The organism is Pseudoxanthomonas sp. PXM04 (assembly GCF_014851695.1).
Classification (GTDB): Bacteria; Pseudomonadota; Gammaproteobacteria; order Xanthomonadales; family Xanthomonadaceae; genus Pseudoxanthomonas_A; species Pseudoxanthomonas_A beigongshangi.
On the sequence record NZ_JACVAG010000004.1, the window covers coordinates 223,543 to 281,213 of the forward strand.

The 57,671-nt window shown below is 67.6% G+C and carries 49 protein-coding genes and 2 tRNA genes (2 of these 51 only partly in view); 17 read left to right on the plus strand and 34 right to left on the minus strand.

Translation table 11 applies throughout. The features are described 5' to 3' along the window. The 8 genes from IB228_RS11830 to IB228_RS11865 form a co-directional block, all read right to left on the minus strand. A protein-coding gene (locus tag IB228_RS11830) for a carbohydrate kinase (RefSeq protein WP_183636537.1) crosses the window boundary here: on the minus strand, window positions 1–781 show its 5' portion. The gene continues 221 nt to the left of window position 1, outside the view; only the first 781 of its 1,002 coding nucleotides appear in the window; its start codon is at window positions 779–781; its stop codon lies beyond the left edge, outside the window. 7 nt (window positions 782–788) lie between these two features. Continuing rightward, entirely contained in the window at window positions 789–2,096 is a 1,308-nt protein-coding gene (gene fucP / locus IB228_RS11835; protein ID WP_192198661.1) for an L-fucose:H+ symporter permease, read from the minus strand. A 48-nt stretch (window positions 2,097–2,144) separates the two neighbouring features. Then, on the minus strand, window positions 2,145–3,221 hold the full coding sequence (locus IB228_RS11840; RefSeq protein WP_141452748.1) for a LacI family DNA-binding transcriptional regulator: 1,077 nt from the start codon (window positions 3,219–3,221) through the stop codon (window positions 2,145–2,147). A 116-nt stretch (window positions 3,222–3,337) separates the two neighbouring features. Then, window positions 3,338–5,713: a GH92 family glycosyl hydrolase gene (locus IB228_RS11845; protein ID WP_255431435.1), complete on the minus strand. Its 2,376-nt coding sequence runs from the start codon at window positions 5,711–5,713 to the stop codon at window positions 3,338–3,340. Between the two features lie 289 nt (window positions 5,714–6,002). Further along, window positions 6,003–8,963, minus strand: coding sequence for a TonB-dependent receptor (locus tag IB228_RS11850; RefSeq protein ID WP_192198663.1), 2,961 nt, complete (start codon window positions 8,961–8,963; stop codon window positions 6,003–6,005). A gap of 338 nt (window positions 8,964–9,301) precedes the next feature. Further along, window positions 9,302–10,045 (minus strand): copper homeostasis protein CutC, encoded by a 744-nt coding sequence (locus IB228_RS11855; protein WP_192198664.1) that lies wholly within the window; start codon window positions 10,043–10,045, stop codon window positions 9,302–9,304. Continuing rightward, the gene (locus IB228_RS11860; protein ID WP_192198665.1) at window positions 10,042–11,046 is read right to left on the minus strand and encodes a N(4)-(beta-N-acetylglucosaminyl)-L-asparaginase; all 1,005 of its coding nucleotides are present in this window, start codon (window positions 11,044–11,046) and stop codon (window positions 10,042–10,044) included. The genes IB228_RS11855 and IB228_RS11860 overlap by 4 nt, the downstream gene beginning before the upstream one ends. Before the next feature lie 42 nt (window positions 11,047–11,088). After that, on the minus strand, window positions 11,089–12,078 hold the full coding sequence (locus IB228_RS11865; protein WP_192198666.1) for a glucokinase: 990 nt from the start codon (window positions 12,076–12,078) through the stop codon (window positions 11,089–11,091). A 295-nt stretch (window positions 12,079–12,373) separates the two neighbouring features. Here IB228_RS11865 and IB228_RS11870 point away from each other — a divergent pair, with 295 nt between their 5' ends. The 5 genes from IB228_RS11870 to IB228_RS20070 all read left to right on the plus strand — a co-directional run bounded on the left by IB228_RS11870 (window position 12,374) and on the right by IB228_RS20070 (window position 16,758). Continuing rightward, entirely contained in the window at window positions 12,374–12,793 is a 420-nt protein-coding gene (locus tag IB228_RS11870) for a CopL family metal-binding regulatory protein (RefSeq protein ID WP_192198667.1), read from the plus strand. A 111-nt stretch (window positions 12,794–12,904) separates the two neighbouring features. Beyond that, window positions 12,905–14,713 carry a copper resistance system multicopper oxidase gene (locus IB228_RS11875; protein ID WP_192198668.1) on the plus strand — a complete coding sequence of 603 codons (1,809 nt, stop codon included), beginning with the start codon at window positions 12,905–12,907 and terminating at the stop codon, window positions 14,711–14,713. Next, complete coding sequence (locus IB228_RS11880; protein WP_192198669.1) at window positions 14,710–15,738, plus strand: copper resistance protein B; 1,029 nt, start codon at window positions 14,710–14,712, stop codon at window positions 15,736–15,738. Before IB228_RS11875 ends, IB228_RS11880 begins: the two co-directional genes overlap by 4 nt. A gap of 59 nt (window positions 15,739–15,797) precedes the next feature. Beyond that, window positions 15,798–16,109: an EF-hand domain-containing protein gene (locus IB228_RS11885; RefSeq protein WP_192198786.1), complete on the plus strand. Its 312-nt coding sequence runs from the start codon at window positions 15,798–15,800 to the stop codon at window positions 16,107–16,109. 55 nt (window positions 16,110–16,164) lie between these two features. Next, window positions 16,165–16,758, plus strand: a complete 594-nt coding sequence (locus IB228_RS20070; protein ID WP_192198670.1) for a DUF411 domain-containing protein — start codon at window positions 16,165–16,167, stop codon at window positions 16,756–16,758. A 55-nt stretch (window positions 16,759–16,813) separates the two neighbouring features. On the opposite strand, the gene IB228_RS11895 is transcribed toward IB228_RS20070, so the two are convergent. From IB228_RS11895 to IB228_RS11910, 4 genes are all read right to left on the minus strand, one after another. Further along, window positions 16,814–18,643 carry a 2Fe-2S iron-sulfur cluster-binding protein gene (locus IB228_RS11895; protein ID WP_192198671.1) on the minus strand — a complete coding sequence of 610 codons (1,830 nt, stop codon included), beginning with the start codon at window positions 18,641–18,643 and terminating at the stop codon, window positions 16,814–16,816. Further along, entirely contained in the window at window positions 18,640–19,332 is a 693-nt protein-coding gene (locus IB228_RS11900) for a PepSY domain-containing protein (protein WP_192198672.1), read from the minus strand. The genes IB228_RS11895 and IB228_RS11900 overlap by 4 nt, the downstream gene beginning before the upstream one ends. Before the next feature lie 73 nt (window positions 19,333–19,405). Then, window positions 19,406–22,150 carry a TonB-dependent receptor gene (locus IB228_RS11905; protein ID WP_192198673.1) on the minus strand — a complete coding sequence of 915 codons (2,745 nt, stop codon included), beginning with the start codon at window positions 22,148–22,150 and terminating at the stop codon, window positions 19,406–19,408. Window positions 22,151–22,248: 98 nt separating this feature from the next. Continuing rightward, complete coding sequence (locus tag IB228_RS11910) at window positions 22,249–22,671, minus strand: CopL family metal-binding regulatory protein (RefSeq protein ID WP_192198674.1); 423 nt, start codon at window positions 22,669–22,671, stop codon at window positions 22,249–22,251. A gap of 128 nt (window positions 22,672–22,799) precedes the next feature. On the opposite strand from IB228_RS11910, the gene hutC reads away from it, so the two are divergent. From hutC to IB228_RS11950, 8 genes are all read left to right on the plus strand, one after another. After that, window positions 22,800–23,531 (plus strand): histidine utilization repressor, encoded by a 732-nt coding sequence (gene hutC / locus IB228_RS11915; protein WP_192198675.1) that lies wholly within the window; start codon window positions 22,800–22,802, stop codon window positions 23,529–23,531. Window positions 23,532–23,533: 2 nt separating this feature from the next. Next, window positions 23,534–25,228 (plus strand): urocanate hydratase, encoded by a 1,695-nt coding sequence (gene hutU / locus IB228_RS11920; RefSeq protein ID WP_183636586.1) that lies wholly within the window; start codon window positions 23,534–23,536, stop codon window positions 25,226–25,228. 6 nt (window positions 25,229–25,234) lie between these two features. Then, complete coding sequence (gene hutH, locus IB228_RS11925) at window positions 25,235–26,761, plus strand: histidine ammonia-lyase (protein ID WP_192198676.1); 1,527 nt, start codon at window positions 25,235–25,237, stop codon at window positions 26,759–26,761. Further along, on the plus strand, window positions 26,758–27,687 hold the full coding sequence (gene hutG, locus IB228_RS11930; RefSeq protein WP_318289160.1) for a formimidoylglutamase: 930 nt from the start codon (window positions 26,758–26,760) through the stop codon (window positions 27,685–27,687). The genes hutH and hutG overlap by 4 nt, the downstream gene beginning before the upstream one ends. Window positions 27,688–27,767: 80 nt before the next feature. Then, a complete protein-coding gene (locus IB228_RS11935) occupies window positions 27,768–28,163 on the plus strand; it encodes a heavy metal-responsive transcriptional regulator (protein ID WP_183636593.1) in 396 nt (131 codons plus the stop codon). Further along, entirely contained in the window at window positions 28,160–30,874 is a 2,715-nt protein-coding gene (locus IB228_RS11940; protein WP_225562411.1) for a heavy metal translocating P-type ATPase, read from the plus strand. Before IB228_RS11935 ends, IB228_RS11940 begins: the two co-directional genes overlap by 4 nt. Window positions 30,875–30,946: 72 nt before the next feature. Further along, window positions 30,947–32,326, plus strand: coding sequence for a cation:proton antiporter (locus IB228_RS11945; RefSeq protein ID WP_192198677.1), 1,380 nt, complete (start codon window positions 30,947–30,949; stop codon window positions 32,324–32,326). A 1,044-nt stretch (window positions 32,327–33,370) separates the two neighbouring features. After that, window positions 33,371–33,628 (plus strand): hypothetical protein, encoded by a 258-nt coding sequence (locus IB228_RS11950; RefSeq protein ID WP_192198678.1) that lies wholly within the window; start codon window positions 33,371–33,373, stop codon window positions 33,626–33,628. 769 nt (window positions 33,629–34,397) lie between these two features. Here IB228_RS11950 and IB228_RS11955 read toward each other — a convergent pair. From IB228_RS11955 to IB228_RS12045, 19 genes are read right to left on the minus strand one after another with little or no spacing between them, the layout of a single operon-like run. Continuing rightward, on the minus strand, window positions 34,398–34,838 hold the full coding sequence (locus tag IB228_RS11955) for an excinuclease ATPase subunit (protein WP_183636602.1): 441 nt from the start codon (window positions 34,836–34,838) through the stop codon (window positions 34,398–34,400). Window positions 34,839–34,869: 31 nt separating this feature from the next. After that, window positions 34,870–36,114 carry a beta-ketoacyl-ACP synthase gene (locus IB228_RS11960; RefSeq protein WP_183636605.1) on the minus strand — a complete coding sequence of 415 codons (1,245 nt, stop codon included), beginning with the start codon at window positions 36,112–36,114 and terminating at the stop codon, window positions 34,870–34,872. Further along, on the minus strand, window positions 36,111–36,845 hold the full coding sequence (locus IB228_RS11965) for a 3-ketoacyl-ACP reductase FabG2 (RefSeq protein ID WP_141452724.1): 735 nt from the start codon (window positions 36,843–36,845) through the stop codon (window positions 36,111–36,113). Before IB228_RS11965 ends, IB228_RS11960 begins: the two co-directional genes overlap by 4 nt. Continuing rightward, window positions 36,842–37,339 (minus strand): hotdog family protein, encoded by a 498-nt coding sequence (locus tag IB228_RS11970; RefSeq protein WP_183636610.1) that lies wholly within the window; start codon window positions 37,337–37,339, stop codon window positions 36,842–36,844. Before IB228_RS11970 ends, IB228_RS11965 begins: the two co-directional genes overlap by 4 nt. Continuing rightward, entirely contained in the window at window positions 37,339–38,529 is a 1,191-nt protein-coding gene (locus tag IB228_RS11975; protein ID WP_192198679.1) for a beta-ketoacyl-[acyl-carrier-protein] synthase family protein, read from the minus strand. Before IB228_RS11975 ends, IB228_RS11970 begins: the two co-directional genes overlap by 1 nt. Then, entirely contained in the window at window positions 38,526–39,071 is a 546-nt protein-coding gene (locus tag IB228_RS11980) for a DUF3261 domain-containing protein (protein ID WP_192198680.1), read from the minus strand. Before IB228_RS11980 ends, IB228_RS11975 begins: the two co-directional genes overlap by 4 nt. Continuing rightward, entirely contained in the window at window positions 39,059–40,291 is a 1,233-nt protein-coding gene (locus IB228_RS11985) for an NAD(P)/FAD-dependent oxidoreductase (protein WP_183636616.1), read from the minus strand. Before IB228_RS11985 ends, IB228_RS11980 begins: the two co-directional genes overlap by 13 nt. A gap of 6 nt (window positions 40,292–40,297) precedes the next feature. Further along, window positions 40,298–42,658, minus strand: a complete 2,361-nt coding sequence (locus tag IB228_RS11990) for an MMPL family transporter (protein ID WP_192198681.1) — start codon at window positions 42,656–42,658, stop codon at window positions 40,298–40,300. After that, on the minus strand, window positions 42,651–43,283 hold the full coding sequence (locus tag IB228_RS11995; protein ID WP_192198682.1) for an outer membrane lipoprotein carrier protein LolA: 633 nt from the start codon (window positions 43,281–43,283) through the stop codon (window positions 42,651–42,653). The genes IB228_RS11990 and IB228_RS11995 overlap by 8 nt, the downstream gene beginning before the upstream one ends. Further along, window positions 43,280–43,702, minus strand: a complete 423-nt coding sequence (locus IB228_RS12000; protein ID WP_192198683.1) for an acyl-CoA thioesterase — start codon at window positions 43,700–43,702, stop codon at window positions 43,280–43,282. The genes IB228_RS11995 and IB228_RS12000 overlap by 4 nt, the downstream gene beginning before the upstream one ends. After that, window positions 43,689–45,248, minus strand: coding sequence for an aromatic amino acid ammonia-lyase (locus IB228_RS12005; protein ID WP_192198684.1), 1,560 nt, complete (start codon window positions 45,246–45,248; stop codon window positions 43,689–43,691). The genes IB228_RS12000 and IB228_RS12005 overlap by 14 nt, the downstream gene beginning before the upstream one ends. Beyond that, a complete protein-coding gene (locus IB228_RS12010; RefSeq protein ID WP_192198685.1) occupies window positions 45,226–46,179 on the minus strand; it encodes an acyltransferase in 954 nt (317 codons plus the stop codon). The genes IB228_RS12005 and IB228_RS12010 overlap by 23 nt, the downstream gene beginning before the upstream one ends. Further along, a complete protein-coding gene (locus IB228_RS12015; RefSeq protein ID WP_192198686.1) occupies window positions 46,176–46,928 on the minus strand; it encodes a glycosyltransferase family 2 protein in 753 nt (250 codons plus the stop codon). Before IB228_RS12015 ends, IB228_RS12010 begins: the two co-directional genes overlap by 4 nt. A 3-nt stretch (window positions 46,929–46,931) precedes the next feature. Continuing rightward, a complete protein-coding gene (locus IB228_RS12020; protein WP_192198687.1) occupies window positions 46,932–48,605 on the minus strand; it encodes an AMP-binding protein in 1,674 nt (557 codons plus the stop codon). After that, a complete protein-coding gene (locus IB228_RS12025; RefSeq protein ID WP_192198688.1) occupies window positions 48,598–49,152 on the minus strand; it encodes a hypothetical protein in 555 nt (184 codons plus the stop codon). The genes IB228_RS12020 and IB228_RS12025 overlap by 8 nt, the downstream gene beginning before the upstream one ends. Before the next feature lie 18 nt (window positions 49,153–49,170). Continuing rightward, a complete protein-coding gene (locus tag IB228_RS12030; protein WP_141452713.1) occupies window positions 49,171–49,425 on the minus strand; it encodes an acyl carrier protein in 255 nt (84 codons plus the stop codon). Between the two features lie 22 nt (window positions 49,426–49,447). After that, a complete protein-coding gene (locus IB228_RS12035) occupies window positions 49,448–49,708 on the minus strand; it encodes a phosphopantetheine-binding protein (protein WP_141452712.1) in 261 nt (86 codons plus the stop codon). Next, a complete protein-coding gene (locus tag IB228_RS12040) occupies window positions 49,695–50,510 on the minus strand; it encodes a lysophospholipid acyltransferase family protein (protein WP_183636643.1) in 816 nt (271 codons plus the stop codon). Before IB228_RS12040 ends, IB228_RS12035 begins: the two co-directional genes overlap by 14 nt. Next, complete coding sequence (locus IB228_RS12045; RefSeq protein WP_343227074.1) at window positions 50,476–51,222, minus strand: beta-ketoacyl synthase chain length factor; 747 nt, start codon at window positions 51,220–51,222, stop codon at window positions 50,476–50,478. Before IB228_RS12045 ends, IB228_RS12040 begins: the two co-directional genes overlap by 35 nt. Window positions 51,223–51,360: 138 nt before the next feature. Between IB228_RS12045 and IB228_RS12050 the strand changes: the two genes are divergently transcribed. Both IB228_RS12050 and IB228_RS12055 read left to right on the plus strand, forming a co-directional pair. Next, window positions 51,361–51,436: transfer RNA gene (locus tag IB228_RS12050), tRNA-Ala, on the plus strand. A 58-nt stretch (window positions 51,437–51,494) separates the two neighbouring features. Continuing rightward, window positions 51,495–51,570 (plus strand) — tRNA-Glu (locus tag IB228_RS12055). A gap of 244 nt (window positions 51,571–51,814) precedes the next feature. Here the strand turns inward: IB228_RS12055 and IB228_RS12060 are convergent. Together IB228_RS12060 and IB228_RS12065 are read right to left on the minus strand one after the other, a co-directional pair. Continuing rightward, window positions 51,815–52,303: a DUF1249 domain-containing protein gene (locus IB228_RS12060; RefSeq protein ID WP_141452711.1), complete on the minus strand. Its 489-nt coding sequence runs from the start codon at window positions 52,301–52,303 to the stop codon at window positions 51,815–51,817. Between the two features lie 130 nt (window positions 52,304–52,433). Next, complete coding sequence (locus tag IB228_RS12065; RefSeq protein WP_183641052.1) at window positions 52,434–53,252, minus strand: pyruvate, water dikinase regulatory protein; 819 nt, start codon at window positions 53,250–53,252, stop codon at window positions 52,434–52,436. Between the two features lie 150 nt (window positions 53,253–53,402). Here IB228_RS12065 and ppsA point away from each other — a divergent pair, with 150 nt between their 5' ends. Both ppsA and IB228_RS12075 read left to right on the plus strand, forming a co-directional pair. Further along, a complete protein-coding gene (gene ppsA / locus IB228_RS12070) occupies window positions 53,403–55,793 on the plus strand; it encodes a phosphoenolpyruvate synthase (protein ID WP_192198689.1) in 2,391 nt (796 codons plus the stop codon). Window positions 55,794–55,803: 10 nt separating this feature from the next. Continuing rightward, complete coding sequence (locus IB228_RS12075) at window positions 55,804–56,751, plus strand: mechanosensitive ion channel domain-containing protein (protein WP_192198690.1); 948 nt, start codon at window positions 55,804–55,806, stop codon at window positions 56,749–56,751. A 673-nt stretch (window positions 56,752–57,424) separates the two neighbouring features. Here IB228_RS12075 and orn read toward each other — a convergent pair. Continuing rightward, window positions 57,425–57,671, minus strand: partial view of an oligoribonuclease gene (orn, locus tag IB228_RS12080; protein ID WP_192198691.1) — the end only. 314 nt of this gene lie beyond the right edge of the window; only the last 247 of its 561 coding nucleotides appear in the window; its start codon lies beyond the right edge, outside the window; its stop codon occupies window positions 57,425–57,427.

Here is a 57,671-nt window from a genome sequence, read left to right on the forward strand (position 1 = left end):
CCGCGGCGGTGGTGTCGCGCGTCTCGACCCGGAAACTGCTCACGCGTCCATCAGCCTGGCGGGTGAACCAGCGGATCGGCGCGGCACCGTCGGTGATGATCAGCAACTGGGCTTGGCCTTCGAACAGGCGCTCGCGCACCCGGGTTTCGCCTTCCGCGCCACCGCCGAACGGACGCGCCAGGTAGTCGAGTTCTTCCTGCGACAGCTTCACCAGGTCCGCATTACCCAGCGCTTCCCACAGCCGCGGCGCCGGATCCACGCCCGCAGGCCACAAGGCCGGGCGCAGGTTCAGATCCAGGCTGACCACCGCGCCGGCCGCGCGCGCGCGCAGCATGCCGTTGAAGGTGGTCTCGGCGATGGTCGGCTCGGTCAGGCTGTTGGAACAGACGTGGAAGCTGCCGGTACCGTTGAAACAGGCGGGCTGGAAATGCTCGGTGCGGAACAGCAGGTCCGCCGCCGGCGGCCGGTAGAAGCTGAAGCTGCGCTCGCCGGTCGCGTCCAGGGCAACGAAGGCCAGCGCGGTCTTGGCCTCGCCGGTGCGCACGATGCAATCGGTCGCCACGCCGGCCGATTCCAGGCTCTCGCGCAGGAAGTCGCCGAACATGTCCTCGCCCAGCATGCCGGCGAAGTGGGTATCCGCGCCGAGCCGGGCCGCGGCCACCGCCACGTTGGCGGGCGCGCCGCCGGCGTACTGCAGGAACGCGCGCGGGGTATCCGGCGTGGCCGGGGGCTGGGCGAGTAGATCGATCAAAACCTCGCCGAAACAAACGATTTTCGACATTTTGGCCTTACGCTCCCTTGGCCGCCGAGGCGTCCGGGCGCGAACCCGAGAGGCCATAGAAGATGATGTAGCCGTAGCAGAGCAGCGGCAGGATGAAGGCGTGATGCAGGCCGATGTTGTCCGCCAGCACGCCCTGCAGGTACGGAATGATCGCGCCGCCGACGATCGCCATGATCAGCAGGCTCGATGCCTTGCCGGTCAGCGGTCCCAGGCGCTCGATGCCCAACGCGAAGATGGTCGGGAACATGATCGAATTGAACAGGCCCGTGGCCACCACGCTGTACACGGCAACCGGACCCTCGGCCAGCATGGTAAGTGCCAGCAGGGCGACATTCACCGCGGCGAAGATCGCCAGCAGCTTTCGCGGCGAGAACTTGACCATGATCGCCGAGCCAACGAAACGGCCGATCATCGCCATCGTCCAGTAGGCGGCGACGTAGTTGGTGGCTTCCTGTTCGGTGAAACCGCCGATGTTCGGCATCGACAGGTAATTGACAAGGAAGCTGCCGATCGCCACTTCAGCGCCGACATAGAAGAAGATGCCAAGCACGCCGAACAGCACATGGCGATGGCGCAACGCTTCGCCCAGCGTGTGCTTGACCGGATCCGCCTGCTCGGTGGATTCGGTCAGCGCCGGCAGGCGGAACAGGAACACGAACACCGCCAGCAGGAACAGCGCGATGCCCAGGCCCAGGTACGGGCCCTGCACCGCCTGCGCCTCCTGGACGCGATAGGCCAGTTGTTCGGCCTCCGGCAGCGCCGCGATCTGATCAGCGCTCTTGACGGTGTTGCTCAGGATCAGCAGGCCGCCGAAGATCGGCGCGATGGCCGTACCCAGCGAATTCAACGCCTGCGCCAGGGTCAACCGGCTGGAGCTGGTCTGCTCCGGTCCCAGCAGCGCGACATAGGGATTGGCCGCCACCTGCAGCACGGTGATGCCGGTGGCCAGCACGAACAGCGCGCCGAGGAAGGCTTCATAGATGCGCAGTTCGGCCGCCGGCCAGAAGCCCAGCGCGCCGATGCCGGCGATCACCAGGCCAGCGACGATTCCCTTCTTGTAGCCCAGGTGCGCGACCAGCCGGCCGGCCGGCAGCGACATCAGGAAGTAGGCGCCGAAGAAAGTGAACTGCACGAGCATCGCACGCGCGTAGTTCAGCTCGAACACCGCCTTCAGGTGCGGGATGAGGATGTCGTTGAGGCAGGTCAGGAAGCCCCACATGAAGAAGATCGTGGTGACCACGGCCAGGGCCACGCGGGTGTTGACCGCCGGAGCGGCGGCGGAGGTCCGGGGCTGGGGTGTCGGAGCAAAGGCCATGCGGGGGCTCGCCTCAGGGTTCGGTGGATACGGAGAAACGGAAGGACATCATGGGCGCGGCGCCCCGCTGCTTTCGCGGATGCGCAGCTCCACCGATGCGGTGGTGCGCTGCGGCGGGGCCTCGGGTTCGCCCAGGCGGCGCAGCAGCAGTTCAGCGGCCTGCCGGCCACGCTCGCGCGGGTTCACCGCCAGCGTGGTCAGCGGCGGCGACGTCACCGCGGCCTCGGAAATATCGTCGAATCCGGTGACCGCGAAATCGCGCCCCGGATGAATGCCGCGCGACGCCAGGCCCAGCATCAGGCCAAGGGCGACGGTGTCGTTGTAGCAGACCGCCGCGGTAGGGGCCGGTTCGCTGGCGAACAGTTCGCCGGTGCGCGAGGCGGCTTCCAGCCGGTTGGGCGCCGACTCGATCATCCGCCCATCCTCGACCGCCAGGCCGGCTTCCTGCATCGCCTGCGCGTAGCCCGCGCGGCGCTGCCGGCAGGACGACGAATCCGCGTGCCCTCCGAAGAAGGCGATGCGGCGATGGCCCAGATTGATCAGGTGCTGCGTCGCCATGTAGGCGCCGCGCTGGTTGTCCAGCGCCAGGAAATCCCAGTCGGCGCCATCCAGTTCGCGGTTGAACAGCAGCACGTTGCCGTGCGCGCCCAGCACCTGCCGCAACTGCGCGCTGTCGCTGCCCTCGGCGGGCGACAGGATCAGTCCGGCCGGCATGTGTTCCATCAGCGTGGACAGCACCGCCTGCTGGCGTTCGGGCGATTCGGCGGTGCTGCCGAGCAGGGTCACGTAGCCACGCGCGCCCAGCGCCTCGTCCACGCCCGCCGCGAATTCGGCGAAGAACGGGTTGGACAGATCGTTGATCACCAGCGCGACGCTGGAGGACGTCTGCCGGCGCAGGTTGGCCGCGCCGCGGTTGTAGACATACCGCTGGCGGCGCAGCTCGGCTTCCACCCGCGCGCGGGTGTCGGCGTGCACCAGCGGACTGCCGCGCAGCACCAGTGAAACGGTCGCGCGCGAAACCCCGATGGCATTGGCGATGTCGGTGACCGTGACCGCCCGCTTGCCGGCCTTCCGACCCGCGCCTGCGCGGGCACCCTTCCCTGTCGCGGTGGCTTTGTCTTTCATCTGTTCGTAACGTCCCGGGAAGCCGCAAGCCTAAACGATCGCGCGGGGGAAAATGCCATGCCGGCCGCCGGACCGGTGGGAGAGAGAGCCGGAGCGGCGGCGGACATGGCGGTAACTCACTGGCCGCCCGCGGACGGAGCGGCGCAGAACGACGCCGGCAGATCGGCCGCGCGGGTGCCCCAGCCGGTGGTCGGCGGCGTGGCGGTCAGCGCGTACTCGATGCGGCCGCCCTGCTTCAGGCGATTCCAGTCCAGCCAGACCGGCGCATGCGCCTGCCCGTCCACGCGCACGCCATCGACATACTGCAGCGTGCGGCCGTTGGCGCCCGGCGCGTCGATGCGCAGGGTGCGGCCCTGGCCCAGGTCCATCTCGACCCGGCTGAAGCGCGGCGCATGCAGCAGGAACTGGCCGGTGCCGGGCACGGCCGGATACAGGCCCATCGCGCTGAACAGGTACCAGGCCGACATCGTGCCGAGGTCATCGTTGCCGGTGACGCCGTTGGGCGCGTTGGTGAACAGCTGCTGGGCCGCGCGCAGCACGGTGGTGGTCTTCCACGGCTGGCCGATCAGCGTGTACATCCACGGCGCGTGCAGGTCCGGCTCGTTGTTGGGGTTGTAGCGGTACTGGTTGTAGTAGCTGTACGGGCCGACCACCCACTCCTTGCGGGCCGCGTGCAGCGGATCCTTCACCAGCGCGTCGTAGGCGAAGAAGGTGTCCAGGCGCTTGCCCGCCTGTTCTGCGCCGTGCATCGCCTCGACCAGTCCGGGCACGTCCTGCTGGACCAGCCACTGGTACTGCCAAGCGGTGCCTTCGTGGAAGCCGTGGTGCGAACGCGGGCTGTAGTGGCCGTCGGCCGGCACGTACCAGCCGCCGTCCTCCATGCGCGCGCGCGGGAAGCCGGTAAAGCCGGTTTCCTCGTCGCGCACGTCGGCGTCCCACACCTTGCGCCAGTTGCGGCCGCGCTCGCGCAACACCGCCACGTCCTCGCCCAGGCCCAGGCCGTCGGCCATCTGCGCCAGCGAGCAGTCGGCCAGCGCGTACTCCAGCGTGGCCGAACCGCCGTGGTGCGGATCCACGTCCATGCCCTTGGACGGCCAGGCGCGGTCGTACTGCACGAAGCCGTTGGCCAGATAGCTGGCGTTGCCGGAACGGCCGGCATGGCGCGAATTGGTCGGCGGCATCTCGAAGGCGTTCTGGCGCAGCGCCGCATAGGCCTGCTTCTCCACGCCCTTGAGCGCGCCGAAACGCCACAGGTCGACCATGAACGGGGTGACCGGGTCACCGGTCATCACGTTGGTCTCGAAGTTGGCATAGCCCCAGCGCGGCAACCAGCCGCCCTGCTCGTGAATCGCCAGCAGCGAACGGCCGATGTCGCGGGTGCGCTCGGGGCGCAGCATCGCCAGCAACTGGTTCTGCGAACGGTAGGTGTCCCACAGCGAGAAGTACTCGTAGTAGGTCCAGCCGTCGGCGCGGTGGATCTGCTCGTCGTAGCCGCGATAGCGGCCGTCGGCGTCGCTACCGGTCAGCGGCTGCAGCAGCGCGTGGTACAGCGCGGTGTAGAACACCGTGCGGTCGTCCTGGTTGCCGCCCTGCACGCGGATGCTGGCCAGTTCCTTGCGCCAGGTGTCCTGGGCCTGCTTGCGCATCTGCTCGAAGCCGAGCAGCTTGCCGCCGCGCATGCCGTCGCTGCGCAGGTTGTTGCGCGCGCCTTCGGCATCGACGTGGGAGATCGCGCTGATCGCGGTGACCGCCTTGCCCTTGCTCGTGTCGAAGCTCAGCCAGGCACCGTTGAGCTTGGCTTCGCCTTCCATGCTGTGGCGCGCGCCCGGCAGGCCGCCAGTCTCGCCCCAGGTACCGAACGCCTTGAACGGGCGATCGAACTCGATGCGGAACCAGGTGGTGTACTGGTGGCCACCGCAGAAGCTGCGGGTGACCAGCTTGCCTTCCACCACGCGATCGCCGACCACGTCGACGGTGCTGCCGATCACCGAATGGCGTTCGTTGGCCTGCGCCACGTTGACCAGCACGTGGCCTTCGCTGGCGCCGGCGGAGAAGGTATAGCGCTCCGCCGCCGCGCGGGTCAGCGCGGTCGCCTCGGCGTCGATGCCGCCGTAATCGAGCAGGCGCACCTTGTAGTAACCGGCCTGCCCCACCTCGCCGTCGTGGCTGTAGCGGGAGGCATAGGTCTTGTGGTTGAAACGCTTGGGATCCTGGGTGTCGAAATCGCCGCCCGGCCCAATCGTGCCGGTGACCGGCAGGATCGAGACCTGGCCGCCCTGCTCCCAGCAACCGGCGCCGGACAGGAACGAATGGCCGAAGCCGCGGATCTTGGGATCGTCGTAACGCCAGCCCGTGTAGTGCTCACCGATGGGGCTGACCTGGATCAGGCCGAATGGCGCCGAAGCGCCCGGGAAGGTATTGCCGTCGTCCTTGCTGCCGATGAAGGTGTTCACCTCGCGCACCGGATCCACCGCCGGAGCGGCGTGGATCATCGGCGTGGCCAGCGCCAGCAGGCCGGCCAGGGCCAGTGCGACGGGACGGGCGCGCGTGGAAACCGGTACTCGGGACGTCGGTGTCATGCGGTCTGATTACCTTGTATGCGTGCGGTCTCGCGACCGCGGGTTGAAGCTTCCTGGAGTCCGGACGGCATCCCTCGGGGAGGATGCCGCCGGATTGTATGACGCGTACTGCGACTAGCTGGAGCGGACGGGAGGGTCCGGCCGTAGCCGGCCCCTCCTGCCCGGACCGTCCCGGAGGACGGAGGAGAACTCCGGTGCCTGCTTAGAACGTGAACACGTATTCCATCGCGACCTCGCGACCCACCGCGCTCAACAGGCGGGTCGGGGCGAAGTCATAGTCGAGCTTGTACGGATCCTTGTGGTTCCAGCTGGCCGCGTTGAACGCGTTGTTCACGTAGAAATTCAGCTTGGCGTGTTCGCTGATGCGATAGCCGACGTTGAAGTTCCAGGTGATGAACGGTCCGACGCGTCCGTAGTAGCGCTTGGTGGACTGACCGGCGTTCGGGTTCGGGTTCGGCTGACCATTCGGCAGCGTGGCCGGCTCGTGGCAGTTCAGCGACGGGTTGTCGCTGGGGACATAGCCATCGGCGAATGGCAGGCAGCCGCCCGGGTTGGTCAGACGATCGGTTCCCCAGTGATAGCGCACGCCCGGCACCGAACCAACGCGATCAGCGTAGATGTTGGCGTTCCAGTCGCCGCGCTGCCAGGCAACGCTGGCACGCAGTTTGCTGCGCAGGTCGCGGTCACGACGCTCCGGGTTCGGATCGTTCTCGTAGCGCTGTTCCTTGGTCGACAACTGGTTGGTGTAGTTGAAACCAAACTGGAAATTGCCCCAGTTGTCGGTGTCCAGACGGTAGCGACCAGTAACGTCCACGCCCTTGACGGTGCGCTGGGCCAGGTTGAACGGACCACGCTCGATCGAGACCAGCCGGCCATCGACGCGCGTCACGCGATCGTAGATACCCTGGCAATACTCGGCACCGGCCGGGTTCGACCATGGCGTGCCATCCATGTTCATGCCGGTTCGGCAACCTGCTTCCGCCGCCAGGATTTCATCGGCGCCGACGTCGACGATCATGTCTTCCAACTTGATCATCCAGTAATCGGCCGAGAACGACAGGTTCTGCAGCGGATCCCAGACGAAGCCAACGGTCCACGACTCGCCCGTTTCAGGCTTCAGGTACGGCGTACCACGACGATTGATGTCGAACGTGTACCAGACATCGGGATTGCCGACACCGCAGTTGTTGGTGAGGTACGCTCCGCTGTCGATGCAGGTGAAGCGATCCGTGGTGGTGACCGCCGCAGAGCTTGGCTGTCCCAGCAGGTAGTGCATGTCCGGGGCATGGAAGCTGGTCGCATAGGAGCCACGTACCAGCAGATTGTCCAACGGACGCCACTCCAGGCCCATGTTCCAGGTGGTTTCCTTCTGGGAACCGATGTCCAGGCCGGCCTCGTTGTTGTAGGCCTTGTAGCTGCCGTAGCGGTCATAGCGCGCCGCCGCGGTGGCGGTCAGCGAAGTCAGCAGCGGCACCTTGAATTCCACGCCCGCCGAATAGCGGGTGCGCTCGCCGCCGCCGCGATCCACGTTCTGTAGATCGAAATCGATACCGGCGCGGGCATCCGGGTTCAACCGATAGCCCTGCTGTGCCGCTTCCACGACAGCCGCGAACCCAATCGGGCCGGCCCAGCCTTCGAACAGATCACCGGAAACATCGAACGAGGCCTGATTGACCCACGATGCGGCGTTGTTCACTGCAACGGTACCAATCTGGTGGTAGACACCCGGTGTGATCGGATTCCACCAGCGTTCTTCATTCAGATCGTAGATGGCTTCGCCATCGGGCGTGGTGCCCAGACGCGGTCCGAGGAAGTAGTCATACGACTTCTGCTCGTCGACCACGTTCTGACGCTCCTCCACGCGGTAGTAGGAACGGCCAATAGACGCATTCCAGTCGAATCGTTCGGCGAAGGAGCCGCGCAGGCCGGCACTCCAGTCCCACGACAACTCGCGGTTGGTATTGCGCAACGTGTCAATGCCGCCGACTTCGTTCGGGGTCAACTGGCGCGAGCCAATCAGGGCACGGCCCGACGGCTGGTCGATGAAGTAGCCATTGGCATCGTCGACCAGATACACGCTTGGCGGTGCGGTGCCCCAGAGCGCCTCGGAATGGAACACGGCCAGGTTTGACCATGCCTGCATGCCGTTGCCGAAATCCCAAGTGGCGTAAAGATTGCCGGACAGGTTCTCGGAACCGCTGGTGAGCAGCCAATTGGCATAGTCGGCACTCATGCCGCACAACTGCCCGGTATTGGTAATCGTATCTGTACCGTAGTTGTAGACCAGGCGATCGGCGGTGTAGTACTCGCCACCGAACTTTTCGCAGGTACCCGTCGGCGGCGCCAGGCGCGTGCCGCTTCCAGCATCAATCAACGCCAGACCAGTGTTCGGGCGGAAGCCGACCTTGCGCTGCTCCATGTTCCAGGAAGAGCGCGGTGCATCCGAATTGTCGTCCATCTCCGGACGATCACGGCCGAACAGCGGATCGCGCTTGTTGTACTGCAGCGCATAGGTGACGCTCCACTGCTGCCCGGTCTTGCCGCCCGCCCAGGAGAGATCCCAGGAATCGCGACCGCCTTCGGTCGAGGAACCACCGCGGAGGCGGACTTCGTCGCCGTCGTAGTTCGTCTTCAGGATGATGTTGACCACGCCGGCGATGGCGTCGGAACCATAGATCGCCGACGCGCCGCCGGTCAGCACTTCCACGCGCTCGACTGCGGCGGCGGGAATGTTGCTGTAGTTGGAGAAATTGGTTTCGCCGTTATACGGCAGCGGGTAATCGGCGACGCGGCGGCCGTTGACCAGCAACAGCGTGCGGTTGGGTCCCATGCCGCGCAGGTTCAGGCCGCTGGCATTGGGAGTATGCGAACCCCACTGGGAGTCCGCCTCGACCGTGCCGGTGGCTTCGGTCAGGGTGGTCAACACGTCATAGACGGTGACGAAGCCTTCCTTTTTGATTTGGTCGGCGGTAATCACATTGACCGGCGCTGGACCTTCCACCTGGGCGCGCTTGATGCGCGAGCCGGTGACGGTGACGGTATCGAGTTCCTTGGTGGACTCGGAAGAAGCGGCCTCCTGGGCGGCCACGGACAACGAAGGCAGCATCGCCAGCAGCAGGGCGCTGGTCAGGACGTTGCGGCGGTAACGGGTGGACTGAGCCATTTTTGCGAAGTACTCGGGGTGGTAGTTAGTGTGGTGTTTGACTTGCGATACGGCGGCGTCCAGAAGGATTTCTCTCGATCTAACCCCGCGCCTGAATCGTTCTAATCACTCAGACGCCTCTCTCTGGATCGATCTAAATTAAGCATGCGTAAATGCGGGATGGCATTCCGCAACGCAGCAAATCAGTCAGACTTGCATTTTGAATCGAGATAAATGTTTCGAATCAATGGCTTGAGAGCGGCGGTTTCACACCCCTGCCATGCATCGATGACAGGCGGATGAACAAAGTGCGCAAACTCACCCGCGAGGCCCGCCCGCGGCGCACCTGGCCCCGCGGCTCAGAGCGCGGCGAGTGCCCGCCTGAACGCGGCGACGATCGCCGGATCGGTTTCCTGACGGTCGTACTCGAGCCCGGCCAGCGCCGGGTTGTGGAACGCCATTGCCGTGGCGCGCCGCGCCTTGGCCGAGGCATGCACCTCGTTCACGCCGGTCGCCTGCACCAGTCCCGCGACGTTGCCCGGCGTCAGCCCGGCACCGGCCAGGATCGCGAGGCGGCCGGCCGCCTGCCGCACATGGCCGGCGATCGCCGCCGCGCCCTGCACCGCGTCGGCCTGCCCGCCTGAGGTCAGCACCCGATCACATCCCAGCGCCACGATCGCTTCCAGCGCCTTGGCCGGATCGCGCACCGCGTCGAAGGCGCGATGGAACGTGACCCGCATCCCCGATGCCGCCGACACCAATTCGCGGCACAGCGGCAGATCGATGTCGCCGCCGGGATCAAGCGCGCCGATCACCACGCCGTCGCAGCCCAGCTGCCGGCAGGCGGCGATGTCGTGCAGCATCACCTCGACCTCTTCGGGGCCATACAGGAAGTCGCCGGCCCGCGGCCGGATCAGCACGAAGATCGGAATCGACAACCGGTCCCGGGTCCTCGCCAGGGTGCCGTAGGACGGCGTGGTGCCGCCTTCGCCCAGGTTCTCGCACAGTTCGATCCGATCCGCGCCGCCGGCCTGCGCCGCGAGTGCGGACAGGTGCGAGTTGGCGGCGATTTCCAGCAGGCAGCCGTCGGGCTTTTCGTTCATGACTGCGTGGTCGTGTAGACCGAGCCGGATTCGCGCAGATCCTCGCGCTTGCCGGCATCGCATACCGCATAGACGAAACCGCGATGCAGGGCGAACGCGCCGACCTCGCCATGCTTGTTGAGCGCCAGAAAGCATACCTGCAGGTTCTTGCTGGCCTCCGGACGCTTGCGCACCACCCGGTCGATGGCCTCGCGGCAGGCGTCCATCGGCGAGCGGCCCTGGCGCATCAGTTCGACCACCAGGAAACTGGCCGCGTTGCGGATCATCTCCTCGCCCACGCCGGAAGCGGTGGCGGCGCCGACCTCGTTGTCGACATAGAGACCGGCGCCGATGATCGGACTGTCGCCGACCCGGCCGTGCATCTTCCAGGCCATGCCGCTGGTGGTGCAGGCGCCGGCCAGCCGGCCCTGCGCATCGATGGCGAGCATGCCGATGGTGTCGTGGTTGTCCTTGTTGCCGGGCTGTCCGCGCCGCTCGGCGTTGATCTCCGGCTTGTACTCGGCGGTCTTCAGCCAGTCGCGCCACGCCTTCTCGGCCTGCGGCGTGAGCAGGCGCTTCTTCTCGAAGCCTTCGGCAATCGCGAACTGCTGGGCGCCCTCGCCCACCAGCATCACGTGCGGGGTCTTCTCCATGACGCGGCGCGCCACCGAGATCGGATGCAGGATGTCCTCCAGCGCGGCGACCGAACCGCAGCGGCCGTCACCGTCCATGATGCTGGCGTCCAGGGTCAGCACGCCGTCGCGATCCGGATTGCCGCAATGGCCGACGGTGGGATTGCACAGCTCGCTCTCGGCCCAGCGCGCCCCGGTTTCCACCGCGTCCAGCGCGGTGCCGCCGCGGGCCAGCACCGGCCAGGCCGCCTGGTTGGCAGGCACGCCGAAATCCCAGGTGGACACCACCCGCGCACCGGGAGCGGAAGCGGCGCCCGCGCGCATGGCGGGCAACGACAGGGCACCGGCGGCCAACAGGCCAGCCTGCAGGAACTGCCTGCGATCAGTCATCGGATCCTCCCTCGGGATGGGCGCGCGCGGCGCCGTGTCGATTCAATCCAGGTGGTGCGAGGCGTACCACGCGGCCGCGCCCATCACGCCAAGTTGGCCGTGATCGACCCGCCACACCGGCACGTGCCGCAGCACGTGGCCGAGCACGCCCTTGTTGAGATAGCGCTCGCGGAATCTGCCGTTGCGCAGGAACTGTTCGATATGGCCGGAGATGCCGCCCGCCAGATAGACCGCCTTGGCGCCGAACGCGATCGCCAGATCGCCGGTCAGGCTGCCCAGCCAGCCGCAGAACACCTCGACGGTTTCCACCGCCAGCGGATCCTCGCCCGCCTGCGCGGCGGCGATCAGTTGTTCGGGCGTCTGCCAGCGCGGGGTCCTGCCGCGAATCTCGCACAGGCACGGATACAGGTTCATCAGGCCGTTGCCCGACAGCACGCGCTCGTTGTCCACATGCGGCCAGCGCCTCATCAGCAGCGCCAGCACTTCCATTTCCAGCGCATTGCCCGGCGCCAGCGCCGCATGGCCGAACTCGCTGGCCAGCACCGGCCGCGTGCCGCCCTCGAAACGCAACGCCGCCCCGAGCCCGGTGCCGGGCCCAAGCACCAATGCCGGCCAATGGAAGGTATGCGGATGCTCGCCGCTCAGCGGCGACAGGCCGTCGGCGTGCAGATAGGGAATCGCGTAGGCGACCGCCTCGAAGTCGTTGATCAGCGACAGCGTCGCCAGACCGGAGGCCTGCCGGGTGCGCTCCAGCGACACTGGCCACGGCAGGTTGGAATTGACCAGGGTGTCGCCATCCAGCAGCCCGGCGATCGCCACCACCGCGGCATCGGCCGTGGCGTGCTCATCGACGGCGAACCTGTGCAGGATCGCGGCCAGGTCGGGGTATTCGGCGCAGGCGTACTTCTGGTAGGCGAGGACGCGCGGCGCATGCCCCGGCGCCACCGCGACCTTGGCCAGCCGGGCGAAGGTTCCGCCGACATCGGCAACGATCAGTTCCCGGCCGGGCGAGGCGTGCGTGGCCTGACTCATTTGCGGCACTTCAGGATTGGCCGGGTACGGTACCGCTGCTGCATTCACGCGTTTGCCCTGGTTTGGATCGATTCAAGCGCCTGGATTCTGTGGCATCGCAGGACGTTTGGAAAGATGCCGAATCCATACCGGGGCGTACTCCGCGGGCGCACAGGGAAGCAACCCGTTCACTTTAACAGGCCGCCCCGCCGCCGGGCGTGGCCCGCCTGGACCCGCGTCCAATGCTTATCCGGTGATGTATGCCGCCGTCCGCCGCTGCACATTCACGGGCCGCCCGGTTAAAGTACGTGCCGTCATGTCGCTTCCCTCGCTGCTGCTGCGGATCCTGCTGAGCGTTACCCTGCTGGTCTCGGGGACGGGCAACGCCGTGGCCGCGCTGCAGATGCACGTGGCCCAGGCCGGCCAGGTGCATGCGGGACACGCCATGGACGACTGCGCCATGACGACCAAGGCCGATCCGGCGGTGTCCGCCCCCTGCCACGACGCGGACGGCGCCCCAACCGCTGCCAAACCGGCGCCGGCCCACGACCATGGCCAGCCCGATTGCTGTTCCACCGGCCACTGCGATGGCTTCTGCGCCCAGCAGGCGCCCGCGACGATGCCGGCGGCGTGGATCGGCAACGGACCGCGCGCCAGCGCCGATCCGGTCGGTCCTGTTCCCGCCGGCCATCCCGCCCCGCCGCTTCCTTCCCCGCAGCGACCTCCCATCGCCTGAATCCGGCCACAGGGCCGTGGATATTCCGCGCCGCCGCGACGTTGCCGTCGCTCCGCGCGTCTTCCCGCAGTTCCGACCCCGGGCTGCCTTCGAATATCGTCAGGAGTTTTCATGTCTTCCGATTCTTTCGGCGCGGGATCCGGTTCCGGATTCCAGCTTTCCCGGCGCCGCTTCGTCACCGGCCTGGCCGTGGGCGGCGTTGCCGCCGGCTTCGGCCTCGCGCGCCTGCCCGCATGGGCGAACACCGCCCATTCGATGTACCAGGCGCCGGTGCTGACCGGCACCGATTTCGACCTCGCCATCGGCACCTCGCCGGTCAACTTCACCGGCCGTACCCGCCCCGCGATCACCGTCAACGGCAGCCTGCCGGCGCCGATCCTGCGCTGGCGCGAAGGCGACACCGTCACCCTGCGGGTCGCCAACCGCCTGGCCGACGCTCACAGTTCGATCCACTGGCACGGCATCCTGCTGCCGGCCAACATGGACGGCGTCCCCGGCCTGAGTTTCGACGGCATCGCGCCGGGCGAAACCTACCAGTATCGCTTCCAGCTCAAGCAGTCCGGCACCTACTGGTACCACAGCCATTCGATGTTCCAGGAACAGGCCGGCCTGTATGGCGCGCTGGTCATCGACCCGGCCGAGCCACCGCCCTATCGCTTCGATCGCGAGCACGTCGTGCTGCTGTCCGACTGGACCGATCTGGATCCTGCCGCGTTGTTCCGGCGGATGAAGAAGATGCCGATGCACGACAACACCTACCAGCGCACGGTCGGTGATTTCGCCCGCGACGTGCGCCGCGACGGCTGGGCGGCGACGCTGTCCGATCGTGGCATGTGGGGACGGATGCGGATGACGCCTTCGGACATCTCCGACATCAACGCGCACACCTACACCTACCTGATGAACGGCAACGCGCCCGCCGGCAACTGGACCGGGCTGTTCCGCTCCGGCGAAAAGGTGCTGCTGCGTTTCATCAACGGCTCGGCGATGACCTACTTCGACGTGCGCATCCCCGGCCTGAAGATGACGGTGGTCGCCGCCGACGGTCTGTACATCCATCCGGTCACCGTCGACGAGTTCCGCATCGCGGTGGCCGAGACCTTCGACGTGCTGGTCGAACCCGGCGGCCAGGACGCCTTCACCATCTTCGCCCAGGACATGGGCCGCACCGGCTACGCGCGCGGCACGCTGGCGGTGCGCCAGGGTCTGGAAGCGCCGGTGCCCGCGCGTGATCCGCGCCCGCTGCTCACCATGTCGGACATGGGCCATGACATGGGCGGCCACAAGGGCATGGAAGGCGGTTGCGGCGCGAACATGTCCGGGCAGAAGGGCATGGAGGGCGGCTGTGGCGCCAGCATGGGCCACGGCGCGCACGGCGGCGGCGGTGGCGGCAAGGCGCCGGTGCATGCGCCGAGCGAAGCCGGCAATCCGCTGATCGACATGCAGACGGCGGCCACTTCGCCCAAGCTGGATGATCCCGGCATCGGCCTGCGCGACAACGGCCGCAAGGTGCTGACCTATGGCGACATGAAGAGCCTGTTCGACGATCCCGACGGCCGCGATCCGGGCCGCGAGGTCGAACTGCATCTCACCGGGCATATGGAGAAGTTCGCCTGGTCGTTCAACGGCATCCCCTTCGCCGGCGCCGAGCCGCTGCGCCTGAACTACGGCGAGCGCATGCGCATCGTGCTGGTCAACGACACGATGATGCAGCACCCGATCCACCTGCACGGCCTGTGGAGCGATCTGGAGGATGACCAGGGCAACTTCCACCTGCGCAAGCACACCATCGACATGCCGCCGGGCACGCGCCGCACCTATCGCGTGCGCGCCGACGCGCTTGGCCGCTGGGCGTTCCACTGCCACCTGCTGTACCACATGGAAGCCGGCATGATGCGGGAAGTGCGGGTGGAGGAATGAACATGCGCCCCCATCTCTCGCTCGGCCTGTTGGCCGCCGCGCTGACCCTGGCGCTCTCCGCCCAGGTCCAGGCACAACAGCACGACCATGCCGCGCATGCGCCCCCCGCGCCCGCACGGCAGAAGCCGCCGGTCCCCGTCGAGGAAACCCCGAAGGCGGATGATTCGAAGACGGATCACTCGCAAATGGATCATTCGAAGATGGACCATTCGCAGAGGGCTCCAACGCAGATGGACCATTCCAAGATGGACCACTCGCAAATGGACCATTCGACGATGGACCACGAAACGGCGGCCAAGGCTCCCACCGATCCGCGCGAACCCATTCCGGCCGTCACCGACGCCGACCGCGCCGCCGCTTTCCCCTCCCTCAAGCCGCATGCGATGGAACATGCGCCGGCGTTCAATTCGTTGGTGATGATCAACCGCCTGGAAGGCTGGGATGCGGATCACGGCACCGGACAGGCCTGGGAAGGCAGCGCCTGGTTCGGCACCGACCTCAACCGGTTGTGGCTGCGCAGCGAGGGCGAACGCGAAGGCTCGCGCACCGAATCCTCCGAACTGGAGGTGCTGTATGGCCGCAGCGTCTCGCCCTGGTGGGATGTGGTGATGGGCGTGAAGCAGGATTTCCGCCCGGCCGATTCACGCACCTGGGCCGCCTTCGGCGTGCAAGGGCTGGCGCCGTACAAGTTCGAGATGTCCGCCACCGCTTACGTGGGTGAGTCCGGACAGGTCATGGCCACGGTGGAAGCCGAGTACGAACTGCTGCTGACCAACCGCCTGATCCTGCAGCCGCTGGTCGAAGCGAGCTTCTCGTCCAAGGACGTGCCCGAGTACGGCGAAGGCACTGGCCTCAACAAGGTCGAAGCCGGCCTGCGCCTGCGCTACGAAATCAACCGGCGTTTCGCGCCCTACGTGGGCGTGGTGCACGAACGGCTGTTCGGCGACACCGCCGACTACCGGCGCGGCGAAGGCGGCGACACCCGCGATACCCGCTTCGTGGCCGGCGTCCGCTTCTGGTTCTGACAAACCGGCGGCGGCGAGCGCGCCGCCGCCTCATCCCGATTCGATTGGAAAATGATCCGATGAAAAAACACGTTTCCGCATCCACCCTGATGGCACTCGCCCTGCTGGCCACCCCCGCATTCGCCCAGGATCATGCCGGCCACGGCAGCCACGCCAACCATGGCGCACAGGCCCCGGCGGCGAAGAAAACCGGCGCCGCCAATTCCGGCAATGCGTCGTTCGAAAGCCTGGACAAGAACCGCGACGGCTTCGTCAGCAAGGCCGAACTGCCGGAGCGGCATCCATTGCTGGCGCACTTCGGCATGAGCGACAAGAACGGCGACGGCAAGCTGGACCGCAAGGAATTCGCCGACGCGATGGCGATGCTGTGACCCCGTCCGGCGGAATCCGGAAGGATTCCGCCGGCTTTCCGGAGAAGAAACCACCATGAGTTCCCTGCTGAAACACCTCACCGCCAGCGCGTTTCTGGCCGGTTCCAGCGTGCTGCTGGTCGCCTGCGGCGCGGCGCCCGGCGCGGCTTCGGCCAGTGACCGCATCGCGCTCGCCGCCGTCCCCTCGCCCGCCCAGGCCGCGGCGGAAACCGCGGCCGCTTCCGCGACCGCCACGACTGCTGCAACCTCCTCTGCCGCCACGCCCGCCCACCTGCCGCTGATCCGCGTGCACAAAAGTCCCAGCTGCGGCTGCTGCGGCGTCTGGGTCGACCACGTCCGCGCCGCCGGTTTCCCGGTCGAGGTGCACGACACCGAGGACATGATGACGGTGAAGGATCGCCTCGGCGTGCCCGAGCCGATGATGTCCTGCCATACCGCCGAGGTGGATGGCTATTTCGTCGAAGGCCATGTTCCGGCCGAGGACATCAAGCGCCTGCTCGCCGAGAAGCCGAAGGCTCGCGGCATCGCCGTGCCCGGCATGCCGCTCGGCTCTCCCGGCATGGAAATGCCGGATGGCCGCACCCAGCCTTACGAAGTGGCGTTGGTCGGCGGCGACGGCACGACCGGGACCTTCTCGCGCCATCCCTGAAAAAAGAAAAGCCCCGGCGGGAGAGACTTCCGCCGGGGCAATGGGGTGTTTCCGTCTAGATCTTGAAGTCGTCGTAGGCGATTCGCGCCTCGTCCACGCCCAGCCGCTTCAGCAGTTGCCGCGTCGCCATCAGCATGGCCGGCGGGCCGCACAGATAGAAATCGCAGGCATGCAGATCCGGATGGTCGCGCAGCAGGGTGTGCTCGGCCACCTCGTGCACCAAGCCACGCAGCAGCCCGTCACCGCACTCGGCCTCGTCCGACAGCACCAGGTGCCAGCTGAAGTTGGCGTGCCGTTGCGCCAGCGCCGCCATTTCCTCGATGTAAGGCGCGTCGCGCAGGCTGCGTGCGCCGTACCAGAAGTGCATGCGCTCGCCTGCCCCGCCGTCGAGGCAGGCATGGATCATCGCCCGCAGCGGGGCCATGCCCGCACCGCCGCCGATGAACACCTTCTCCCGATGGCCCGGTTTGATCGCGAAATCGCCGAACGGTCCGCTGAAGCGCACCTTGTCGCCGGCCTTCAGCGAGTACAGGTAGGTCGAACCCTTGCCGGTCGGCACCCGCTTCTTGCCTTGCGCGCCCGGATTGAAGCGCGCCAACAGGCTCAGCCGTCCCTCGGTGTTCGTCACCGGCAGCGATAGCGAATAGGAACGCCGTACCGCTTCCTTGTTGACCAGATCGGCCGGCAGTTCCAGCGCTCGCCAGTCGTCGCGGTGATGTTCCGGATGCGCCAGATCGTGCGGACGCAGGCGGTAATCCGGCACATGGACCTGCAGGTAGGCGCCGGGCTGGTATTCCTCGCCCAGCGCGGTATCCGTCTTCAGCACGATCTCGCGCAGGAACGGCGTTACTGCCTCCACCCGTTCGACCACCGCCTCGTGCTCGGTCCACAGGCGGCTGCCGCCCGACACCTCGACGTGGGTGTCCTTGTCGACGTGCAGGTTGCAGGCCAGCCGGTAGCCGAGTTTCAGGCGTGATTCGGGCAGGTGCGCGCGGTCGGCCGCGGTCGCCGGCGGCGACGTACCGCGGAAGCGAACCTCGCACAGGCCGCAGCTCTGCCCACCGCCACAGTTCGAAGGCAATTGCAGACCATTGCGCGCCAGCGCCAGATAGACGTTGTCGCCATCGGCGGCGGTCACGGTGCGCAGGCAGGTGCCATCGGGATCGTGCACGGCCAGCTCATGGCCGCCGCGCCAGCGACGCGGCACGAACTCGCTCAGTCGGAAGCTCGCGAACAGCAGCCAGACGCCGGTCAGCGCCATCCACAGCCCGCCGATGCCCGCCGACACCACCAATGGATTGTTGAAGTCCACCCGTCCGCTGTAGTCCATGATGTGCAGCATCCAGAACACATCGAACAGCCGCCAGGTGCGGTTGCGGTGCTGCAACACCTGGCCGGTGTCCGCGGCCAGATAGACCGTCGTCTCCTCGGCGTCGTCGAAATCCACCCGCCACAACCGGCCGGGGTGATCGCGCACTTCCAGCGTGCGTTCCAGCAGGCGCGCCGGCGCCGCCTGCCCGGGTCCGGTGTAGGACGCCCGCGCCAGTTGTCCCGCCAGCGCGGCGTCGATGGCCAGGCGTGTTCCCGTCCGCGCATCGACCAGATGCGTGCGGGCGCCATCGAATACCTGGTAGACGGGACGTTCGAGCAACCAGCCCGAAGCGACCGTGAACGCGTCCCCGCCCACCGCCGCCAGCGCCGTGGACGCCGGCCGCGCGTCGGTCGGCCAGGCCCGCGGTTCCGCCGCATGCGCGCGGAATTCGTGGCCCTGCACCTTGTCGTGCTCCAGCCAGGCCATCATCAATCCACTCGCCATCCACAGCACGAACTGCACGGCGATGATCAGCCCGACCCACTTGTGTAGTTTCCTCAGCCAGGGCGTCATGCGCTGCGCCTCCGGGTGAAGCTGTAGAACAGCAGCCAGGCGCCGCTCAGCGCGAACAGCAAACCACTCGCCGCCGCCACCCGCAACAGGATGTTGTTGACGTCCGTGCGCTTCTCGTAATCCATGATGTGGAACATCCACAGGAAATCGAACCAGCGCCACAGGCTGTGCCGGCGCGCCAGCAATTCGCCGGTGTCGGGCGAGAAATACAGCGTGGTCTGGCCGCGGTCGTCGAACCGCACCGCCCACATCGGCACCGGCCGGGTCTGCACTTCGCGGGGCGCGCGGGTGATCCATTCGGCGCCGGTCACGTCCGCCTCGCCCTGGTAGACCGCCTTGGCCAACGCGACCACGGTCGTGCGTTCCAGCGGAGTGATGCGCTCGCCGGTGCCGGCATCGACCAGGGAGGCGCGATCGCCCTGGCGGATTTCGTAGACCTCGCGGTCCAGCAGGCGCTTGATCTTCAGTGCGGTGATATCGGGATAGCGCGTGGCCAGATCCGCCTGCGCCACGCGCGGCGCGGCGGCGACCAGCGGATCAGTGTGGCTGTGCGCCAGGTGATCGCCATGGATGATGTCGAGCGGCACGACGGTCATGTAGACGCCGCTGATCATCCACAGCAGCGCCTGTACTCCGACGATCAGCCCGATCCATTTATGGGCGCGGCGCGCCCAGAAAGCGGGTTTCATTCGAATGTTCCTGTTGGTTGCGTCGTCGCCGCGATCTGCCCGTCCGCCGGCTGGCCGGCGGACGGGTCACGGTTCACCAGCGGTAGCCGAAACGCGCGTACCAGCGCCGGCCCAGCAGGTCGTAGGTCATCGTGTCGGTGTTGCCGTCCGTGTAGCTCTGGATGAACGGCGCCTGCTTGTCCCACAGGTTGTCGATGCCGAACGAGACATCGAACGACTGCCCCACCGGCGCGAACTTCACCTGCACGTTGTGATAGGTCAGGCTCGGCGCGTGATCGCCGGTGAACCCCTTCGTGGCGGTGATGTCGTCGGTCTTGCCGATGTACTGCACGCTGTAGGAACCGGACCAGGCATCGCGCTTGGCCGTCAGCGAGGTGAACGCCCGCCAGTGCGCGTAGCTGCCGCGTCCGCCGGTGATCTTGCCGGCATACTCGATCAGGTCCGCGCCCGGGAACGGCCGCACGTCATAGCGATCCAGGTAGGACACATCCATGCTGAAGGTCGAGTCGAAACCCATCGCCTCGAACTCGTACAGGCCGCCCAGATCGATGCCGGAGATTCGCTCGTTGGCCGCGTTGACCGGCTGCGAGGACAGGAAGTCCACTTCGCCGGTGACCGGGTTGCGGGTGAAGTTCTCGCTGCCGCAGAACGGATGCGCCAGGCCGGGGGTGTTGTAGCAGATGGACAGCTTGGTCGACCCGTCGATACGCTGGATCGCGTTGTCGATGCGGATGTTGAAGTAGTCCACGGTCAGGGTCAGGCCCGGCAGGAAGCCCGGCGTCCACACCGCGCCCACCGTCAGCGACTTGGCGTCCTCCGGCTCCAGATCCGGATTGCCGCCGGAGGTGGTCAGGATGGTGTTGCCCGGCTGCACGTAGCCGGCCGGCACGCCGTAGGCCTGGCAGTTCTGGCGCACGGTCGGATCGATGGTGGTGCTGGTGCTCCAGCCGCTGCACGGATCGGTCGTGGTCAGATTGCCCTCGGCGACGCCGCCGAACAGCTCGGGGATGTTCGGGATGCGGAAGGCGGTGGCGTAGTTGGCGCGGATCTTGAGCGACGGCATCACCTGCCAGTCCAGGCCGACCTTGTAGTTGATGTCCTCGCCGAACAGGTCGTAGTCCGAATAGCGGACGGCGGCGTTGAGGATCAGCGAATCGGCGATGGCGCTGTCCATCAACAGCGGCACGGCGAACTCGACGAAGGCTTCCTTGGCGGTGTACTCGCCGGCAATCGGATCCTGCTGGTTGGTGTTGGCGATGCCCATCACGGTCAGCGGATCCGGATCGCGCCAGCCGCGTTCCTTGCGGACTTCGATGCCGGAGGCGAAGCCCACCCAGCCCGCCGGCATCTCGAACAGCTGGCCGCTGATGTTGGCGGTGAAGCTCTTCTGTTCATTGCCGCCATGGTCGCGGGTGGTGAACAGGATGTAGTCCAGCACTTCCTGGGTGACATCGCCGTAGCCCAGGTAGTCGGCGCAGGGGATCGCCGCCCCCGGCGCGTTGCTGCAGATCGCGGTGTCGAGGGTCTGGTCCACGCGGTCCAGGTTGGCCACCTTGGTAGAGCCATCCAGGCCGGTGTTGCGGCCCCAGTTCAACGCGGCCGACCAGTCCCAGTTCATGCCCAGTTGGCCTTCCAGCCCGACCACCGCGCGGAAAGTGTTGGTGTCCTGGAAAAACCGGCGGGTACCGGCTTCCTCAAGGCGGCGACGCTGCAACAGCAGGTCCTGCCCGGTCGGGTTGGTCGGATGATCCGCGGCGATGTTGATCGGCCGGTACACGCCCAGGCCGCCGGGCGTCGCGAGCTGGTGCGACTGGCGATTGGTATACATCAGTTCGGTGAACAGGCGCGTGGTATCACTGAGCTGGGTATCGCCGAACAGGCTGAAGCTCAGGCGCTTGATCGGATTGACCGCGTTGAGGGTCGGGTTGCCGTTGTAGTTGTGCTTGGCCGCCGAATACGGCTCGTAGAAGTCGCCGTCGCCGTTCGGATCCTGGTTGAAGTTGACCCGGCTGCCGTCCGCCAGCAAGGCGCGACCGCCGATGGTGGTGGAGCTGCCGGAGCAGACCAGGCCGCCGGTGTCCTCATCCACCGCCAGCCCGCAAGGCGCGCGCGTGGCCATGTTGACGCTGCCGCTTTCGGAATAGCTCAGCCCGGCCATCAGCGAGCCGCGATCGCTGGTGGTGCCCCAGACCAGATCGAAGGATCCGTCTTCGCCGTCGCTCTCGAAGGTCTGGCCGTAGCGCATCGCCAGTTCGGCGCCTTCGAAGTTCTTCTTGGTGATGATGTTGACCACGCCGGCCACGGCATCGGCGCCGTAGATCGCCGACGCGCCATCCTTCAGCACCTCGATGCGCTCGATCAGCGCCACCGGGATCATGTTCAGGTCGACCGAACTGTTGGCACCGGTGCCGCCGTTGACCACGCGACGGCCATTGAGCAGCACCAGGGTGCGGTTGATGCCCAGGCCACGCAGGTTCACCTGGGTGGTGCCGTAACCGTTCTCGGCCCAGTAGGCATTGGTCTGGCTGCCGGCGAAACCGGCGGACGCCGGCAGGCGTTGCAGCAGGGTTTCCACCGAAGTGGCGCCGGAACGTTCGATGGTTTCGGCGTCGACGACGCTCACCGGACCGACGCCCGAAATCTGCAGGCGCTTGATGTGGCTGCCGGTGACCTGGACGGTGTCCAGCGTGGTCGCCTGCTCTTGCGGGGCCGATGCAGTGTCGGCGGTGGCGGTGTCCTGCGCGCGCAGGGTGTGGACGAAGCCTGCGCACAGCAGTGCGCCGACGGCCGCGGCCAGCGGATTGGGTTTGAAAAACATGGGCTCTCTCCCCGTGTCGGGTGTCTTGTCTGTTCGGATGGTGTCCCGCGGGAAATGCCCGGCAGGACGAACGGGCCGCGCTCGCGGCCATGACAAGCTCAGCCGATCGGAGGTCGGAACACGCGCGAGACACCGCTGCGCACTTCCGGCAACAGCGGGGGATTCAGATAGGGCGCATCGAGGACATGCTGGGCGGCGAACAACGGCGCCGTGCGTCCCGGATAGAAGGTGAGCACGCAACTGCACGCGCAACTGGTCGTGCTGCCGCAATCGCAATCATCGTGGTGATTGCCGTTCGTCGGATCGCCGGTCAACCAGCCCGCGTCGGCGGTGCAAGCGGCTGCGCCGCGGTCCGGCTTTGCCTGTTCATCATGCTGGCGATGGCCGCCCTGCCCGCTTTCGCCGTCGCCGATCGCGGCCAGATCAGCGACCGCCATCCGCGTCGCCGCCCACGCACTGGCCGCGCCGTCCAGGCAAAGGACGGTGATCAGGACCAGTCGCAGGAGCAGGCGAATCGACATCGGGAAAAGCGGGCACCAGGTTGTCTATACGAGAGACTTAACACTTATCGAAAACGGGTGTCAACCGTTTGTGCGCTGCGGCATCGAAATCGCTGGCGGCAGTTGTATAGACATGACATGCTTTTTCCATGGAGACGCCCAAGCCGCACTACCTCAAGCTGAAGCAGTACATCCTCCGCCACATCACCAATGGCGATTGGCCGCCGTTGAGCCGGGTGCCCAGCGAGAACGATCTGGTGGTCAAGTTCGGCGTCTCGCGGATGACCGTCAACCGCGCGCTGCGCGAACTCAGCGACTCCGGCGTGCTCACCCGCGTGCAGGGTGTCGGCACCTTCGTCGCCGGCCCGAAGGCCGAGTCCGCCATGTTCGAGGTGCGCAGCATCCGCGAGGAAATCGTCGCGCGCGGACAGGTCCACAGCGTGCAGGTGCTGATCGGCGAGGCGGTGGTCGCGCGCCCCACCGTCACCAACCAGTTCGGCCTGGAATCCGGTGCCGAACTGTTCCACACCCGCCTGCTGCACAAGGCCAACGGCAAGCCGCTGCAGTTGGAGGACCGCTTCGTCAATCCGGCCAGCGCGCCGGATTACCTGGGCATCGATTTCCAGACCGAGATTCCGCACCAGTACCTGATGCGCGTGGCGCCGCTGGAGCGCACCGAACACGTCATCGAGGCCGAGACCGCCAACAAGCGGCTGGCCGCGCAACTGGAGATCGCCGAGGGCGATCCCGTGCTGGTGCTGACCCGCCGCACCTGGTCGCGCGGCCAGGTCGTCACCTGGGTCCGCCTCACCTACCCCGCTTCCCGCTATCGGTTCGTCGGCACCTTCCAGGTCGGCGCCACCATCACTCCCGGAGGATAACCATGACCGCCACCGATCCCTCGCGCACCGCCGGTGCCCGTCCCGTCCGCGCGCCGCGCGGCACCGACCTGCATTGCCGCAGCTGGCTGACCGAAGCGGCCTACCGCATGCTGCAGAACAACCTGGATCCGGACGTGGCCGAGCGCCCGGACGAACTGGTCGTGTACGGCGGCATCGGTCGCGCCGCGCGCAACTGGGCCTGCTTCGACAAGATCCTGGAAACCCTGCGCACGCTGGGCGACGACGAGACCCTGCTGATCCAGTCCGGCAAGCCGGTCGGCGTGTTCCGCACCCACGCCGACGCGCCGCGCGTGCTGCTCGCCAATTCCAACCTGGTCCCGCACTGGGCCACCTGGGACCACTTCAACGAGCTCGATAAGAAGGGCCTGATGATGTACGGCCAGATGACCGCCGGCAGCTGGATCTACATCGGCAGCCAGGGCATCGTCCAGGGCACCTACGAAACCTTCGTCGAACTCGGCCGCCAGCACTACGGCGGCGACTGGTCCGGCAAATGGATCCTCACCGCCGGCCTCGGCGGCATGGGTGGCGCGCAGGCGCTGGCGGCGACGCTGGCCGGCGCCAGCAGCATCGTCATCGAATGCCAGGAATCGCGCATCGACTTTCGCATGCGCACTCGCTACGTGGACTTCAAGGCCCGCAGCATCGAGGAGGCGCTGGAGATCATCCGCACCACCGATCGCCCGGTCTCGGTCGGCCTGCTCGGCAACGCGGCCGAGCTGCTGCCGAAGTTCGTCGAGCTGGCGCGCCAGGGCGTGGCCAGGCCGGACGCGGTCACCGACCAGACCTCCGCGCATGACCTGATCAACGGCTACCTGCCGGCCGGCTGGACAGTCGAGCAGTGGGTCGCCGCGCGCAACGGCGGCGACGCCGAGCGCGCCGCGCTGACCAACGCCGCCGCCGAGTCCTGCGCCGTCCACGTCAAGGCGATGCTCGATTTCCACCACATGGGCGTGCCGACGATCGACTACGGCAACAACATCCGCCAGGTCGCCAAGGATCGCGGCGTCGCCAACGCCTTCGATTTCCCCGGCTTCGTCCCCGCCTGCATCCGCCCGCTGTTCTGCCGTGGCATGGGCCCGTTCCGCTGGGTCGCGCTGAGCGGCGATCCGGAGGACATCTACAAGACCGACGCCAAGATCAAGGAACTGTTCCCCGACAACGCCCACCTGCACCGCTGGCTGGACCAGGCGCGCGAGCGCATCGCCTTCCAGGGCCTGCCCGCGCGCATCTGCTGGCTGGGCCTGGGCGAGCGCCATCGAGCCGCGCTGGCGTTCAACGAAATGGTCCGCAACGGCGAACTCAAGGCGCCGATCGTGATCGGCCGCGATCACCTCGACTGCGGTTCGGTCGCCAGCCCCAACCGCGAGACCGAAGGCATGCGGGATGGCTCTGACGCGGTCTCCGACTGGCCGCTGCTCAACGCGATGCTGGCGACCTCCGGCGGCGCCACCTGGGTCAGCCTGCACCACGGCGGCGGCGTCGGCATGGGCTTCTCCCAGCATTCGGGCGTGGTCATCGTCTGCGACGGCAGCGAGGCCGCCGACCAACGCCTGTCGCGCGTCCTGTTCAACGATCCGGCGATGGGCGTGATGCGCCACGCCGACGCCGGCTACGAGGACGCCCTCGCCTGTGCCCGCGAACACCACCTGCACCTGCCCGCCATCACCGGATAAGCCTCCATGTTGAATCTCGTTCCCGGCCAGCTGTCGCTGGCCCAGATCCGCACCATCGCCAACACTTTCGAGCCGATCCAGCTGGATCCGGCCTGCCTGCCGGCAGTGCGCGCCTCCGCGGAGACAGTGCAGTCGATCGTCGCCGCCGGTGCGCCCGCCTACGGCATCAACACCGGCTTCGGCAAGCTCGCCAAGGTGCACATCCCGGTCGACCAGTTGGAACAGCTGCAGACCAACCTGGTGCGCTCGCACGCGGTCGGCATGGGCCCGCTGCTGGACGACGACACGGTGCGCCTGATCCTGGCGCTGAAGATCGCTTCGCTGGCGCGCGGTTTTTCCGGCGTGCGGGAGCAGACCCTGCAAGCACTGATCGCGATGTACAACGCGCAGATCTGGCCGTGCATTCCCTCGCAGGGCTCGGTCGGCGCCTCCGGCGATCTGGCGCCACTGTCGCACCTGAGCCTGGCCGCGATGGGTGAAGGGCAGGTCCGCGTCAACGGTGAACTGCGCGATGCCGGCGAAGCGCTGCGCGCCGCGGGCATTACACCGATCAAGCTCGCCGCCAAGGAAGGCCTGGCCCTGCTCAACGGCACCCAGGTTTCCACCGGCATCGCCCTGCGCGCGCTGTTCGCGGCCGAACAGGTCTACTCGGCCGCGGTGCTGGCCGGCGCGCTGAGCGTGGATGCGGCCTGTGGATCCGACGCGCCGTTCGATCCGCGCATCCACGCCGTGCGCGGCCAGCCCGGCCAGATCGAGGTCGCCGCCGAATACCTGCGCCTGCTGCACGGCAGCGCCATCCGCGAATCGCACCGCCACAACGACACCCGCGTGCAGGATCCCTACAGCCTGCGCTGCCAGCCGCAGGTCATGGGCGCCTGCCGCGACCAGTTGCAGCAGGCCGCGCGCACGCTGTGGATCGAAGCCAACGCGGTGTCCGACAACCCGCTGGTATTCACCGACACCGGCGACGTGATCTCCGGCGGCAACTTCCACGCCGAGCCGGTGGCCTTCGCCGCCGACCAGATCACGATTGCCGTCTCCGAAGTCGGCGCGCTGTCCGAACGCCGCATCGCGCTGCTGATCGACGCCAGCATCTCCGGCCTGCCGGCCTTCCTGGTGGCCGAACCGGGCATCAACTCCGGCTTCATGATCGCCCACGTCACCGCCGCCGCACTGGCCAGCGAGAACAAGACCCTCGCCCATCCGGCCAGCGTCGATTCGCTGCCGACCTCGGCCAACCAGGAGGATCACGTCAGCATGGCGACCTTCGCCGCGCGCAAGGCCGGCGACGTGGCGACCAACGTGCGCCGCATCGTCGCCATCGAGCTGCTGGCCGCCGCCCAGGGCATCGACTTCCGCCGTCCGCTGAAGTCCTCCGATCTGCTGGAAGCCGCCCACGCCCGCATCCGCGCGGAAGTCCCGCACTACGGCGAGGACCGCTACCTGGCGCCGGAAATGCAGGCATTGGAAGCGCTGGTCGCCAGCGGTACATTGACCGCCTTCGTCGACATGCCGCTCGGGGTATCCGCGTGATTCCAGGCTGGAAAGGCCGCATCGACCCGTCCGGCGACGGCGACACCCGCCGCTGGCACCAGATCGTCGCCACGCCCGAGGCGGGCGCGCCCGCCGGCGTGGCGCTGGTGGGGTTCGCCTGCGATGAAGGTATCCGCCGCAACAACGGCCGCACCGGCGCGGCGCAGGGCCCGATGGTCCTGCGCGCGGCACTATCGAACCTGCCGGTGCGCGACGACGCCCCGCTGTACGACGCGGGCGACGTGATCTGCGAAGGCGAGGATCTGGAAGGCGCGCAGGCGGCGTTCGGCGCCCGCGTCGCCGCCCTGCTCGACGCCGGCCACCTGCCGATCGGCCTGGGGGGCGGGCACGAGATCGCCTTCGCCAGCTACCAGGGCCTGGTCGGCCACCTGCGCGAGCGCCGCCCGCGCGTGGGCATCGTCAACTTCGACGCGCATTTCGATCTGCGCCAGCAACCGGTCGGCAGTTCCGGCACGCCGTTCCTGCAGGCGCTGGATCACGCCGCCGGCATCGGCCTGGACGCGCAGTACCTGTGCCTGGGCATCAGCGCCTCGGCCAATACCCGCCAGTTGTTCGAGACCGCGCGCCAGCGGGGCGTGCGCTATCTGCTCGACGACGAGATGGACATGCGGCGGCTGGACCTGTGCCAGCAGCGCGTGGCCGACTGGCTGCGCGATGTCGACCTGATCTACCTGACCATCTGCCTGGACGTGCTGCCGCACGCGATGGCACCCGGGGTCAGCGCACCCAGCGCCCGCGGCGTGCCGCTGGAGGTGCTGGAGCCGCTGCTGGAAACCATCGCGGCCACCGGCAAGGTCGCGCTGATGGACGTGGCGGAGCTGTCGCCACCGTTCGACCGCGACAACGGCACCGCCCGGGTCGCCGCCCGCCTGATCCACCGCGCGGCGCACGCCATCCGCGGCTGAGCCCGCCAGCGCGACAAAACCCTTGACTCTTGACCAAGGTCAAGGGTGCAGAATGGCGCCATTCCGAACTGGAGAACGCCATGAACATCGGCCAATTGGCACGCCTGGCGGGCGTGCCCATCGATACCGTCCGCTACTACGAGCGCCAGCAACTGCTGCCGCCGCCCAGCCGCAGTCCCGCCGGCTACCGTCGCTATGAAGGCTCGGACGTCACCCGCCTGACCTTCATCCGCCGCGCCAAGGCGCTCGGCTTCACCCTGGACGAGGTCCGCGATCTGCTGGACATCAGCGCCGGACGCGAGGACATGGGCCAGATGAAGGCCGCCGCCGCCAGCAAACTGGCCGTCGTCGAGGAGCGCCTGGCCGAGATGACCCGCATGCGCGATGCGCTGCGCAGCCTGGTCGAGGCCTGTCCGGGCCATGGCGATCTGAGCGAGTGCCCGATCGTGGCCGCCCTCGCCGAGGAACCGAAATGAGCGGGTCCTGCCATTCGCACGACAAGCCGGATGCCAACAAGGCGCAAGGCGGATGCTGCGGTGGTGGTTCCTCATCCTCCCCGACCGCCGCTGTTCGTGATCCGGTCTGCGGCATGAGCGTGGATCCGGCGACCGCGCCGCATCACGTCGAACACGACGGCCAGACCTATTACTTCTGCTCGGCCGGCTGCCGCGACAAGTTCGTCACCGAGCCGGCGCGGTTCCTCACCGCGCATGCCGCCGAAGAGAAGGCATCGGCGTGCTGCGGCACCGAAAAAGCCGAAGCCACCCGCGCGGCGAAGGCGGATGACGCGTGCCGCCACGATGGTGATGCAGGCCACTCGCACGCGCACACCCACCATCACGCGGCCACGCCTTCCCATGCCGGTCATGATCACGCACACCATCACGCCGCACACGCAGCGGGTACCGTGATCGATCCGGTCTGCGGCATGAGCGTGGATCCGACCACCACCGCTCACCACGCCGAACACGCCGGCCAGGCCTACCACTTCTGTTCGGCCGGCTGCCGCGCAAAATTCATCGCCGATCCACCCCGTTGGCTGGCGCCGAAGCGCGAGCCCGAACCGGCCGTGCCCGGCGCGCAGTACACCTGCCCCATGCATCCGGAAATCGTCCGCGACGGCCCCGGCACCTGCCCGATCTGCGGCATGGCGCTGGAGCCGATGATGCCGTCGCTGGATGACGGCGAGAATCCGGAACTCACCGACTTCCGCCGCCGCTTCTGGTGGACCCTGCCGCTGAGCGTGGCGACCCTGGTGCTGGCGATGTTCGGCCAGTACTTCCACGGCCTGTCGCCGACGACGCGCACCTGGATCGAACTGGTACTCAGCACGCCGGTGGTGCTGTGGGCGGCCTGGCCGTTCTTCCAGCGCTGGGCGCAGTCCATCCGCAACCGCAGTCCCAACATGTGGACGCTGATCGGCACCGGCGTCGGCGCCGCCTACGGCTACAGCGTGGTGGCAACGGTGGCGCCGGATCTGTTTCCCGCCTCGTTCCACGAGCACGGCCGGGTCGGCGTGTACTTCGAGGCCGCCGCGATCATCGTCTCGTTGACCCTGCTGGGCCAGTTGCTGGAACTGAAAGCGCGCTCGCAGACCTCGGCGGCGATCAAGGCGCTGCTCGGACTCGCCCCCAAGACCGCCCGCCGCCTGCGCGAGGATGGGCAGGAAGAGGACATCGAACTCTCGCACGTCCATGTCGGCGATCGCCTGCGCGTGCGCCCCGGCGAAAAGGTGCCGGTGGACGGCGTGGTGATCGAAGGCCGTTCGCACATCGACGAGTCGATGCTGACCGGCGAACCGGTACCGGTGTCCAAGGAAAACGGCGACAGCGTCATCGGCGCCACCATCAACGGCTCCGGCAGCCTGATCATCCGCGCCGAGCGGGTCGGCAGCGACAGCGTGCTCGCCCAGATCGTGCAACTGGTGGCGCAGGCGCAACGCTCGCGCGCGCCGATGCAACGGCTGGCCGACCAGGTGTCGTTCTGGTTCGTGCTGGCGGTGCTGGCCGCGGCCGTGCTGACCTTCCTGGGCTGGGGCCTGTTCGGTCCGGAACCTTCGTGGACCTATGCCGTGCTCAACGCGGTCTCGGTGCTGATCATCGCCTGCCCCTGTGCGCTGGGCCTGGCCACGCCGATGTCGATCATGGTCTCGACCGGCCGTGCCGCCCAGCTGGGCGTGCTGTTCCGCGACGCCGAGGCAATCGAGACCCTGCGCAAGGTCGATACCCTCATCGTCGACAAGACCGGCACGCTCACCGAAGGCCGTCCGGCGTTCCGCGTCCTGATTCCGGCCAGCGGATTCGAGGAAAACGAAGCGCTGCGGTTGGCCGCCAGCCTGGACGCCGGCAGCGAGCATCCGCTGGCGCACGCCATCGTCGCCGAAGCGCGCGAGCGCGGCATCGCGCTGGCGCCGGCACAGGATTTCGAATCCTCCAGCGGCATCGGCGTGCGTGGCCACGTGGACGGCCACGCGCTCGCGCTGGGCAATACCGCGCTGATGCAGGAAACCGGCGTGGACGTGTCGGCGCTGGACGCCGACGCCCGCCGGCTGCGCGCGGAGGGTGCCAGCGTGATGTTCCTGGCCGTGGACGGCCGCGCCGCCGGCCTGATCGCTGTGGCCGATCCGATCAAGGTCACCACACCTTCGGCGCTGCGCGCGTTGCAGGCGATCGGCGTGCGCATCGTGATGGCCACCGGCGACGGCGAACGCACCGCGCAGGCGGTGGCGTCGCAGGTCGGCATCGACGAGGTCCACGGCGAAGTGCGTCCGGCCGACAAGGCCGCGCTGGTCGCCCGCCTGAAGGCCGAAGGCCGGGTGGTGGCGATGGCCGGCGACGGCATCAATGACGCCCCCGCCCTCGCCTCCGCCGATGTCGGCATCGCCATGGGTACAGGCACCGACGTGGCGATGTCCAGCGCGCAGGTCACCCTGGTCAAGGGCGATCTGGGCGGCATCGTCCGCGCCAAGGCATTGTCGGAAGCAACCGTGCGCAACATGCGCCAGAACCTGGGCTTCGCGTTCTTCTACAACGCGTTGGGTGTGCCGGTCGCCGCCGGCCTGCTGTTCCTGTTCGGTGGCCCGTTGCTGTCACCCATGCTGGCTGCGCTGGCGATGAGCCTGAGCTCGGCCTCGGTGGTCGCCAACGCGCTGCGCCTGCGCCACCAGTCGCTGCCCACGAGCGCCTGATCCCGTCGATCCCGCGGAACGGATGCGCCGCTAGAATGCGGCGCATCCTTCAGGCGCGGAGTCCGGCGGCACATGGAAGATTCGCAGATACGGTCCGGCGCAACCTCCCCCTGGCGCTATCTGCTGCTGGTCGCCGTGCCGCTGCTGGCGGCGCTGCTGCTCTCGCGCTGGCCGCTGCCGGTGTCCGCGCCCTCCGCGGCACCCGTCGCCGACACCGCGCATGCGGGCACCGGTACGCCGCTGTCGCTGTTCCTGCTGCAACTGCTGGTGGTGCTGTCCGTGGCCAAGGGCGCGGGCTGGCTGCTGCGCCGCTTCGGCCAACCGGCCGTCATCGGCGAAATGGCCGCCGGCCTGCTGCTGGGGCCGCTGCTGTTCGGCGCGGTGATGCCGGACACCCAGGCCTGGTTGTTCGCGCCCGGCTCGCTCGGCGCGCTTGGGCTGATCAGCCAGCTGGGCGTGCTGATGTTCCTGTTCGTCGCCGGCGCGGAACTGGAACTGTCCACCCTGCACGGCCGCCGCGCCTTCGCCGTGCTGGTCAGCCACAGCGGCATCGCGTTGCCGTTCCTGTGCGGCGTGCTGCTGGCGTTCGCGCTGTTCGATGCGCATGCGCCGGCCGGCGTCGGTTTCCCCAACTTCGCTCTGTTCATGGGCGTGTCGCTCAGCATCACCGCCTTCCCGGTGCTGCTGCGCATCCTGTCCGATCGCGGCATCACCCACAGCCCGCTCGGCCGCATCGCGATCGCCTGCGCCGCGCTGGGCGACGCCAGCGCTTGGTGCCTGCTGGCGGCTATCGTCGCCTCGGTGCAGGCCAACGGCTGGAGCGCGGCGCTGATCAGCCTGCTGGGCACGCTGGCGTTCGCCGCCGCGATGATCGCTCTGGTGCGGCCGTGGCTATCCCGCCGGGAAGTGGCTCCCGAACGCGAAGGCCGCCACCTGATCGGACTATTGTTGATGGCGCTGGCCGCCGCACTGGTCACCGAACTGCTGGGCATCCACGCCTTGTTCGGCGCCTTCCTGGCCGGCATCGCGGTATCCGGCAATGCGCGCCTGCGCGAACTGCTGATCCAGAAGGTCGAACCCTTCGCCATCTCGCTGCTGCTGCCGCTGTTCTTCGCCATGACCGGGCTGCGCCTGCGCGTGGACGGCTGGCAGGCCGGCGACCTGCTTCTATGCGTGGTCGTGATCCTCGTCGCCAGCCTCGGCAAGGGCCTGGGCACCTGGCTGGCCGCGCGCAGCGCGGGCATGCCGCGAACCGACGCGCTGCGCCTGGGGGCGCTGATGAACACGCGCGGCCTGATGGAACTGATCGTGCTGAATCTGGGCTACGAAATGGGCCTGATCGGCGACCGCCTGTTCGCGGTGCTGGTGATCATGGCGCTGGTCACCACCGCGATGACCGGCCCGCTGCTCAACATCATCGAGCGCCGCGCGCGTTCGGCGCAGCACACATAGCCCCCTCCCCCGGACGCGGGGGAAGGAGCAAAAACCTCGCGACGGCACGCACACTGGCCCCCTCCCCCGCCTGCGGGGGAGGGCTGGGGTGGGGGCGAGCGGAAGGATCCCGAGCCATGACAACCAACGTCGGAAATACACCACTGCACCGACTGCGAAGGATGGAAAGCGACTTCTGAAAAGCGCCCCCATCCCAGCCTTCCCCCGCACGCGGGGGAAGGGGCAAAAACCTCGCGACGGCACACACACTGGCCCCCTCCCCCGCCTGCGGGGGAGGGTTGGGGTGGGGGCAAGCGAAAGAATCCCGAGCCATGACAATCAACGTCGGAAATACACCACTGCACCGGCTGCGAGGGATGGATAACGATCGCTGAAAAGCGCCCCCATCCCGGCCTTCCCCCGCACGCGGGGGAAGGGGCAGAACATCGCAGCGGCACGCACACTGGCCCCCTCCCCCGCCTGCGGGGGAGGGTTGGGGTGGGGGCAAGCGGAAGAATCCCGAGCCATGACAACCAACGTCGGAAACTGCCACACCGACTGAAGGATGGATAACGATCGCTGAAAAGCGCCCCCATCCCAGCCTTCCCCCGCACGCGGGGGAAGGGGCGGAACATCGCGCTGGCGGGCGTGAGTGCTTTCTTCAGCGCCATCCCCTTCGGTCGCCATCGTTGTACGAGCTCACCGCTCGTATCTTCATTCCGCCCTATCCAGAGCCATCCGATACACAACGTGGCTTCGCCGCTTCCGTGACAACGGAAACATTGAATCGAAAACGTTCAAAGTTAGTCGACATCGCGCAAGCGCATCAGCAGACTCCGGCATCAGGAGTTCGAAAAACTCCCACACAGTAGTACTACCTCCGTCATTCCGGTGGTTTTCTTATCACTGAGTGACAGCCGGCGGCCTTCGTCTTCGCCGGGAGGGGGCGAATACAAGACCCGAAAGGGAAATCAGCCCATCCGACCTGTGTGCGGTTTTTCGACTCCCGGCTCCCGGCCGCGCTTTCGCGTGCCGGGATACTTCAACGAAGAAATGGAGGTCCCAATGACCAACCCACGTATGGTCTATCTGTTGGAAGAACAAACGCAGCTCAACATGATCCAGCTGCGTGATCACGTCAAACTGCTGTCCACGCTGTCCAGCCCGCGCTTCCGCAAGGACGAGCACCACTGCCTGCCGATTCCCCTGCAGGCCCTGAGCGACTGCTTCGCCTATATCGCCCAGGACATCAACGACATGCTGGACGCCCTGCGCTACCACTACGGCGAACCCGAAGCGGACGAAGCCGTCAGCAACGCGTAACAAAAACGCGGGCTGCTAGCGCCCGCGTTCCGTGTTCACATCCAACAGACAAGAACTCGCCTTCGGTCCGCATGCACGCATACGACCCCGTTCTTTCAGGGCAAATCAAAGAGTGAGTGATAGGAAAGGACTATCCGCTCCGAATCCAGCGCCGATATCACGATCTTTCCCCGCGACGTCCGCACGCCGCCTGCTTCATCGCTCACTGCCGTATCGATATCGTATCGATAGATGTGGCCATAATCGCTATCGCGGGTGACCGATTCACTCGCCCATATGATTCCACCAAAATTGCCTGCGACGGATCGCACGAGTTCCGTACAGGAAAGAGCTCGCACTCGTTCCGGTGAAATGGGTTCTTCGTGCTGCCCCGCAGATACTGGAGGCCCTTCAGGAACCACAAGTGTCTCCTTGAACTCAATGCACGAACTCGCTAACCGTCACCAGCCGTCTTGACCGGTTCCCATAGACCACGAAACGGAAAATCAGGCGCCACTAGCCGCCACGTCCTTGATGTCGCGATGTCCTGGAACCACCGCCCTCCGTAGATTTCCCCGTCACTGCAGGCAGGGTCCGTCGTCACCTCGACAACGATGCCATCGCGGATGCAGGACTCGATGTGCTGCACGAAGCGACGATACTCCGATGGCGTTTCAAAGCCGCGAATTGGATACCACTCAGTACTTTGCACTGAATTGCCTCTATCCACATCATCAGATGAAGCCCGGCATCCGCCAGGCTCCTCTTGACTGTCGAGATCAGGCAACCCTCACTTCACCTTCGCGTAAGTCCCCTTCAGCGCCACGCCCGACATGATGTTGCCGGCGTAGCATTCGTAGTTGGTGGGGCTCTTGAATTCGTTCTTCTTGAAGTAGCTGGTGATGTCGACCACCGCGTTGGCGCCGCGCGCCTTGGCGCTTTCCTGGAAGGCCTTGAGCACCGACAGGGCGACCCAGCGGCAGGATTCGACATCGTTCTTGCCGACGCCGTTGGTCTTCTTGTTGGAGACGTCCTCACCCATGCGCGAGACCACCGCGGGGTGGGCCTGGCCGGCCAGGTAGAAACGCACGCTGCCGTCGATGCCGGCTTCCTTGGCCTGCGGCGAGTCGATCAGTTCCTGCAGCGGCAGTTCCAGGCGGGTGTCGCCGGCGAAGGCGTTCGGCGCGGCGATGGACAGGGTCAGCAGGGCGGCGGTGAGAAGGCGTTTCATCGGGTACTCCTTGTAGTGGAAAAGGCGGTCGTCATTCCTGCCAGCGGCGGAAAATCAGCGAGGTGTTGATGCCGCCGAAGGCGAAGTTGTTGCTCATCACGTGTTCGGCCCGCAGTTCGCGGCCCTCGCCGGTAATGTAGTCCAGCTCGGCGCAGCGCGGATCGCGCGCTTCCAGGTTGAGCGTGGGGGCGAACCAGCCCTCGCGCATCATCTGGATGGTCGCCCAAGCCTCGTAGGCCCCGCAGGCGCCCAGGGTGTGGCCGACGTAGCTCTTCAGCGAGCTGATCGGAATGCGCGGACCGAATACCTGCGCGGTCGCGGCGGTCTCGGCGATGTCGCCGTGATCGGTGGCGGTGCCGTGCGCGTTGAGATAGTCGATGGCGTCGGGAGTCAGGCCGGCGTCGGCCAGGGCCAGGCGCATCGCCTCGGCCATGGTGTCGGCGCTGGGCTGGGTGACGTGCTGGCCGTCGCTGTTGGTACCGTAGCCCACGACCTCGGCCAGGATGTGGGCACCACGCGCGCGCGCATGTTCCAGTTCTTCCAGGATCAGCGTGCAGGCGCCCTCGCCCAGCACCAGCCCGTCGCGGCCGGCGTCGAACGGGCGCGGCGTGCTTTGCGGATCGTCGTTGCGCACGCTGGTGGCGAACAGGGTGTCGAACACCGCCGCGGCGGTGGCGTCGAGCTGTTCGGCGCCGCCGGCGACCATCGCGACCTGCTTGCCGAAGCGAATCGCCTCGTAGGCCGAACCGATGCCCTGGCTGCCCGAGGTGCAGGCGCTGGAGGTGGTGATGACCCGGCCGGTCAGGCCGAAGAACACGCCGATGTTGACCGGCGCGGTGTGGCTCATCATCTTCAGGTAGGTGGTGGCGTTGATGCCTTCGGTGGTGTGCTCGTTGAGCATCCGGCCGAAGTCGCCGATGGCGCTGTGGGTACCGGCGGACGAACCGTAGGACACGCCAACCTTGCCGCTGCCCAGCAGCGGATCGCCCAGCAAACCAGCCTGCTCCAGCGCCAGTTCGGTGGCGCGCACGGCCATCAACGCAACCCGGCCCATGCTGCGGGTGGTCTTGCGGTTGTAGTGCGGCGGCAATTCGAACTCGGCGGCTGGCGCCGCCAGTTTGGTGTTCAGGCCTTCGTAGATGTCCCATTCGTGCATGTGCCGCACGGCGTTGCGGCACTCGCGCAAGCGCAGGTGCACGCTGGGCCAGTCGTTGCCGAGCGGGCTGATCGTGCCCGCGCCGGTGACCACCACGCGTTTCTGTTGGGCGTCGCTCATCCGATCAGACCTCCGTTGACGGAGATGACCTGGCGGGTCACGTAAGCCGCCGCCGGCGACAGCAGGAACGCCACCACCGCGGCGACTTCCTCCGGTTGTCCCATGCGCCGCATCGGAATCAGCTTGAGCGCTTCCTCGGCGACCTCGCCGGCCACCATCTCGGTGTTGATCAGGCCAGGGGCGACGCAGTTGACGGTGATTTCGCGGCTGGCCAGTTCCAGCGCCAGCGCCTTGGTCGCGCCGATGATGCCGGCCTTGGCGGCGCTGTAGTTGGCCTGTCCGCGGTTGCCGACCAGGCCCGACACCGACGACAGGGTGACGATGCGCCCGGGCTTGCGCCGACGCACCATCGGCATGGTCAGCGGGTTGAGCACGTTGTAGAACGCATCCAGGTTGGTGTGGATTACCGCGTCCCAGTCCTCCCCGCTCATCGCCGGGAACGCGTTGTCGCGGGCGATGCCCGCATTGCAGACCACCCCGTAGTACGCGCCGTGCGCGGCCACATCGGCTTCCAGCGCCTGCGCGGCGGCGGCGCGATCGCCCACGTCGAAACCCATCACCCGCGCCTGCCGGCCAAGCGCGCGGATCTCCGCGGCCACGGCCTCGGCTTCCTCCACCCGGCTGCGGTAATGCACCACCACGTCGAACCCGTCCTGCGCGGCACGCAGCGCGATCGCGCGCCCGATGCCGCGGCTGGCCCCGGTGACCAGGACCGTCGAGTCTCCACTCATGCTTGCTCGTTCTCCAGATAGGCCATCGCGTCCGGTGGTTCGAACACCGACACGTTGGCGCTTGCGATTTCGTCCCCGTTCGCCTCGATGCGGCAGGCGAACATCCCCAGGCCATTGTCGCCCAACAGCTCGCGGATCGCCTCCACCCGCAGCAGGGTGCCGGCCGGGAAATGGGTCCAGGCCGACTGATAGCGGCGGGTGCCCAGCAGGAAGCCGATACTCGGCTCGCCGCCGGCCTGGCGGGCGCGACAGCCGGCCCAGGCGGCAATGGCCTGGGCCATGTACTCCACCCCGACCCAGGCCGGCACGCCGGCCTCCTCGCTGAACGGCCCGTCGGCCGGCACCCGCACCTCGACCGCCACCCGGTCCTCGTCCCAGCCCAGCAGGCGGTCGATCAGGCGCAGGGTGCCGCGATGCGGGATGACCCGTTCGATGTCGTACAGCGGATGCGCCGCATCGGCCGCCGGCAACGGGCGCGCATTGTCCAGGTTCATCATCCGGCTCCCAGCAGCAGGACCGCGTTGCTGCCGCCAAAAGCGAAGGAATGGCTGAGCACATGCCGCAGCGGACGCGCGGCGCGCTCGCCGGGGGCGGCGAAGTGCAGTGGCGCCAAATCCGGATCCGCTTCGCCATCCCACCAGTGCGGCGGCAGGCGGTGCTCGGGATTGGCCGCCAGCGCGAGCCAGGACAGCCCGGCCTCGATCGCGCCCGCCGCGCCCAGGGTGTGTCCGGTCAACGGCTTGGTCGAACTCACCGGCGTGCCGGGCCGCATCGTCGCGGCGACCGCGCGGCTTTCCATCGCGTCGTTCTGCGGCGTGGCGGTGCCGTGCAGGTTGACGTAGTCGATGTCGTCGGCCTGCACACCCGCGCGCGCCAATGCCTGCCCGATCGCGGCGATGGCGCCGACACCCTGCGGCTCGGGCGCGGAGATATGGTGGGCATCGGCGGTTTCGCCCCACCCCGCCAGCCGCACCGGTCCGGGTTCGCGGGTCATCAGGAACAGCGCGGCACCCTCGCCGATGTTGATGCCGTTGCGGTGACGCGAGAACGGATTGCAGCGGGCGGCCGATACCGATTCCAGCGCGCTGAAGCCGTCGATGGTGAAGCGGCACAACGAATCCGCGCCGCCGACGATCACCGCGTCGACGATGCCCGCGCGCAGCAGGCGCGCCCCCGAAGCCAGGGCCTTGGCACTGGAGGAACAGGCGGTCGATATCGTCCAGGCCGGACCGTGCACGCCCGCTTCGGCGGCGACGAACCGCGCCGGCGTGCCGATCTCCTGCTGGGCGTAGTGGAAGCCCGCCGGCCAACTGCCGTGTTCGTGCTTGAACGGCAAGGCCTGTTCGGATTCGCCGATGCCGGAGGTGCTGGTTCCCAGCACCACCGCCACCCGGTCGGCGCCATATCGGTCAATGGCGGCGGCCACGGCCGGTGCGATCTGGGTGAATGCGCCGCGCAACAGCGCGTTGTTGCGTCCGCGCAACGGCAGCGGGCAGTCGGACAGATCCGGCAGGACGCCGGTCACCGCGCCCAGCATGAGCGGTCGCCCGGGGGTGAGCGCTTCGCTGAGGCGCACGCCGCCGGGCGCATCGCCGGCGAACAGCGCGGTCGCCACCGCGTCGCGGCCGGTGCCCAGCGCGCAGGTGATGCCGAGTTCGTTGAGGAAGACCGGCGCGGTGTTCACGGGTTGGCCTCTCCGCCCACGGTCTGGATGTCCAGCGCGTAGCCTTCGGCCAGGTTGCGCAGCCGCAGGTTGTCCGGCGCGTCGCGGGTCAGCACCAGCCAGGCGGTGCCGTCGCGCAGCAGCCGACGCTCGTGGCCATCGTCCTCCACCCGCCACCCGGCGGGCAAGGCGCCACGCACGGCTTCCAGCGGCCATAGCGCGAACTGGAGATCGTCCAGCACGCGCTCGCCGCGCACCGCCGGCGGCAGCCAGGGCGCGCGTTGCTGGTGCAATTCGCGGCCATCCCATTGCAGGCGCACGCCGGACTGGCCGAGTGCCTGCACCGCCAGCCGCACTTCCTGCGCGTCCACTTCCAGCAACGCATCCAGATCACGTTGCCGGGCGCCGAACTGGAAATGCAGGCGCTGCTGCACCGCCAGCGGTTTGCCCAGCGCGGCCGGCGCCAGCCGCAGCGGCGGCAACGCGACCGCCGGTGCCGGCGCGCGGTGCGCGCAGGCCGCCAGCAGGCACAGCATGCCCAACAGGGCGATCAGGCGTCGCACAGTTCCTCCAGCACGCGCAGGCGGCGGCCGGTGTCGGCGACGTACGGGTTGCGGGTATCCCAGGCGTAGCCGGCCAGGATCGAGCAGATCATGCGGCGGATCTCCGGCTGCTGGTCAGGATGGAAAATGATCTTCTGGAAGCCGCCCGCATACCACGCCTCCACGAAACGGCGGAAGGTCTGCACGCCCGCGCGCAGCGGTATCGAGTAGTCGGTTTCCCAGTCCACCGTTTCGCCCGCGTAGCGGCGCCGCAGGCAGTCGGCCGCCAGTTGCGCCGACTTGAAGGCGATGGTCACGCCCGAGGAGAACACCGGATCCAGGAATTCGCCGGCGTTGCCCAGCAGTGCGTAGCCCGGCCCCCACAGCGAGTTCACGTTGGCCGAGTAGCCGGTGATCTGGCGCACCGGCAGCACCGCCCACTCCGCGTCCTTCAGCAGCCGGGTCAGGTTGGGATCCTCGCCGACGATCGCCTGCAGGCGCTCCAGCTCCGTGCCCGGATAGCGGTTGAGGAATTCCATTTCCGCGACCACGCCCAGCGAGCAGCAGCCATTGGAGAACGGGATGGTCCAGTACCATACGTCGACGTGCTCGGGGTGGGTGGTGATCAGGATCTTGTTGCGATCAAAGCCGGCATCCTGCGCGATGTGGTCGCGAACGTGCGTGAAGATGGCGCCGCGCACCGGGAAATTCGACGGCGATTCCAGTTTCAGCAGCTTGGGCAGCAGCCGTCCGAAGCCGCTGGCGTCGAGCATGAAGTCCGCCTCGACCTGGTAGGTCTCGCCCTCCGGCGAGCGCACGGTCACCCGCGGGCGCTCGCCCGGTTCGGCGGCCAGCACCTCGTGGCGATAACGGACCTCCGCGCCCATCCGCTCCGCGCCCCTGGCCAGCACGTGGTCGAAGTCGGCGCGCTGCACCTGGTAGGTGGTGCCCCAGCCCGGCGAGAACTTGTCGCGGAAATCGAACTGGGTGGTGCGCTCTCCGCGCACGAACGCGGCACCGTTCTTGTACTGGAAGCCGGCTTCCACCACGTCCTGCAGCAGCCCGGCGGCCTCGATGTATTCCATGCTCTGCGGGAGCAGGCTCTCGCCGATGGAGAAGCGCGGGAACTGCTCGCGTTCCAGGATCAGCACGCGGCGTCCCTGCTGGCGCAGCATCGCCGCCGCCACCGAGCCCGCCGGGCCCGCGCCGATGATCAGGATTTCCGTCTGTTCGATTTTCATTCCTTGCTACTCGTGCTCTTGAGGTGACGGGGAAGCCGCCGGTGGGCGGAACAACGGTGAAACCAGCCAGACCAGGCCGATGCCCAGCAGCAGGGTGAGGCCGAACGCACGCAACGCCGGCGTCGCCGACAGCGCCAGCAACCCGAACGACAGCCAGGTGCTGGCCGCGCCGATGCATACCGCCATCCAGGCGCGGGCGTCGCCGCGGTGTTCGGTCAGGAAAATGCCGTAGTCGATGCCCATGCCCAGCAACAGCAGCAGGGCCAGCACGTTGAACAGTTGCAGCGGCTGGCCGGCCAAGCCCAGCAGCGCGACGGTCAACGCGCCGGCCAGCAGGGTCGGCACCATCACCCGCCAGGCGCCGGCGCGATAGCGCCACCACAGCAATGCATACACCAGCACCGCGCCGGCCAGCAGCAGCCCACTCATCAGGTGGCGGTAATGGCGCAGCAGGCGCGAGAAGTCGGCGGTGCGATCGACCCAGCGCACCCCGGGCAGTTGCGCGGCCTGTTGTTCCAGCAACGCCAGCGCGCCGTCGCGTCCCAGGTCATCGATCAGCACCACGCTGGCCAGTTGTCCGCCCACCTGCCCCAGCCATTGATGGCGAAACGGCGCGGACACCGGCGAAGCCAGCCACGCCTCGGGCCGCAGGGGGCCGGCGCTGAAATCCGGACGCGCCAGCGATTCGCCCAGCGCCTGTCCGACCTGCGCCATCACCGCGCTTTCCACCCGTCCGGTCAACACGGCGTCGGCCTGTTGCCGGCGCAACGACGGCAACCAGTCACTGATCGCGCGATGGCCGCCGATGCGGTCATCGGTCTCCAGCTTGCGCAGGCGTTCGGTCAACGCCTCTTCGCGTTGCAGCAGGGTTTCGGCATCGTCGGCGCGGATCAGGAAGAACTGCGCGGGACTCGGCATCCCCAGCAGCCGCCCCACTTCGATCTGCTGGGCCATCACCGTCGGTGGCGAGGATTGCAGGCTGCGAAGGTCGTCATCGCCATGCACGCGCAGCAGGCCGGCGACCAGCACCACGGCCACCAGCACGCCCACCACGATCCCGCCGCGGCTGCGAACCGCGCGCGGCCAGCGGTCCAGCGAACGGCCAATCGCCCGCGAGAAACGGGTATCGGGCACCTGGCCGCCATCAAGCCACGGGAACAGGCAGATCACGGTGAGGAACGCGCCGGCCAACCCGACCACCGAAAACAGCGCCATCTGGCGCAGGCCCGGAAACGGCGCCAGCCCCAGCGCCAGATAGGCCAGCGCGCTGGTCGCCAGCGCCAGCCACAGGCCCGGCAACAGGTGGCGCAACAAAGCCCAGCGCCGTTCCGCCGCCACGCCCTGGCGCGAGGCGAACCAGTGGATGCCGTAGTCCTCGGCCACGCCGACCAGGCTGGCGCCGAAAATCAGGGTCAGCAGATGGACCTGGCCGAACACCAGCGCGGTCACCGACAGCGCGGTCGCGCAGCCGATGATCAGCGAAGCGGCCACCAGCAGGATCGGACGCAGCGAACGAAACGCCAGCCACACCAGCAGCAACACCGCCGCCAGCGAGCCCCAGCCGATGGTGTTGATTTCGCGGTTGGCCTGCACCGCCGCCGCCTCGGCGTGCAGCGGCACGCCCGCGCGCAGCACGCGCACCGAGGGCTCGGCCGCGCGCGCGGCGGCGCCGGCGCGGTCCAGCGCGTCCTGGATGACGCGTTCGCCATCGAGCCGGAACGCCGAGGCGCGGGTCTGGAACGCCAGCACGCTCCAGTGCAGGCCATCCTTTTCCAGCAGGCCGTCCTCGCCCACGCTCAGGCCCGACGCGCGCGCGCGCGCCTGCCACCATTGCGGCCACAGGCCGAGCGGGTCCTGCCGCCATTCGGTCAACCGGGGTGCGCCCATGGGGCCGTACAGCGCGCCCAGCGCCTGTTCCGCCAGCACGGCGGTGTCGGCCGTGGCGATGCCGACGCGCTGTCCGGGCGTCAGCAGACGATCGCGATACGGCGCGTAGAAAGCCTGCGCCTGCGGAAACCAGTCGGCGGCATTGTCGGCCGCGGTGAACGGCAATCGCGCCGCGTCCTCGCCGGCCAGCGAACGGCGGAACGCCGTTTCGGCCCGATGCGCCTGCTCCGGCGTGGCCGCGCCCAGCACCACCACGATCTGGCGCGCACCGGCATCGGCGATGCGCTCGGTGGCATCGGCCAGCACGCGATCGTCGGCATCGCGCGGCAACAGCGCCAGGATGTCGCTGTCGATCGGCGGGTGCTGCCAGAACCGCCACTGATGCGCCGCGACCGCGGCCACCGCGAGCAGCCACAGCAGGGCCAGCCAGCGCCAGCCGGAACGCCAGCGGCGATCCCGCGCGTCCAGGCCTTCAGTCAAAGCGGCGCGCCTCGTCCGCGGCCAGCGTGGCCGGCGTGTCCTTCAGCGCCGAAAACCGCAGCAGCGTGCTGTCGCCGTTGGCTTCCTCGATCCGCACCTCGCGGACGTAGCGATCACCACTCAGCTCGATTCTGGCGAACACCTTGGCCAGTGCCGCCGACCGCGGTTTCAGGTCCAGCCGCCAGCCGTTGTCCGGCAACGCCTGCACTCGGGTTTCGAAACGCGAGGACAGCGCGGCGACATCGCCGCTGACCAGCGCGAACATCATCGCGTTGACCGAGCGCAGGGCCGGCTGTTCGCGACCGTCCACCTCGACCCGCTGGCTGCCGTCGCGCTGGCGGCTGAGGATGCGATCGCGGGTGATCACCATCTCGGACGGGAACGGCTTTTCCGTCGTCCAGATCACCCCCTTCTGCCGAGCGACCACGAACCGGCCCTGCGAACGCAGCGGGTTCTTGAAGCCGGTGATGCGCTTTTCCTGTTCGAACTGGCCACGTAACACTTCGACCTGGGCGACGCGCTGCTGGATCACCGCCAGATCGTCCGCCGCGCGCGCGGACGGCGGCCACGCGCCCGCCGCCAGCAGCAGCACCGACGACAACAGGAAACCGGACCACCGCTTCATTCGACCTGCACTCCCAGCCGTTCCCACAGCACCGGCGGACACGCATAGAGCATCTCGCCTGAAGCCGCCTCGACCGCCACCTGGAGGGTGTGGGCGCGGGTCAGGACCTGTTGGGATTCGGCGTCGCGGATGACGTATTCCAGCTTCAGCCGGTTTTCCCACTCCACGATTTCGGCGCGCACCACCAGCGGCTGCGCATAGCGCAGGGGACGGATGTACTTGATGCGCGCATCCACCACCGGCCACAGGAAACCCGAGGCCTGCATCTGCGGATAGTCGTAGTCGAACCGTTGCAGCAGCGTGCAGCGGGCGATTTCCAGGTACTTGAAGTAGTTGCCGTGCCAGACCACCTGCATCGGATCGCAGTCGTGGAAGGCTGGCGACAGCGCGATTTCGCAGGACAGATCAGGCGTCGGCATACAGGCCCCAGCGCCGCGCGCGCACGTCCCCGCACAGCGCGCGCAATTCGTTGTCCAGCGCGCGGTCCTCCACGACCAGGGCGATGCGGTCGCGCAGATCCGCGTACATCGCCGCCGCCTGCTCGCCGAACACGGCCGAACCGCCGGCGCGCGCGCGCAGTTCCACCGCCTGGCGGGCGGCGATCAGCATCGCCGCGACCACCTGTTCGGTCAGGGTGATCACGCGCAGGCAGTCGCGGGCGGCGATCGTGCCCATGCTGACCTTGTCCTGGTTGTGGCATTCGGTCGAGCGCGAGAACACCGAGGCCGGCATGGTCAGCTTGAGCGCTTCGGCGGTCCACGCCGACACGCTGATCTGCAACGCCTTCAGGCCGTGGTTGATAGCCGCGCGCGGGCCGGTCGCGGCGGACAGGTTGGACGGCAGGCCGTGGTTGAAGCGGGTGTCCACCAGCAGCGCCAACTGGCGGTCCAGCAGATCGGCCAGGTTGGCGACCGCGTTCTTCATCGCGTCCATCGCGAAGGCGATGTGGCCGCCGTAGAAATGCCCGCCATGCAGGATCTGGCCGCGCTCGGGATCGATCAGCGGATTGTCGTTGGCACTGTTGAGTTCGGTTTCAATCAACTGGCGGAAGAACGGCAGCGCGTCTTCCAGCACGCCAATCACGTGCGGCGCGCAGCGCAGCGAATAACGATCCTGCAGGCGCTGCTCGTTGCGCGGCGGACGATCGCTGTGCAGGTCCCGGCGCAGGCGCGCGGCGGTCCGCGACTGGCCCGGATGCGGCTTGGCGTTGAACAGCACCTCGTCGAAATGGTGCGCGTTGCCGTCGCTGGCGAGCACGTTGAACGCGGTCAGCCGGGTCGCCAGCCGGTCCAGGTAGTCGGCGCGTTCCCAGGCCAGGCAGGCCAGCGCGGTCATCACCGCGGTGCCATTCATGATGGCCAGGCCTTCCTTCGGCCGCAGCTTGAGCGGGGTCATGCCGATCTCCGCCAGCGCTTCGGCCGCGGGCCGGCGCACGCCGGCGTGGATGACCTCGCGTTCGCCGCACAGTACCGCCGCCACGTAGGACAGCGGGGTCAGATCACCGCTCGCCCCCACCGAGCCTTCGGCCGGAATCAGCGGCAGCACGTCGTGCCGGAGCAGGTTCTCCAGCCCGTCGAGCAGTCCCTGGCTGACGCCGGACATGCCGCGCGCCAGCGATGCCAGCCGCGCCGCGAGGACCGCGCGGGTCTCCTCGGCGTCAAGGAACCTGCCGAGTCCACAGCCATGGTAGGTGTAGAGGTGGTGCGGCAGTTCGGCGACCAGCTCCGGCGGAATGTTGACCGTGCAGGAATCGCCATAGCCGGTGGTCACGCCGTAGATGACGCCGTCCTCGCGCAGCACGCGATCCAGGAAGTCGGCGCCGCGGGCGATGCGCGCGCGGAAACCGGCGTCGTCGGACAGCCGGGCCTCGCGCTGCCGGCGCGCCAGCGCCGTCACGTCCTCGATGCGCAACGGGGCATCGCCGAACCGGACCGCGCCGGTGTCACTCTCGGGGGGAAGCGTCATGCGTAACCTGATCCCAGAAGGGAAAGAAATTGAACCAGTCGTAAGGCGCGCCGACCAACTGGCGCTCCAGCCATTGTGCGAACCGCCCGGCGTGTTCGGCCAGCGCCGCGTCGCGCGAACCGCGTGGCAGGCGGATGTTTTCGGCAAAGGGTTCGAAGCGCACTTCGTAACCATCGCCGGCGTGGGTGCAAGCCATCGTGAACACCGGGCAGCCCAGCGCCGAGGCCAGCGCATAGGCGCCAATCGGAAACGGCGCCGGATGGCCCAGGAACGGCACCCGCACGCTGCGCCCGCCCTGCAAGGGCACGCGATCGCCGGCGATGGCAACGAACTCGCCGGCGGCGATGCGTTCGGCCAGCACCGTGGCGGTGGCCGGCCCCAGTTCGGTCACCTGCATCAGGCGCACGCCGTTGGCCGGGTCCAGCCGGTCCAGCAGGCGGTTGAAGCGCGCCGCGTGCGCGGTATGCACCAGCGCGGTCAGGCGGAAACCCGGCACCCGGTCGGCCAGCGCCTGGCACAGCTCCAGGCAACCGATGTGCGCGGTGATGATCAGCCCGCCGCGCCGCTGCGCGACCATCGCCATCATCACGTCGCGATGGGTGATCACCCGCTGTTCGGGATAGCGGTGACCCATCGCCAGGATCTTGTCCAGCAGGGTCTCGGCGAACATGAAGAAATGGCGCAGGCTCTGCCAGCTCCCCGGCTCGCCACCGAACACTCCGCGATCGTGCGCATGCAGCCGGCGCAGGTACTGCAGCGACGCCGCGCGCGCGGTGGCGTTGCCCAGCCAGTGGAAGAACACCACCGGATAGGCGCACAGCCGGAACGGCCAGCGTCCCAGCCAGCGATGCACGCCGCACAGGAAGCGCACACCGGCCACCGAGGTGGACTCGGCGATGTCCGCCCAGTGCGGTTGTCCGGTGGCGCTCACGCGGGCACCGTCCGTCCACGCAGCAGCCAGCGCGGCAGGCGCCGCAGCATGCCGAAGAACAGGCGCGCGTGCATGCGGCTGATCCGCACGTTGTCGCGCCAGACATCGAAATGCGACACGCCGTCGCTGGGATAGGTCACCCGGGTCGGCAGGTTGATCACCGCCACGCCGCGCCAGAACAGCCGTACGATGATTTCGATGTCGAAATCCATCCGCCGGCCAATCGGTTCCTGCGCCATCAGCGCCAGCACCGGCACCAGCGGATAGACGCGGAAGCCGCACATCGAATCGCGGATGGCGAACGACAGCGTGTTGATCCAGACCCAGACGTGGGTCAGGTAGCGGCCATACAGGCGCCCTTTGGGCACGCTTTCGTCGTATTCGGGCACGCCGCAGATGATCGCCTGCGGTCGCTGCCGCGACGCCTCGGTGAAACGCGGAATGTCGGCGGGATCGTGCTGGCCGTCGGCGTCGATCTGCAACGCGTGGCTGGCGCCCAGCCGCGCGGCTTCGCGGAAACCCGCCATCACCGCCCCGCCCTTGCCCTGGTTGTGCGCCAGCCGCAGCAGCCGCACGCGCGGCGCATGCGCGTGGGCCAAGGCATCCAGCACCCGGGCGCAGGCCGGACCGGATCCGTCGTCCACCAGCAGGCAGTCCAAACCGGAGGCGAGCACGCCGGTGACCATCGCGCCAATCGCGTGCTCGTGGTCGAACACCGGAATGATCACCATCAAGCGATCGACCGACATGGTTCAGTGTCCTTCCTGCGCCGCGAACACGACCCGGCCACTGGCGTGCGGACCATGCGCGGAGGTGTACTGGAATGCCAGCGTCGATTTTTCCGCCGCCCATTGCAGGTGCAGGCGGATGCGGTCGCCCGGACGCGCGACGCGCTGGAACTTCAGCGCCTCCATGCGCAGGAACCGCGGCGGCAGCGGGAAGGCTTCGCGGCCGAACCGGATCGCCCAGTCCAGTTGCGCCACCCCGGGCAGGATCGTCGCCTGCGGAAAATGACCGTCGAACACCGCCAGATCCGCGTCCAGATCCAGTTCCAGTTCGGCGGCCAGCGGTTCGCGCACGCGCCAGTGCGGTTCCAGACGCTCGGGCCGGAACAGCGCGGTCAGCGCCCGCTCGGTGACCTTGCCCTGCGCGTTGACCGGCAGGGCCACCGCGTAACGCCAGCGGCGCGGACGCGCGACCGCGTCGTGGCGGCCGGCCAGATGTTGCGACAGCTGCTGCGACAGCGCGCGGCGGCCGTGTTCGCGCAGGTACTCCCAGCCGGCCTCGTTGGGCACCACCACCGCCACCAGCGCGTCGCGCGCGCCGGGCAGCACGCAGACGCGGGCTTCGGCCACCCGCGGATGACCGGCGATGTCGCGCTCCAGTCCATCCAGCGACACCCGGCGCTCCTCGACCTTGACGATGCGATCCGCCCGCCCGAGCAGGCGGAACCCGTCTCCGTCGGCGTGTACCCGGTCCTCACTGGTCCACCACTCCCGCGCCTGGGCCAGGTGCGGCGAGCGCACCTGCAGGCGTCCGTCCTGGACCCGCCAGGCCACCCCGGGCAGCGCGCGCCAGGCCGGTTGCTCGTCGTCCCAGCGCCGCCACGCGATGCCGCCGGTCTCGCTGCTGCCGTAGATTTCGGTGGGGGCCACCCCCAACCAGCGGCGGGCTTCCAGCGCGGCCTCGGCCGGCAAGGCGCCGCCGGAGGAGAACACCGCCCGCAATTGCCCGCCCAGCGAGGCCCAGTCCAGTTGCTGCGGCAGCCGCTTCAGGTGCGCCGGGCTGGCCACCAGCAACGCCGGTTGCCCGGCCAGGGCGGCCAGCAGGTCCTCGTGGAAGAAGGTACGCGGCGCGATCGGCCGGCCGGCCGCCAGCGGCCACAGCACCCGGAACAGCAGTCCGTAGATGTGCTGGTGGGACACCGTGCCATGTACCGTCGCCGCGCCGAGGTCCGCGCCGAAAGCGGCTTCCAGCGCTTCCACCTCCCGCGCCAGCTGATCCAGCCGCTTCTCGATGGCGACCGGCTCGCCGGTGCTGCCGGAAGTGAACACCAGCAACCGGGTCGCGGCCTCATCCAGCGGCGCCAGGACCGTGTCCGGAATCACGTCGGCGGGCATCACGCCACCATCCGCGAAGTCGCCGGCGAAGCCATCGACCTGCCCGGCCAGCCGCTCACGGGTGGCCGGCAGGTTGTCGGCGCACAGGAATACCCGCTTGCCGGCGTGCCAGGCGCCGAACAGGGCCGCGGCGAAGGCGGTCGCGTCCTCGAAGTACAGCGCCCAGTCACGGCCCCCGGCGCCGGCGAATGCCGCCTGCCAGGCCAGTACCCGGGTCCGGAACGCCGGGTGATCCCAATCCGGACCGACCCGCCGTCCGGTCCGGGCATCGACGGCGACGCGGTCCAGCGGCAGCCACTCACTCATGCCGGTGCGCCGCCCGCACGCGCTGCCGCACCAGCCACTCGCCCGCGAACAAGGCGCCCATCAGCAGGTAGGCGATACCGCCGTTGTAGAGCGCCCAGACGCGATCCGTGGTCCATAGAGCCGTTGCCAGCGCCAGTGCGCCATTGAAGATGAAGAACACGCACCACACCTGGGTGACCCGGCGGGTATAGGCGACCGCGCGCGCCGGCAGATCCGGCTCGCTCACGCGGGCGATCCGCTCCACCACCGTGGGCGGGAAGCGCAGGCTCACCGCGAACACCACCAGCATCACCGCGTTGACCAGCGCCGGGTACAGCTTCAGCGGCAGCGCATCGTTGAACACCGTGGTAAGCGCGGCCAGAATCGCCGCCCCGCCCGCCGCCGCCAGCCATACCGGCTGGCGGGTCGCCAGCGCGCGCAGCAGCGCCAGCGCCATCAGCAGGAGCGCCAGCCAGCGCGGCTCGAACCGGCCCAGCGCCAGGTAGACGACCAGCGGATAGGCCAGCGACAGGGCAATGAACAATGCCGCGCGGACCCGGTTCGCCATGAGCGCGCCGCGCCTTGATCAGGCGGCTTGGTCGCGGATCAGGCCATACAGCACGTCGACGACGTCCTGCACCGTGCGGACGGTCTTGAACGCGTCCGGTTGCAGGTTGCGGCCCAGCAGCGGCTTGAGCTGGACGATCAGATCGACCGCGTCGATGCTGTCGATGTCCAGGTCGTCGTACAGGCGCGATTCCGGCGTGATCTTCGCCGGATCGATTTCGAAGGTGTCGTGCAGGATCGTGGCGATCCGGTCGAATAGTTCGTTCTTGGTCATTTCAGTCCCCTCGCCGCGCCCTTCACGCCGCCCGCTGCGACGCGACGAACTCGGCCAGCGCGCGCACGCTGGAAAAATGCTTGCGGGTCTCCTGCGAGTCCGCCGACAGGCTGACGCCGTAGCGCTTCTGCAGGGCCAGGCCCAGTTCCAGCGCGTCGATCGAATCCAGCCCCAATCCTTCGACGAACAGCGGCGCCGCCGTATCGATGTCATCGGGACCGATGTCCTCGAGGGACAGGGCGGCGATGATCAATTCCTTGATCTCGTGCTCAAGTGCCTGCACGCGTTTCCTCTCCAGAAAAATAATGCGTCAAATAGTCGGTGAGCCGCCTGGCGGCTGCCGCGTCCCCTCCGGTTCCGGACTCGGCGGCGTTCAGGAACCGTGCGATCGGCAGGTCTTCCTGAACGTCCACCACCACATGGAACCGGCGCGTGGGCACACGATACCATTTCTCCCCTTTCCCCAGCGTCATCGGCGTGCAGCTCAGCCTGACCGGCGTGATGTCCAGGCGGCCGCGGACGGCGATGTTGGCGGCCCCGCGCTGCAGCTTCGGCGGCTGCCCGCGCACGGTCCGGGTCCCCTCCGGAAAAATCACCAGGTTGCCGCCCGCCTTCACCGCCGCGATGCAATCGTCCACCAGTCCGGCGCCATCGTCGTTGGATACGTAACCCGCGGCCCGGACCGGCCCGCGCATGAACGGATTGCGCGCCACCGCCGATTTCACCACGCAATCGGCGTTGGGCAGCAGCGAGACCAGGAACACCACGTCGATCAGGGTCGGATGGTTGGCCAGGATCAGCAGGCCGTCGCGTTGCAGGCGCTCGCGATGGCGGATTTCATAGGTCAGCAGGCCCAACCGGCGCATCAACTCCACGTGCGCGGCGAAACTGCGCTGCACGGCGCGCCGGACCAGCCTCCGCCGGCGCGACGGGTCACGCACGAACCATTGCATCGGCGGGAACACCAGCACCCTCAGCACCAGCCCGCCGACACCGAAGGCCAGGAAACTCAGGCCGGTGCCGAACACCCGCCAAAGATGGTCCAGGCGGTCACCCACCGTGGCGCCACTCCCATTGCCGCCCATCGGCCACATGCCGCAGGGTGCCGGAACCGGCCAGCACGAATCGCAATACCTCCAGACTGTGCGGCAGGACCGCGGCTTCCGGCACGCCCGCCTCCGCCGGCACCGCGCCGCAGCCCAGTCCCACGGCGATGCCGTCGCCGCGATCCGCCGGCGCCACCCGCCAGCACCAGGCGTGGAAAGGATCCGGTTCGTCCCTGAAATCGGCATACACCTCTGGCAGCGCGGCGTCGTAAACCACCACCAGTACTTCGGGCGAACCATCCCCGAGCAGTCCCGCCGCCTCCACCAGCGCCGCTTCCGGCGTGGCGTGTCCGGCGGCGAGCGCCAGATAGTTGCCACGCTCGCCGCGCACGATCGAATACAGCGCGGCGATCGCGTTGTGCACGGAGAGTCCGAAGCTGGTCGGCGACAGGGTTTCGCGACGGCTCAACGATTCCAGCAGTTCCACCGAGCAGGCCACGTCGCCGTGCCGCGAGGCGAACACGAACGGAATGCCTTCCGCCTCCGCGCGCTGGCACCAATAGGCGGTCTGGATCGCCATCCGCCCCAGGCGATCGATTCGCCGCCGCTGCATCGCCGGTACCTCCCCCAGCGCCGGCGTGCCCTCGCCGTGGGGCGGAAACGGCTGGCGCGCCCATTCGCGCCACGCCTCGGCGGTTTCGAGTCCGGGCGCCCAGGCGGCCCATTCGGCGATGGTGAACTGAATCCTCACGATGCTGCGATCCGCCCGGTTTCTGCGAGCGCCCTATTCCACCGGATGTACCCCGAATCCGCCACCGTGAAATTTTTTTTTCACGGATGCTTGCAAGTCGGCAAAGCCCCCCCTACAATTTCGCTTCTCCCGCCGCGTGGGGCCATAGCTCAGCTGGGAGAGCGCTTGCATGGCATGCAAGAGGTCGCCGGTTCGATCCCGGCTGGCTCCACCAACTTTCCAGGCATTAGGCCGTCTGGAAAGAAAAATTTAAGCGGCAAAGTTTCAAACGCGTCCCCATCGTCTAGAGGCCTAGGACATCACCCTTTCACGGTGGCGACCGGGGTTCGAATCCCCGTGGGGACGCCAATTTTGAAGAAGCAATCAGGGCTCGGGAAACCGGGCCCTGATTGTTTTTGCGTTGCCGGAATAACGGGAAACTGGCTAAGGAAAGATTCTGCACGGGCTGACGAAACCCGCCTGGTTCTTACTGTGCGAATGGAATGTTGTACGACTGGCGGTTCGTTACGCGCGCACGCGTTGCACGCTGCCTTGTCCGCATTGCCCGCCTGCGCAGGAATCGGTTTCGACGTGCAGGCCAATCCGAGTCGAACTAGGCCGCGTCGAGCGCGGCGGTTTCCACCGCCTTCAACGTCGCCACGCCATGTCCCTGGTCAGCCAGGTATTCCAGCCATTTGCCCAGGAAGGTATTCATGCGCATGCGATGGCTGATCACTTCCGCCGGCGGCGGGTACAGGCCGATCACGTCTTGCCAGCGGCGGCCGACGTAGCAATGCGTGGCCTCGGCCTGGTGGGCGTCGCGGTACAGGCGCACGAAGGCGGAAGGATCCGGTTCGCCGGTCAGCGGATCGCGCAGATCGTAGGTGAGCCTGAGTTCGACCGTGTAGCGGTGGGTCTCGATCACTTCCAGGCGCACGTCCAGGCCGTCGCCGACCGAGGAAATGTAGGTTCCCGCGGTCAGGTGGTCCGGCGCGAACAACCGCATCAGGCGCACGTGGTTTTCCGCATAGAGCGCCATCAGCCAGCCGAAGCGGCTGAGCTTGGGAATGCGTGCCTGGCGGTCGGTGGCGGGAGGTTGCATGGGGCCGATGCTACACGCTGGCCGGCGCCGGCGGCAGCATTGACGGCATCGCCCGGGAAGCCTAAGTTAAGGTTTCCCGCCGCCGGAATTCCGCGGCGCGTCCCGGCCCCTTCCGGCCCGCCTCCCCGCCTCAGAACATCTCGCGCTGCAGCCCCAGCGTGGACAGCACCTTGCTGGAGATTTCCTCGATCGACTTGTTGGTGGTGCTCAGGGTGGGAATGCGCTCCACCTGGAACATCGCCTCGGCCGCGGCGACCTCGCGCTTGCAGGTATCCATCTGCGCATAGCGGGAATTGGGACGCCGCTCCTGCCGGATCTGGTGCAGGCGATCCGGATCGATGGTCAGGCCGAACAGCTTGCGCCGGTAAGGACGCAGCCGCGGTGGCAGGCGATCGGTTTCCAGATCCTGATCGGTCAGCGGATAGTTGGCCGCGCGCACGCCATAGTGCAGCGCCAGGTACACGCAGGTGGGCGTCTTGCCGGCGCGCGACACCGCCACCAGGATGACGTCGGCCTCCTCGTATTCCAGCGCGATGCCGTCGTCGTGGGTCAGGGCGAAGTTCATCGCGTTGATGCGGCGATGGTAGGTCTCGAAATCGACCAGGCCGTGCGCCTGGCCCACCCGCGACTGCCGGGGGGTCCCCAGCTCGCGCTCCAGCGGTTCGATGAACGGCGCGAACACGTCCAGCATCAAGGCGCCACTCTCGGCCAGCACCCCGCTCAGGGCCGGATCCACGCAGGAATTGACCACGATCGGCCGGGCCCCTAGCGCGATCCCGGCCCGGCGGATGCGGTCGGCCGCGTCCCGGGCCTTTTCCTCGTCGTCCACGAAGGAAATCCGGTCGGTCTGGAAGCGGAAACCGGTGAACTGCGTCAACAGACTGTGACCGATGGTTTCGGCGGTGATGCCGGTACCATCGGAGACGTAGAACACCGGCCTGGTCACCAGGCCGCCCTGGTCCGGATTCACCACGAAACCCCCTTCAGATCAAGCTTGTCTGCAATTGGTATTGCATAGCATCATAGCGCCTCTTTCCCCACGGACACGGCCCGGCCGATGGTCTCGGCGCGGCGCACGGTCAGCTTTGGAGCTTAACGCTTGAACGAGAACATCCTCTGGCTGCATGCGTTGCGCCTGTCCGATCTTGCCCGTGTCGGCGGCAAGAATTCCTCGCTTGGCGAAATGATCGGCCACCTGGCCGGCCTGGGCGTGTCCGTGCCGGGCGGCTACGCGACCACGGCCGAGGCGTTCAAGGCGTTCATCGCCCACAACGACCTGTCCAAGCGGATTTTCGACAAGCTGGCCACGCTGGATGTCGAGGACGTGCCGGCGCTGACCGCCGCCGGTCGCGAGATTCGCGGCTGGGTCATCGACGCCCCGCTGCAACCGGACCTGGATCAGGACATCCGCACCGCCTACGCGCAGCTCTGCGCGGAAAACGGCGGCGGCGAAGTGGCGGTCGCGGTGCGCTCCTCCGCCACCGCCGAGGACCTGCCCGACGCCAGCTTCGCCGGCCAGCAGGAAACCTTCCTCAACGTCACCGGCGCCGATGACGTGGTCCACAAGGTGAAGGAAGTCTTCGCCTCGCTGTACAACGATCGCGCCATCGCCTACCGCGTGCACCACGGCTTCAAGCACGAGGACGTGTTCCTGTCCGCCGGCGTGCAGCTGATGGTGCGATCGGACGTGGGATCCTCCGGCGTGCTGTTCACCCTGGACACCGAATCCGGTTTCCGCGAGGTGGTGTTCGTCACCGCCAGCTACGGCCTGGGCGAGAACGTCGTGCAGGGTGCGGTGAATCCGGACGAGTTCTACGTCTACAAGCCCACCCTGGCGCAGGGCAAGCCGGCGATCCTGCGCCGCGCCCTGGGCAGCAAGCAGATCCGGATGGTCTATTCGGACAAGCCCGGCGAGCGCGTGCGCAACGAGGACACCCCGGCGGAACTGCGGAGCAAGTTCTCCATTTCCGATGCCGACGTGCAGGAGCTGTCGAAGCAGGCGCTGGTCATCGAAAAACACTACGGCCGCCCGATGGACATCGAATGGGCGAAGGACGGCGTCAGCGGCAAGCTGTTCATCGTGCAGGCCCGTCCGGAGACGGTGAAGTCGCGCGCCAAGGCCACCCAGATCGAACGCTACGCGCTGGAAAAGCGCGGCACGGTCATCGCCGAAGGCCGCGCGATCGGCCAGAAAATCGGCAGCGGCGTGGCCCGCGTGGTGCGCTCGCTGGATGACATGAACCGCGTGCAGGCCGGCGACGTGCTGGTCGCCGACATGACCGACCCCGATTGGGAGCCGGTGATGAAGCGCGCTTCGGCCATCGTCACCAACCGCGGCGGCCGCACCTGCCACGCGGCGATCATCGCCCGTGAACTGGGCGTGCCGGCGGTGGTCGGCACCGGCAACGCGCTGGACAGCATCGCCGACGGCGTGGAAGTGACGGTCAGCTGCGCCGAGGGCGACACCGGTTTCATCTACGACGGCGCCCTGCCCTTCGAGCGCACGACGACCGATCTGGACAACATGCCGCCGGCGCCGCTGAAGATCATGATGAACGTGGCCAACCCCGAGCGCGCGTTCGATTTCGGCCAGTTGCCGAACGCCGGCATCGGCCTGGCCCGGCTGGAAATGATCATCGCCAGCCACATCGGCGTGCATCCGCTGGCGCTGCTGGAATACGACCGCCAGGACCTGGAAACCCGTCGCAAGATCGACGCCAAGATGGCCGGCTACGCGGACCCGGTGAGCTTCTACGTGGATCGCCTGGCGGAGGGTATCGCCACCATCACCGCTTCGGTCGCGCCGAACCCGGTCATCGTGCGCCTGTCGGACTTCAAGTCCAACGAATACGCCAACCTGATCGGCGGCACCCGCTACGAGCCGCATGAAGAAAACCCGATGATCGGCTTCCGCGGTGCCAGTCGCTATGTCGATGCCTCGTTCGAGCCGGCCTTCGCGCTGGAGTGCCGCGCGGTGCGCAAGGTCCGCGACGAGATGGGCCTGGACAACCTGTGGGTGATGATCCCGTTCGTGCGTACCCTGGAGGAAGGCCGCAAGGTGGTCGAAGTGCTGGCCCGCCACGGCCTCAAGCAGGGCGATGGCGCTACTGGCGACAAGCCGGGCCTGAAGATCATCATGATGTGCGAGGTGCCCTCGAACGCCCTGCTGGCTGACGAGTTCCTGGACATCTTCGACGGCTTCTCGATCGGATCCAACGACCTGACCCAGCTGACCCTGGGCCTGGATCGCGACTCCAGCATCGTCGCCAACCTGTTCGACGAACGGAACCCGGCGGTCAAGAAACTGCTGTCGATGGCCATCCAGGCCGCGCGCGCCAAGGGCAAGTACGTGGGCATCTGCGGCCAGGGTCCGTCCGACCATCCGGATCTGGCCGAATGGCTGATGCAGGAAGGCATCGAGTCGGTGTCGCTGAACCCGGACACCGTGGTCGATACCTGGCTGCGTCTGGCGAAGCGAAAAGCGGCATAATCCGGGCCGCATGGCCCTGATCACCCTTCCCACCAAGACGCCCGCCGCGGCGTCCACGCCCACCGCCACCCGTGCGTTCGACTGGAGTTCGATCGACTGGATGGCGGTGCTCACCAACTGGGCGATTGCCGCGGCCATCGTGCTGCTCGGCTACTGGCTGTCCAAATGGATCAGCCGGATCGTGTACCGCGCGCTGACCCGCGGCGGAGTCGAGGCGACCCTCGCCGGCTTCCTGCGCAATGTCTGCTACGCGGTGATGATGGTGGTGGTGCTGATCGCCGCGCTGCAGAAGATCGGCGTACCCACCACCTCGGTGCTGGCGGTGGTCGGCGCTGCCGGCCTGGCGGTTGGCCTGGCGCTCAAGGACTCGCTGTCCAACATCGCCTCCGGGGTGATGCTGATCGTGCTGCGTCCGTTCCGCGACGGCGACCACGTGCAGGCCGCCGGACTGGAGGGCGTGATCGAGGAAGTACGCATCTTCCAGACCCGGCTGCGCACCTTCGACAACCGCCTGATCGTATTGCCCAACAGCATGATCACGACCGCGCCGATCATCAATTTCACCGCCAAGCCGCGTCGCCGCGTCGACATCCTGGTGGGCGTGGGCTACGACGACGATCTGAAGCAGGCCAAGGACGTGCTGCTGTCGCTGGCGCAGGCCAACCCGCTGGTGCTGGCCGATCCCGCGCCGCTGGTGCTGGTGAGCAGGCTGAGCGAAAGCAGTGTCGACCTGACCCTGCAGGCGTGGGTGAAGACCAAGGATTTCGGCGATGCCCGCAGCCAGCTGACCGAAGCGGTGCGCACGGACATCATCGGCCACGGCCTCAACATCCCGTATCCGCAGCGCGATCTGCATGTCTACCACCACAACGCCGACGGTACCCCGCTCACCCACCTCATCACCCGCGCCGTCGCCGATGACGGCGATGTGGCGCCTCCGGTGACGCCCGCGCCCTGACCCGCCCGTTCCTGTGGGAGCGACGTAAGTCGCGATTACCTGAGTGGACGACGACAGTCCGGTGTTGACGAACCATCGGGTCGCGACTGACGTCGCTCCTACCGCCAACTACCTCCTGTAGGAGCGACGTAAGTCGCGACCGGATACTCTCCGAACGGGGCGACCATCGCGACTTACGTCGCTCCCACAGGGACGGGAAAAGCGCGGCCTCAGCCGGCCAGTTCGGCCAGGTGCTTGCGGTAGGGGCGTCGTCCCCGTCCGTCGCGGTTGCCTTGCCGGGTCAAGGCGGTTCGCTGCCGATGATCTATCGGGTCGCGACTTACGTCGCTCCTACAGCCAACTACCCCATGTAGGAGCGACGTAAGTCGCGACCGGATACTCTCCGAATGGGACGACCATCGCGACTGACGTCGCTCCCACAGGGACGGGAAAAGCGCGGCCTCAGCCGGCCAGTTCGGCCAGATGTTTGCGGTAGGGGCGTCGTCCCCGTCCGTCGCGGTTGCCTTGCCGGGTCAAGGCGGTTCGGTGTTGATGATCTATCGGGTCGCGACTTACGTCGCTCCTACAGCCAACTACCCTATGTAGGAGCGACGTAAGTCGCGACCGGATACTCTCCGAACGGGGCGGCCATCGCGACTCACGTCGCTCCCACAGGGACGGGAAAAGCGTGGCCTCAGCCGGCCAGTTCGGCCAGGTGCTTGCGATAGTGGCGCAGTTCCTCGATGGAATCGCGCACGTCGCTGAGCGCGGTGTGCGCGGCCTGCTTGCGCACGCCCTCCAGCACCGGCGGGGCCCAGCGGCGCGCCAGTTCCTTGAGCGTGCTGACATCCAGGTTGCGATAGTGGAAGTACTTCTCCAGCCGCGGCATCAGGCGGTGCAGGAAGCGTCGATCCTGGCAGATGGAATTGCCGCACATCGGC

Bases quoted from the DNA above. Each gene is read 5' to 3' on its own strand.
- IB228_RS11970 (WP_183636610.1), bottom strand. From the start codon at position 37,339: ATGAACCTGGACAATGCGCGCCCGTTGCCGGCGGCCGATGCGGCGCAT.
- IB228_RS11940 (WP_225562411.1), top strand. From the start codon at position 28,160: ATGAGCGGGTCCTGCCATTCGCACGACAAGCCGGATGCCAACAAGGCG.
- IB228_RS11895 (WP_192198671.1), bottom strand. From the start codon at position 18,643: ATGACGCCCTGGCTGAGGAAACTACACAAGTGGGTCGGGCTGATCATC.
- IB228_RS11995 (WP_192198682.1), bottom strand. From the start codon at position 43,283: ATGAAGCGGTGGTCCGGTTTCCTGTTGTCGTCGGTGCTGCTGCTGGCG.
- IB228_RS12060 (WP_141452711.1), bottom strand. From the start codon at position 52,303: ATGCAACCTCCCGCCACCGACCGCCAGGCACGCATTCCCAAGCTCAGC.
- IB228_RS11855 (WP_192198664.1), bottom strand. From the start codon at position 10,045: ATGAACGAAAAGCCCGACGGCTGCCTGCTGGAAATCGCCGCCAACTCG.
- IB228_RS11955 (WP_183636602.1), bottom strand. From the start codon at position 34,838: ATGAAACGCCTTCTCACCGCCGCCCTGCTGACCCTGTCCATCGCCGCG.
- IB228_RS11965 (WP_141452724.1), bottom strand. From the start codon at position 36,845: ATGAGTGGAGACTCGACGGTCCTGGTCACCGGGGCCAGCCGCGGCATC.
- IB228_RS11910 (WP_192198674.1), bottom strand. From the start codon at position 22,671: ATGTCGATTCGCCTGCTCCTGCGACTGGTCCTGATCACCGTCCTTTGC.
- hutH (WP_192198676.1), top strand. From the start codon at position 25,235: ATGTTGAATCTCGTTCCCGGCCAGCTGTCGCTGGCCCAGATCCGCACC.
- IB228_RS11860 (WP_192198665.1), bottom strand. From the start codon at position 11,046: ATGACTGATCGCAGGCAGTTCCTGCAGGCTGGCCTGTTGGCCGCCGGT.
- IB228_RS11870 (WP_192198667.1), top strand. From the start codon at position 12,374: ATGTCGCTTCCCTCGCTGCTGCTGCGGATCCTGCTGAGCGTTACCCTG.
- IB228_RS11960 (WP_183636605.1), bottom strand. From the start codon at position 36,114: ATGAGCGACGCCCAACAGAAACGCGTGGTGGTCACCGGCGCGGGCACG.
- fucP (WP_192198661.1), bottom strand. From the start codon at position 2,096: ATGGCCTTTGCTCCGACACCCCAGCCCCGGACCTCCGCCGCCGCTCCG.
- IB228_RS12005 (WP_192198684.1), bottom strand. From the start codon at position 45,248: ATGACGCTTCCCCCCGAGAGTGACACCGGCGCGGTCCGGTTCGGCGAT.
- IB228_RS11900 (WP_192198672.1), bottom strand. From the start codon at position 19,332: ATGAAACCCGCTTTCTGGGCGCGCCGCGCCCATAAATGGATCGGGCTG.
- IB228_RS12040 (WP_183636643.1), bottom strand. From the start codon at position 50,510: ATGGGCGGCAATGGGAGTGGCGCCACGGTGGGTGACCGCCTGGACCAT.
- hutU (WP_183636586.1), top strand. From the start codon at position 23,534: ATGACCGCCACCGATCCCTCGCGCACCGCCGGTGCCCGTCCCGTCCGC.
- IB228_RS11865 (WP_192198666.1), bottom strand. From the start codon at position 12,078: ATGAGTCAGGCCACGCACGCCTCGCCCGGCCGGGAACTGATCGTTGCC.
- IB228_RS12030 (WP_141452713.1), bottom strand. From the start codon at position 49,425: ATGACCAAGAACGAACTATTCGACCGGATCGCCACGATCCTGCACGAC.
- IB228_RS11850 (WP_192198663.1), bottom strand. From the start codon at position 8,963: ATGGCTCAGTCCACCCGTTACCGCCGCAACGTCCTGACCAGCGCCCTG.
- IB228_RS11935 (WP_183636593.1), top strand. From the start codon at position 27,768: ATGAACATCGGCCAATTGGCACGCCTGGCGGGCGTGCCCATCGATACC.
- hutC (WP_192198675.1), top strand. From the start codon at position 22,800: ATGGAGACGCCCAAGCCGCACTACCTCAAGCTGAAGCAGTACATCCTC.
- IB228_RS11950 (WP_192198678.1), top strand. From the start codon at position 33,371: ATGACCAACCCACGTATGGTCTATCTGTTGGAAGAACAAACGCAGCTC.
- IB228_RS11840 (WP_141452748.1), bottom strand. From the start codon at position 3,221: ATGAAAGACAAAGCCACCGCGACAGGGAAGGGTGCCCGCGCAGGCGCG.
- IB228_RS12025 (WP_192198688.1), bottom strand. From the start codon at position 49,152: ATGGCGAACCGGGTCCGCGCGGCATTGTTCATTGCCCTGTCGCTGGCC.
- IB228_RS12015 (WP_192198686.1), bottom strand. From the start codon at position 46,928: ATGTCGGTCGATCGCTTGATGGTGATCATTCCGGTGTTCGACCACGAG.
- IB228_RS11985 (WP_183636616.1), bottom strand. From the start codon at position 40,291: ATGAAAATCGAACAGACGGAAATCCTGATCATCGGCGCGGGCCCGGCG.
- IB228_RS12000 (WP_192198683.1), bottom strand. From the start codon at position 43,702: ATGCCGACGCCTGATCTGTCCTGCGAAATCGCGCTGTCGCCAGCCTTC.
- IB228_RS11945 (WP_192198677.1), top strand. From the start codon at position 30,947: ATGGAAGATTCGCAGATACGGTCCGGCGCAACCTCCCCCTGGCGCTAT.
- IB228_RS20070 (WP_192198670.1), top strand. From the start codon at position 16,165: ATGAGTTCCCTGCTGAAACACCTCACCGCCAGCGCGTTTCTGGCCGGT.
- IB228_RS12020 (WP_192198687.1), bottom strand. From the start codon at position 48,605: ATGAGTGAGTGGCTGCCGCTGGACCGCGTCGCCGTCGATGCCCGGACC.
- IB228_RS11845 (WP_255431435.1), bottom strand. From the start codon at position 5,713: ATGATCCACGCCGCTCCGGCGGTGGATCCGGTGCGCGAGGTGAACACC.
- IB228_RS12075 (WP_192198690.1), top strand. From the start codon at position 55,804: ATGGCCCTGATCACCCTTCCCACCAAGACGCCCGCCGCGGCGTCCACG.
- IB228_RS11880 (WP_192198669.1), top strand. From the start codon at position 14,710: ATGAACATGCGCCCCCATCTCTCGCTCGGCCTGTTGGCCGCCGCGCTG.
- IB228_RS11885 (WP_192198786.1), top strand. From the start codon at position 15,798: ATGAAAAAACACGTTTCCGCATCCACCCTGATGGCACTCGCCCTGCTG.
- IB228_RS11875 (WP_192198668.1), top strand. From the start codon at position 12,905: ATGTCTTCCGATTCTTTCGGCGCGGGATCCGGTTCCGGATTCCAGCTT.
- IB228_RS11905 (WP_192198673.1), bottom strand. From the start codon at position 22,150: ATGTTTTTCAAACCCAATCCGCTGGCCGCGGCCGTCGGCGCACTGCTG.